At 69.2% G+C, this 55076-nt stretch carries 57 protein-coding genes and 1 tRNA gene (2 of these 58 only partly in view); 24 read left to right on the top strand and 34 right to left on the bottom strand.

Annotated elements, in window-relative coordinates:
- The 14 genes from pqqE to chvE all read right to left on the bottom strand — a co-directional run.
- Window positions 1-1110 carry the 5' portion of a pyrroloquinoline quinone biosynthesis protein PqqE gene (gene pqqE, locus B0A89_RS06305; RefSeq protein WP_085377411.1) on the bottom strand. 21 nt of this gene lie to the left of the window's left edge, so 1110 of the gene's 1131 nt are visible here — the first part of the coding sequence; the start codon lies at window positions 1108-1110; its stop codon lies beyond the left edge, outside the window.
- Window positions 1107-1403, bottom strand: a complete 297-nt coding sequence (gene pqqD, locus B0A89_RS06300) for a pyrroloquinoline quinone biosynthesis peptide chaperone PqqD (protein WP_085377410.1) — start codon at window positions 1401-1403, stop codon at window positions 1107-1109. The genes pqqE and pqqD overlap by 4 nt, the downstream gene beginning before the upstream one ends.
- On the bottom strand, window positions 1400-2140 hold the full coding sequence (gene pqqC / locus B0A89_RS06295; protein WP_085377409.1) for a pyrroloquinoline-quinone synthase PqqC: 741 nt from the start codon (window positions 2138-2140) through the stop codon (window positions 1400-1402). The genes pqqD and pqqC overlap by 4 nt, the downstream gene beginning before the upstream one ends.
- Window positions 2137-3015 (bottom strand): pyrroloquinoline quinone biosynthesis protein PqqB, encoded by an 879-nt coding sequence (pqqB, locus tag B0A89_RS06290; protein WP_085377408.1) that lies wholly within the window; start codon window positions 3013-3015, stop codon window positions 2137-2139. The genes pqqC and pqqB overlap by 4 nt, the downstream gene beginning before the upstream one ends.
- A gap of 15 nt (window positions 3016-3030) precedes the next feature.
- Window positions 3031-3132: a pyrroloquinoline quinone precursor peptide PqqA gene (gene pqqA / locus B0A89_RS06285; RefSeq protein WP_085377407.1), complete on the bottom strand. Its 102-nt coding sequence runs from the start codon at window positions 3130-3132 to the stop codon at window positions 3031-3033.
- A 200-nt stretch (window positions 3133-3332) separates the two neighbouring features.
- Window positions 3333-3959, bottom strand: a complete 627-nt coding sequence (locus B0A89_RS06280; RefSeq protein ID WP_157115267.1) for a 2-dehydro-3-deoxy-6-phosphogalactonate aldolase — start codon at window positions 3957-3959, stop codon at window positions 3333-3335.
- The gene (locus B0A89_RS06275; RefSeq protein ID WP_085377406.1) at window positions 3956-4882 is read right to left on the bottom strand and encodes a 2-dehydro-3-deoxygalactonokinase; all 927 of its coding nucleotides are present in this window, start codon (window positions 4880-4882) and stop codon (window positions 3956-3958) included. Before B0A89_RS06275 ends, B0A89_RS06280 begins: the two co-directional genes overlap by 4 nt.
- On the bottom strand, window positions 4879-5856 hold the full coding sequence (locus B0A89_RS06270) for an aldose epimerase family protein (RefSeq protein ID WP_240558665.1): 978 nt from the start codon (window positions 5854-5856) through the stop codon (window positions 4879-4881). Before B0A89_RS06270 ends, B0A89_RS06275 begins: the two co-directional genes overlap by 4 nt.
- Window positions 5853-6689: an SMP-30/gluconolactonase/LRE family protein gene (locus tag B0A89_RS06265; RefSeq protein ID WP_085377405.1), complete on the bottom strand. Its 837-nt coding sequence runs from the start codon at window positions 6687-6689 to the stop codon at window positions 5853-5855. The genes B0A89_RS06270 and B0A89_RS06265 overlap by 4 nt, the downstream gene beginning before the upstream one ends.
- Window positions 6690-7034: 345 nt before the next feature.
- Complete coding sequence (locus B0A89_RS06255) at window positions 7035-7946, bottom strand: Gfo/Idh/MocA family protein (protein ID WP_085377403.1); 912 nt, start codon at window positions 7944-7946, stop codon at window positions 7035-7037.
- Window positions 7946-8095 carry a hypothetical protein gene (locus B0A89_RS14585; protein WP_157115266.1) on the bottom strand — a complete coding sequence of 50 codons (150 nt, stop codon included), beginning with the start codon at window positions 8093-8095 and terminating at the stop codon, window positions 7946-7948. The genes B0A89_RS06255 and B0A89_RS14585 overlap by 1 nt, the downstream gene beginning before the upstream one ends.
- 3 nt (window positions 8096-8098) lie before the next feature.
- Window positions 8099-9331 (bottom strand): multiple monosaccharide ABC transporter permease, encoded by a 1233-nt coding sequence (mmsB, locus tag B0A89_RS06250; RefSeq protein WP_085377402.1) that lies wholly within the window; start codon window positions 9329-9331, stop codon window positions 8099-8101.
- Window positions 9328-10848 carry a multiple monosaccharide ABC transporter ATP-binding protein gene (gene mmsA / locus B0A89_RS06245; RefSeq protein ID WP_085377401.1) on the bottom strand — a complete coding sequence of 507 codons (1521 nt, stop codon included), beginning with the start codon at window positions 10846-10848 and terminating at the stop codon, window positions 9328-9330. Before mmsA ends, mmsB begins: the two co-directional genes overlap by 4 nt.
- A gap of 70 nt (window positions 10849-10918) precedes the next feature.
- Window positions 10919-11968 (bottom strand): multiple monosaccharide ABC transporter substrate-binding protein, encoded by a 1050-nt coding sequence (chvE, locus tag B0A89_RS06240; RefSeq protein WP_420814435.1) that lies wholly within the window; start codon window positions 11966-11968, stop codon window positions 10919-10921.
- A 128-nt stretch (window positions 11969-12096) separates the two neighbouring features.
- Between chvE and B0A89_RS06235 the strand changes: the two genes are divergently transcribed.
- From B0A89_RS06235 to kce, 4 genes are all read left to right on the top strand, one after another.
- Window positions 12097-13047 (top strand): LysR family transcriptional regulator, encoded by a 951-nt coding sequence (locus tag B0A89_RS06235; protein WP_085377399.1) that lies wholly within the window; start codon window positions 12097-12099, stop codon window positions 13045-13047.
- Window positions 13048-13392: 345 nt separating this feature from the next.
- A complete protein-coding gene (locus tag B0A89_RS06230) occupies window positions 13393-14409 on the top strand; it encodes a 3-hydroxyacyl-CoA dehydrogenase NAD-binding domain-containing protein (RefSeq protein WP_205949788.1) in 1017 nt (338 codons plus the stop codon).
- A gap of 27 nt (window positions 14410-14436) precedes the next feature.
- The gene (locus tag B0A89_RS06225; RefSeq protein WP_085377397.1) at window positions 14437-15642 is read left to right on the top strand and encodes an ABC transporter substrate-binding protein; all 1206 of its coding nucleotides are present in this window, start codon (window positions 14437-14439) and stop codon (window positions 15640-15642) included.
- A gap of 161 nt (window positions 15643-15803) precedes the next feature.
- Window positions 15804-16742, top strand: a complete 939-nt coding sequence (gene kce / locus B0A89_RS06220; protein WP_085377396.1) for a 3,5-dioxohexanoate:acetyl-CoA acetone transferase — start codon at window positions 15804-15806, stop codon at window positions 16740-16742.
- Window positions 16743-16909: 167 nt separating this feature from the next.
- Here the strand turns inward: kce and B0A89_RS06215 are convergent, their stop codons facing one another.
- Genes B0A89_RS06215 through B0A89_RS06195 form a run of 5 tightly spaced genes read right to left on the bottom strand, consistent with a single transcriptional unit; the run spans window position 16910 to window position 21397 of the window.
- A complete protein-coding gene (locus tag B0A89_RS06215; protein ID WP_205949787.1) occupies window positions 16910-17728 on the bottom strand; it encodes an ABC transporter permease in 819 nt (272 codons plus the stop codon).
- Window positions 17725-18915 (bottom strand): ABC transporter substrate-binding protein, encoded by a 1191-nt coding sequence (locus B0A89_RS06210; RefSeq protein WP_085377395.1) that lies wholly within the window; start codon window positions 18913-18915, stop codon window positions 17725-17727. Before B0A89_RS06210 ends, B0A89_RS06215 begins: the two co-directional genes overlap by 4 nt.
- A gap of 9 nt (window positions 18916-18924) precedes the next feature.
- Window positions 18925-19695 (bottom strand): ABC transporter ATP-binding protein, encoded by a 771-nt coding sequence (locus B0A89_RS06205; protein ID WP_085377394.1) that lies wholly within the window; start codon window positions 19693-19695, stop codon window positions 18925-18927.
- The gene (locus B0A89_RS06200) at window positions 19692-20825 is read right to left on the bottom strand and encodes an acyl-CoA dehydrogenase family protein (RefSeq protein WP_085378781.1); all 1134 of its coding nucleotides are present in this window, start codon (window positions 20823-20825) and stop codon (window positions 19692-19694) included. Before B0A89_RS06200 ends, B0A89_RS06205 begins: the two co-directional genes overlap by 4 nt.
- The gene (locus B0A89_RS06195; RefSeq protein WP_085377393.1) at window positions 20822-21397 is read right to left on the bottom strand and encodes a carboxymuconolactone decarboxylase family protein; all 576 of its coding nucleotides are present in this window, start codon (window positions 21395-21397) and stop codon (window positions 20822-20824) included. Before B0A89_RS06195 ends, B0A89_RS06200 begins: the two co-directional genes overlap by 4 nt.
- An 832-nt stretch (window positions 21398-22229) precedes the next feature.
- Here B0A89_RS06195 and B0A89_RS06190 point away from each other — a divergent pair.
- From B0A89_RS06190 to B0A89_RS14580, 6 genes are all read left to right on the top strand, one after another.
- Window positions 22230-23327, top strand: coding sequence for an ABC transporter substrate-binding protein (locus B0A89_RS06190; protein WP_085378780.1), 1098 nt, complete (start codon window positions 22230-22232; stop codon window positions 23325-23327).
- A gap of 6 nt (window positions 23328-23333) precedes the next feature.
- Complete coding sequence (locus B0A89_RS06185) at window positions 23334-24293, top strand: YVTN family beta-propeller repeat protein (protein WP_085377392.1); 960 nt, start codon at window positions 23334-23336, stop codon at window positions 24291-24293.
- Window positions 24294-24366: 73 nt separating this feature from the next.
- Window positions 24367-25095: an ATP-binding cassette domain-containing protein gene (locus B0A89_RS06180; protein ID WP_085377391.1), complete on the top strand. Its 729-nt coding sequence runs from the start codon at window positions 24367-24369 to the stop codon at window positions 25093-25095.
- A complete protein-coding gene (locus B0A89_RS06175; RefSeq protein ID WP_085377390.1) occupies window positions 25092-25889 on the top strand; it encodes an ABC transporter permease in 798 nt (265 codons plus the stop codon). The genes B0A89_RS06180 and B0A89_RS06175 overlap by 4 nt, the downstream gene beginning before the upstream one ends.
- Window positions 25889-26491, top strand: coding sequence for a hypothetical protein (locus B0A89_RS06170; RefSeq protein WP_240558664.1), 603 nt, complete (start codon window positions 25889-25891; stop codon window positions 26489-26491). Before B0A89_RS06175 ends, B0A89_RS06170 begins: the two co-directional genes overlap by 1 nt.
- Before the next feature lie 68 nt (window positions 26492-26559).
- Entirely contained in the window at window positions 26560-27156 is a 597-nt protein-coding gene (locus B0A89_RS14580) for a hypothetical protein (protein WP_157115264.1), read from the top strand.
- A gap of 9 nt (window positions 27157-27165) precedes the next feature.
- Here the strand turns inward: B0A89_RS14580 and B0A89_RS14575 are convergent.
- The 7 genes from B0A89_RS14575 to fdnG form a co-directional block, all read right to left on the bottom strand.
- Window positions 27166-27261: transfer RNA gene (locus B0A89_RS14575), tRNA-Sec, on the bottom strand.
- Window positions 27262-29163: a selenocysteine-specific translation elongation factor gene (gene selB / locus B0A89_RS06160; RefSeq protein ID WP_085377389.1), complete on the bottom strand. Its 1902-nt coding sequence runs from the start codon at window positions 29161-29163 to the stop codon at window positions 27262-27264.
- Window positions 29160-30464 (bottom strand): L-seryl-tRNA(Sec) selenium transferase, encoded by a 1305-nt coding sequence (selA, locus tag B0A89_RS06155; protein ID WP_240558663.1) that lies wholly within the window; start codon window positions 30462-30464, stop codon window positions 29160-29162. Before selA ends, selB begins: the two co-directional genes overlap by 4 nt.
- Before the next feature lie 60 nt (window positions 30465-30524).
- Complete coding sequence (gene fdhE, locus B0A89_RS06150) at window positions 30525-31451, bottom strand: formate dehydrogenase accessory protein FdhE (RefSeq protein ID WP_085377387.1); 927 nt, start codon at window positions 31449-31451, stop codon at window positions 30525-30527.
- Window positions 31452-31487: 36 nt separating this feature from the next.
- Complete coding sequence (locus B0A89_RS06145; protein WP_085377386.1) at window positions 31488-32174, bottom strand: formate dehydrogenase subunit gamma; 687 nt, start codon at window positions 32172-32174, stop codon at window positions 31488-31490.
- On the bottom strand, window positions 32174-33154 hold the full coding sequence (gene fdxH, locus B0A89_RS06140) for a formate dehydrogenase subunit beta (protein WP_420814427.1): 981 nt from the start codon (window positions 33152-33154) through the stop codon (window positions 32174-32176). The genes B0A89_RS06145 and fdxH overlap by 1 nt, the downstream gene beginning before the upstream one ends.
- Window positions 33151-36093, bottom strand: a complete 2943-nt coding sequence (gene fdnG, locus B0A89_RS06135) for a formate dehydrogenase-N subunit alpha (protein ID WP_476704023.1) — start codon at window positions 36091-36093, stop codon at window positions 33151-33153. Before fdnG ends, fdxH begins: the two co-directional genes overlap by 4 nt.
- A gap of 314 nt (window positions 36094-36407) precedes the next feature.
- Between fdnG and selD the strand changes: the two genes are divergently transcribed.
- On the top strand, window positions 36408-37454 hold the full coding sequence (gene selD / locus B0A89_RS06125) for a selenide, water dikinase SelD (RefSeq protein ID WP_085377382.1): 1047 nt from the start codon (window positions 36408-36410) through the stop codon (window positions 37452-37454).
- Between the two features lie 22 nt (window positions 37455-37476).
- On the opposite strand, the gene B0A89_RS06120 is transcribed toward selD, so the two are convergent.
- Together B0A89_RS06120 and efp are read right to left on the bottom strand one after the other, a co-directional pair.
- Window positions 37477-37899: a hypothetical protein gene (locus B0A89_RS06120; protein ID WP_157115262.1), complete on the bottom strand. Its 423-nt coding sequence runs from the start codon at window positions 37897-37899 to the stop codon at window positions 37477-37479.
- A gap of 54 nt (window positions 37900-37953) precedes the next feature.
- Complete coding sequence (gene efp / locus B0A89_RS06115; protein WP_085377380.1) at window positions 37954-38520, bottom strand: elongation factor P; 567 nt, start codon at window positions 38518-38520, stop codon at window positions 37954-37956.
- Window positions 38521-38601: 81 nt separating this feature from the next.
- Between efp and epmA the strand changes: the two genes are divergently transcribed.
- Window positions 38602-39669: an EF-P lysine aminoacylase EpmA gene (gene epmA, locus B0A89_RS06110; protein ID WP_240558662.1), complete on the top strand. Its 1068-nt coding sequence runs from the start codon at window positions 38602-38604 to the stop codon at window positions 39667-39669.
- Between the two features lie 16 nt (window positions 39670-39685).
- On the opposite strand, the gene B0A89_RS06105 is transcribed toward epmA, so the two are convergent.
- Window positions 39686-40423, bottom strand: coding sequence for a sulfotransferase domain-containing protein (locus B0A89_RS06105; RefSeq protein WP_085377378.1), 738 nt, complete (start codon window positions 40421-40423; stop codon window positions 39686-39688).
- Between the two features lie 156 nt (window positions 40424-40579).
- On the opposite strand from B0A89_RS06105, the gene B0A89_RS06100 reads away from it, so the two are divergent.
- From B0A89_RS06100 to B0A89_RS06075, 6 genes are all read left to right on the top strand, one after another.
- A complete protein-coding gene (locus tag B0A89_RS06100; RefSeq protein ID WP_085377377.1) occupies window positions 40580-41785 on the top strand; it encodes an ABC transporter substrate-binding protein in 1206 nt (401 codons plus the stop codon).
- Between the two features lie 101 nt (window positions 41786-41886).
- Entirely contained in the window at window positions 41887-43089 is a 1203-nt protein-coding gene (locus tag B0A89_RS06095; protein ID WP_085378778.1) for an ABC transporter substrate-binding protein, read from the top strand.
- Between the two features lie 2 nt (window positions 43090-43091).
- Window positions 43092-43865 (top strand): ABC transporter ATP-binding protein, encoded by a 774-nt coding sequence (locus B0A89_RS06090; protein ID WP_085377376.1) that lies wholly within the window; start codon window positions 43092-43094, stop codon window positions 43863-43865.
- On the top strand, window positions 43862-44563 hold the full coding sequence (locus B0A89_RS06085; protein ID WP_085377375.1) for an ABC transporter ATP-binding protein: 702 nt from the start codon (window positions 43862-43864) through the stop codon (window positions 44561-44563). Before B0A89_RS06090 ends, B0A89_RS06085 begins: the two co-directional genes overlap by 4 nt.
- Before the next feature lie 3 nt (window positions 44564-44566).
- Window positions 44567-45454, top strand: a complete 888-nt coding sequence (locus tag B0A89_RS06080) for a branched-chain amino acid ABC transporter permease (protein ID WP_085377374.1) — start codon at window positions 44567-44569, stop codon at window positions 45452-45454.
- A gap of 3 nt (window positions 45455-45457) precedes the next feature.
- A complete protein-coding gene (locus B0A89_RS06075; protein ID WP_085377373.1) occupies window positions 45458-46456 on the top strand; it encodes a branched-chain amino acid ABC transporter permease in 999 nt (332 codons plus the stop codon).
- 248 nt (window positions 46457-46704) lie between these two features.
- Here the strand turns inward: B0A89_RS06075 and B0A89_RS06070 are convergent, their stop codons facing one another.
- Together B0A89_RS06070 and B0A89_RS06065 are read right to left on the bottom strand one after the other, a co-directional pair.
- Complete coding sequence (locus B0A89_RS06070; protein WP_157115261.1) at window positions 46705-48318, bottom strand: PAS-domain containing protein; 1614 nt, start codon at window positions 48316-48318, stop codon at window positions 46705-46707.
- A gap of 78 nt (window positions 48319-48396) precedes the next feature.
- Window positions 48397-49752, bottom strand: coding sequence for an ActS/PrrB/RegB family redox-sensitive histidine kinase (locus B0A89_RS06065; protein WP_085377371.1), 1356 nt, complete (start codon window positions 49750-49752; stop codon window positions 48397-48399).
- A gap of 72 nt (window positions 49753-49824) precedes the next feature.
- Between B0A89_RS06065 and B0A89_RS06060 the strand changes: the two genes are divergently transcribed.
- The 3 genes from B0A89_RS06060 to B0A89_RS06050 all read left to right on the top strand — a co-directional run bounded on the left by B0A89_RS06060 (window position 49825) and on the right by B0A89_RS06050 (window position 51497).
- Window positions 49825-50460 carry an SCO family protein gene (locus B0A89_RS06060; RefSeq protein ID WP_085377370.1) on the top strand — a complete coding sequence of 212 codons (636 nt, stop codon included), beginning with the start codon at window positions 49825-49827 and terminating at the stop codon, window positions 50458-50460.
- Between the two features lie 63 nt (window positions 50461-50523).
- Window positions 50524-51078 carry an ActR/PrrA/RegA family redox response regulator transcription factor gene (locus tag B0A89_RS06055; protein WP_085377369.1) on the top strand — a complete coding sequence of 185 codons (555 nt, stop codon included), beginning with the start codon at window positions 50524-50526 and terminating at the stop codon, window positions 51076-51078.
- Between the two features lie 77 nt (window positions 51079-51155).
- Window positions 51156-51497 carry an H-NS histone family protein gene (locus B0A89_RS06050; RefSeq protein WP_240558661.1) on the top strand — a complete coding sequence of 114 codons (342 nt, stop codon included), beginning with the start codon at window positions 51156-51158 and terminating at the stop codon, window positions 51495-51497.
- 60 nt (window positions 51498-51557) lie between these two features.
- Here the strand turns inward: B0A89_RS06050 and B0A89_RS06045 are convergent, their stop codons facing one another.
- From B0A89_RS06045 to B0A89_RS06035, 3 genes are all read right to left on the bottom strand, one after another.
- Entirely contained in the window at window positions 51558-52151 is a 594-nt protein-coding gene (locus B0A89_RS06045; RefSeq protein ID WP_085377367.1) for an HD domain-containing protein, read from the bottom strand.
- A gap of 59 nt (window positions 52152-52210) precedes the next feature.
- Window positions 52211-52741, bottom strand: a complete 531-nt coding sequence (gene secB, locus B0A89_RS06040) for a protein-export chaperone SecB (RefSeq protein WP_085377366.1) — start codon at window positions 52739-52741, stop codon at window positions 52211-52213.
- Between the two features lie 64 nt (window positions 52742-52805).
- Window positions 52806-53264 (bottom strand): FxsA family protein, encoded by a 459-nt coding sequence (locus B0A89_RS06035; protein ID WP_338045744.1) that lies wholly within the window; start codon window positions 53262-53264, stop codon window positions 52806-52808.
- Window positions 53265-53381: 117 nt separating this feature from the next.
- Here B0A89_RS06035 and B0A89_RS06030 point away from each other — a divergent pair, with 117 nt between their 5' ends.
- The 3 genes from B0A89_RS06030 to B0A89_RS06020 form a co-directional block, all read left to right on the top strand.
- Window positions 53382-54029 (top strand): Tim44/TimA family putative adaptor protein, encoded by a 648-nt coding sequence (locus tag B0A89_RS06030; protein ID WP_085377364.1) that lies wholly within the window; start codon window positions 53382-53384, stop codon window positions 54027-54029.
- Between the two features lie 351 nt (window positions 54030-54380).
- Window positions 54381-54710, top strand: a complete 330-nt coding sequence (locus B0A89_RS15445) for a Smr/MutS family protein (RefSeq protein ID WP_420814425.1) — start codon at window positions 54381-54383, stop codon at window positions 54708-54710.
- A 103-nt stretch (window positions 54711-54813) separates the two neighbouring features.
- Window positions 54814-55076, top strand: partial view of a calcium-binding protein gene (locus B0A89_RS06020; RefSeq protein WP_085377362.1) — the start only. Its footprint extends 685 nt past the window's final position; only the first 263 of its 948 coding nucleotides appear in the window; its start codon is at window positions 54814-54816; its stop codon lies off the right edge, out of view.

Below are 55076 nucleotides of genomic sequence, written 5' to 3'. Positions count from 1 at the left end.
AAAGCGGCGATAGATGAAGGGAGCGTCGGAACGGCCCGCTTCCTGGGCGATGATGCGATCAAGCGTCTGCCGGTGGGGCGAATGGCGGCAGACCGGATCGACGGCCTGGGCATCGCCGGCAATCGCCATGGCCTGACAGCGGCAGCCGCCGAAGTCGATCTCGCGCCGCTCGCATGTCTGGCATGGCTGCGGCAGCCAGGCAGTGCCGCGAAATGCCTCAAAGGCCGGCCCGCGATACCAGATGTCGGCCAGCGCGGCATCGCGCACGTTCTGGAAGGCCAGCGCGGGGATCGTTTCGGCCGCGTGGCACGGCAGCACGCGCCCGTCAGGCGTCACGTTCAGCCCCGTCGATCCCCAGCCGTTCATGCAGGGCTTGGGATAGTCCGAGAAATAGTCGGGTGGGACGAAATCGATCGCCATGCGCCCGGCATGGCTGCGCCGTGCCTCGGCCACGATGCGCTTGGCCGCGTCCACCTGCTCGCGGGTCGGCTGCAGCGCGGCGCGGTTGCGCAAGGCCCAGCCCTGGAACTGGACACAGGCGATCTCGATCCGGCGCGCGCCCAGATCATGGGCCAGTGCGATGGTCGCGGCCAGATTGTCAAGATTGTGGCGGTGCATGACCGCATTGACGGTCAGCGGAAAGCCGATGCGGGCAATCTCGGCCGCGACCTGCATCTTGCGGGCAAAGCCGCCCGGATAGCCGCCGACATGGTCCGCAACGGCCGCGTTCACGCCCTGGATGGACAGCTGGACATGGTCCAGCCCGGCCGCATCAAGCTCGTCCAGCCGCCTGCCGGTCAGGCCGATGCCCGAGGTGATGAGATTGGTGTAAAGCCCCGCCGCATGGGCCGCGGCGACGATCTGGACCAGATCGGTGCGGGACGCAGGCTCTCCTCCCGACAGATGCAGTTGCAGCACGCCCAAGGCGGCGGCCTGGCTAAAGACATCCGCCCATTCCGCCGCCGACAGCTCGCCCGCGCGGCCCGTCAGCTCGACAGGGTTCGAGCAATAGGGACAGGCCAGCGGGCAGCGATGCGTCAGCTCGGCCAGCATGGCCAGCGGCGGCTGGACCGCCTGGGCCAGGGCAGGCCGGGCGGCGGGCGCGTTCATGCGACGGCCACCAGGCGGCGCGCCGCCATGTCGGACAGGAAGGCGATCACGTCGGGCTGCACCTCCTCCACCGCGGCGCCATAGCGGACCGACAGGCAGGCGCTGATGGCGGCGATGTCGCGGATGCCGTCCAGCTCGGCCAGGATCGCCGCGCCGATCCCGTCCAGCATCAGTGCCGTTTCCGGCCCCAGCAGAACCGGCATCTGCCGCACCCTGTCCTGATGCAGCCGCACCCCCCGCGGCAGCAGCGGCCGTGCGGCGGCCGGAAGGGCGGGGGCGGCGGGCGCGCTCATGCCAGCCCCTCGCCGGGCGTCCAGCCGCCGGGAGGAATGCGCCCCGGCGCGACATAGGCCGAATGCAGCGCGTCGAGCTGCGCCCACAGCACGTCCGTCTTGAAGGTCAGGGCATCGGCGGCCATGTCCTGCTGCTCGGCCGTCCTGGCATGATCCAGCACCCAGCCCAGCCCGAAGGCCACGTCCCTGGGCGCCTCGGTCAGGCGGTGCTGGAAATAGCTGATCGTCTGCGGATTGGCGAAATCGTAATGCGCCAGCAGGCCGGCGATGCGCTGTTCATGGATGGCGGGGGCGAACAGTTCCGTCAGGGACGAGGCGACGGCGGCCAGCAGCGGCTGGTCGCGCACATAGCGCACATAGGCATCGACCGCAAAGCGCGTGGCCGGCAGCACCCCGCGCGCCGAGGCGACATAATCCGGGTCCAGCCCCACGCCTTCGGCCAGACGCAGCCAGCGCCAGATGCCGCCCGGCTGGTCCTCCGTGCCGTCGTGATCCTCGATCCGCGAACGCCAGGCCCGGCGCAGGGCCGGATCCTCGACCCGCGACATGAAGGCGGCATCCTTCATGGGAATGCGCGATTGATAGTAATAGCGGTTGATGACCCAGGCGCGCACCTGGTCGATCGAACAGCCCCCCGAATGCAGCAGCGCGTGAAACGGGTGCCTGTCGTGATACCGCTCGGCGCCGATGCGGCGCAGGCGCGCCTCGAAGGCGGCACGGTCCGATGGGTCGGTCATGGCGCGATCTCCATGCCGTCAAAGGCGATCTCCCATCCCGCGGCCTGGCATGCGGCGCGCTCGGGGGCGGCGGGCTGCAAAACGGGGTTGGTGTTGTTCACATGAAGAAAGACGCGGCGCCCGCCCAGGCCCGACAGGCGGGCGATGCTGCCCGCCGGGCCCGACATGGCCATATGCCCCATGCGCGCGCCGCTTTTCGTGCCGGTGCCCGTGCGCCCCATGTCGTCGTCGGCCCATACGGTGCCATCGAACAGGATCACGTCGGCATCCCCCATCCGGGCCAGCAGGTCATCCGGAATGGCCGCGCAGCCGGGAATGTAAAGGACGCAGCGCCCGCCCGCCTCAAGGCGCAGGCCCACGGTCTGCTCTCCGACAAGGCGGGTATCGGGCTCTCCCTCCTCGAGATAAAGCGCGACCTTGCCCGGAACGGCAAAGGCGGTGATCCGCAGACCGGGCACCGGCTCGAACGGGCGGTCCAGCGCGATGGGCGCGCGCCGGACATGATCGGGGGCGAGCACCCGGAAGATCGGCTGATCCAGGATGTCCAGCGTCGCAGGCGTCGCATGCACCGCAAAGGCCGAGCCTTCGCGCAGGCTCAGCAGCCCGGCAAGGTGATCAACATCCCCGTTGGTCAGCACCACGGCGGCGAAGGGGCTGCCCCGCAGGCCGGGCGGCGCAAGGCCGCAAGCCTGCAGCTGCGCCCGGATGTCGGGCGAGGCGTTCAGCAGGGCCGTCTGCCCGTCCAGGGTCACGGCCACCGAGGACTGGGTCATTGCCGGGATGCGGCCCGCGCGGGCATCGGCGCAGTTGCGGCACCCGCAATTCCATTGGGGCAGCCCCCCTCCGGCGGCCGCCCCAAGGATCGTCAGCTTCATGTCGCCGGTCGCGGGTCAGAGCAGATCGCGCGCGTCGCGATCATCCTCGGCCGGACCATACATGTTGATTTCCATTCCGCAGCGAATCTCGCGGATCTGGGGTTTGGACCACTGCATGCGTGCCTCCTCATTTGCATGACAGCTTCAGTCTTTGCCCCTGCCGGCGGTCTGTCAACGGCAAGGGCATCCCCCTTTGGTCTTACAGCGCGGCTGACCGGCCAGTGGCGGGCGGGCACGATGCCGGCCCGAGGGGCCGCCCGGCCCGGTGATGGCCCGATCATGCGCCGCCGCCGGACAGGCGGGGCGGCGGCACGCGTTCAGCCCGCCGCCGGCAGCGCGGCCATGAATGCGGCGGCGTTGCGCGCCACATCGGCCGCGCCCATCCCCGGACGGTAAAGCGCGCTGCCCAGCCCGAATCCGTCGGCCCCGGCAGCACGATAGGGGGCCATCGCATCCGGCGTGATGCCGCCCACGGGGACAAGCCGCGCCGCGCCCGGCAGGACGGCCCGCATCGCCTTGACCGCCGCAGGGGGGATCATCTCGGCCGGAAACAGCTTCAGCATGGCCGCGCCGGCCTGCAGGGCGGCGAATGCCTCGGACGGGGTGGCGATGCCGGGCGCATAGGCCATGCCGCGCCGGGCTGCGGCCGCCGCAACCGCCGGGTCAAAGTTCGGGGCGACAACCAGCCGCCCCCCTGCCTCGGCCAGCGCATCGACCTCGGCTGGGTCCAGCACCGTGCCCGCGCCGATCACCGCCTGGTCGCCAAAGCGGCGGGCCAGCCTTTCGATGCTGTCCAGCGGCCGGGGCGAGTTCAGCGGCACCTCGATCAGGCGAAAGCCCGCGCCGACCAGCGCCGCGCCGATATCCTCGGCCTCGGGCGGGGCAAGCCCGCGCAGGATGGCCACCAGCGGGCAGGCGGCAAAGGCGTCGTTTTCGTCCATCATGGGATCAGTCCTGCCTGTTTTCCTATGGCGCGCAGCCCCTCGCGCGCCATGCCGGGCGGCGCGATCCGGGCGCTGGCGCCGCATTCGCCCAGCGCGGCGGCATAGCGCGCCGCCAGATCGCCGCGGCCGATCACCGTCACGGCCAGCGGGGCGGCAAAGGCGGGCATCCCTGCCAGCATCGCCGCCACCTCGTCCCCGATCAGAAGGCCGGACAGGTAATCCCCGATCTCATCGGCCGCAAGCCGGCCGGTGAGCGCCAGCGTGCGGGCCGAAAACGCCCGCGCCAGCAGCGCCCCTTCCGCCCGGCCCGCCGCAAGGCCGCGGGCGAAGGCCGCCGCCCTGCCGGCGGTCGCCTCCTCGGGTTCCCCTGGGGTCCGGGCCGGGGCCAGCCGGCCGAGGATGGAATGGGCCATCAGCAGGGCATAGGCCTCTCCGGTCATGGCGGTGCGGAACGCGGTCAGGCGGGCGCCCTCGATCTGCGCCCATTTGCTGTGGGTGCCGGGCAGGACGAACAGGCCATCCGCCCCGCCCGCCGCCAGGTGGCCGGCGATCTCGGTTTCCTCGCCCCGCATCACGTCGGGCAGCCCCCCCGATCCGCCCAGCGCGCCGGGGACGAAATGGATGACCCGCCCGCCCGCGCGATGCGCGACCAGCCCGGCCGCCAGCGCCGCCGCATCCAGCGGCAGCGGCAGATAGGGCGCCTCGACCCAGCCGTTGCGGCTGGCGATCATCCCCGAGGCGATCACCGGAACCGCTGGCCAATGCCCGACCAGCCGGGCAAAGGCGCCCTCGAAATCGCCGCCCTCGACCGACAGGATGCCGCAGGGGGCGGCAAGGCTGTCGATCACCGCCCCCGTGCCGTCCATCAGCCAGGCGCGGAACGAGCTGGTGCCCCAATCGATGCCGATCAGCCGCGCCGTCACGGGATGATCCTGTAGATGGTCGTTTCGCGATAGACTTCGCCCGGCCGCAGGATCGCGGGGGGAAAGGCCGGCCGGTTCGGCGCATCGGGCCAGCCCTGCGTTTCCAGCGCGATGCCCGCGCGCGGGCCATAGCGGCGGCCGTCCAGCCCGGCGACGGCGTCGAAATGGGCGCCGTCATAGACCTGCATCCCGCAGGCGGTCGTCTCGACACCCAGCGACAGCCCGCTTTCGCCCGTCAGCAGGGCCACCGGGCGCAGCCGGCGCGGCCCGTCCGACAGGCACAGGTTGTGGTCATAGCCCGCCTCGCCGATCTGCCGCCCGTCCCGGAAATCGAAGCGTGTGCCCTCGACGGGGGCGATCTCGCCGGTGGGGATCAGCTCATCGTCCACGGGCAGGTAGTGATCGGCCTGCACGCGCAGCCGGTGGCCGCGGATGTCGCCCCGCCCGTCCAGGTCGAAATAGCCGTGATGGGCCAGGCTGCACGGCGTCGGCGCATCGGCCCGCGCGGTCAGGTCAAGGCGCAGCGCGTCAGGCGTCACGCTGAACGCGGCGCGCAGGGTGATCCGGCCGGGAAAGCCCATATGGCCGTCCGGCAGATCGAGCGTCAGGGCGGCGCGGTCGGTGGCCTCTTCCTCGATCCGCCACAGATGCCGGTCAACGCCGTCATCCCCGCCATGGAGCGTGTGGCGGCCCAGCCAGTTCGGATCGGTCCGGTAGCCGCGCCCGTCCAGGGTGAACCGCGCCCCGCCCAGGCGGTTGGCAAGGCGCCCCACGATTGTGCCGACATGGCGCGCCGGTCCCAGACAGCCCGCGACATCGGGCGCCCCCAGCACCAGCGGATGGCCGACCCCGTCGAGCCGCAGATCCTGCACCGTGGCCCCCAGCGTCAGCAGCCGCGCCCTCAGCGGGCCGGCGGACAGCGTCAGCGCCTCGACCGGCCGGCCGTCGGGCATGAGGCCGAAGGGCGCGGTCACACCAGCACCTGGGGTTCGGCCAGGCCGGGCACCGCCGCGCGGACCAGCCAGGGCAGCCCGTCGCCCGGTCCGGGCGCGGCAAGATCCTGCAGGGCGGTCGTGACCAGCAGATCGCGCATGTCCGCGCCGCCAAAGGCCGGGCAGCTTGCCTGCCGCCCGCCGACCGCGATCATGTCCAGCCGCCGCCCATCCGGGGCAAAGCGGATGACGCATCCCGCGCCCCAGCAGGCCAGGCACAGCGCGCCCGAGGAATCGATCACCGCCCCGTCAGGGTTCAGCCCCATGGGGGCCAGGTCCAGGAAGGGCTGCGCCGGCCCCTTGGGCCAGCCGTCCGCATCCAGCGGCTGGCGCCAGACAAGCGCGCGCGCCGTATCGGCATAATGCGCAAGCCGGCCATCGGGCGAAAAGCAGATGGCGTTCGGGATGGTGATGCCCGCCGCGATCCGCCGCAGCGCGCCCCGGTGCCAGCGCCAGATCGCCCCGGCACCCGCCTCGGCCCCCCGGCCCATGGCCGAGATCCAGAAGCCGCCCTGCCGGTCGGCCCGCCCGTCATTCGAACGCGTGGTCCCGTCCCCGATCCGCGCCACCGGCGTCAGCCCCCCGCCGCGCAGATCCAGCAGGGCAAGCCCCGCCTCGGTCCCGATCATCAGCCTGTCGCGGTCCACCCAGCCGGCCGCAGAGGCCATGCAGCCGAGCCGCCATTCCCGCGGCGCGTCCCCTTCGCGCGACAAAAGCCGCCCGGCGAGGATGTCGAACCAGAAGAACTGCCGGCGCAGCGGATGCCACAAGGCGCCCTCGCCCAGGGCGCAGGGCCGCTCGTCATAGGATATCATCGCGCGCCCCCGGCAAAGCTGCGCAGGCCGGCCTGCCCCGGCCCGTGCTGCCCCCGCGCGCCATCGGCGCCCCCCCTTCGCGCAGAGGGGCCGCGCCCGCCTGCCGGATCGCGCGCCCCTCGGGCCAATGCCGGCACATGCGCCCCTGCGCCTTCGGCGGCGCGGCCCGGCATCCGCGCGCGCCCTGCCGGGCGGCGGCCCCGCGCCGCCGCCGCCGCGCCGCGCGGATACCCGGCACCGCCCCCCCGGTGCCGCGTCCCGCAGGACCGGGCCATGCAGGCAGCGCCGGCTCATCCTCTTTGCTTCCCTGGCTGGTGGACATGGCTCTTTCCCGCGGGGCGGCTGTCAGAATTCGAAGGGCGGGCCGAAAAAGCGCCTGCCAAGGGTGAAGGCATCGGCGACCAGCACCATCGGCGCCAGATCGACATCTTGGGCGGCGCTGCGGACCAGTTCCGCCATGCGGGCGTAAAGGGCAGGATATTCCCCGGCGATGCTGTCCTCGCCCAGCGCGGGGCGGCCGTCCAGTTCAAGCAGGTTGCCGCCCATGCGCAGGGCTAGTTTGCCGCCGTCGGTGGCAAGCTCGATATCCCAGGTCTGCGGCCCCTGCTGGCGGAAATCGAAATCAGCGGTGATCCCGTCCGACAGCGACAGCCGCGCGGCGATCGGGGCCTGGCGGTTTGCGGGCACGTCCAGCTCTGCCCCAAGCAGCCGGACGGGGGCGGGCAGAATCGCAGTCAGGATCGACAGCGCGTTGATGCCGGGATCAAAGACGCCCATGCCGCCCGCATCGAAGATCCAGTCCTGGCCGGGGTGCCAGCGGCGCACATCCTCGCGCCAGATGATCCGGCCGCCGGTGACGCGCCGCCCGGCTAGCCAGCGCTGCGCCGGCCCCACCCCCCGGGCCATGCGCGAATGCCAGGTGGCGAACAGCGTCACGCCCGCGGCCTGCGCCATGTCCCGAAGGATATGCACCTCGGCCAGCGTCGCGCCGGGCGGCTTTTCCAGCATCAGGTGCCGCCCGGCTGCCAGCACCGCCTGCGCCGCCTCGAACCGCGGCACCGGCGGCAGGCAGAGGCTGACCGCCTCGATGTCGGGGCGCGCGGCCAGCATCGCCTCGATGTCGGTGAATGCCTCGACCCCATCGACCCGCCCATGGCGCGAGACGGTCGCGGCCAGTTCCCAGTCGGGGCTGGCGGCCAGCGCCGGAACATGCTGGTCAAGCGCGATCTTGCCGATCCCGACGAGTGCGATGCGCATCAGCGCCGGCCCCTGCCGGCCCGATTGCCCCGGCAGCCGCGCCGCGCCTCAAAGGCGATGAACATCGCCCGCACCGGCAGGTCGCGCCCGGCGCGGCCGGTCCGCTGGATAAGGCCCCGATGGGCCTCGCGGCGCGGCGGCAGGATCATGGCTCAACCCTCGCGGTTCTTGTTGTAGACATCGAAGAACACGGCGGCGAGCAGCACCAGGCCCTTGATGACCTGCTGATAGTCGATGCCGATCCCCAGGATCGACATGCCGTTGTTCATCACCCCCATGATGAAGGCGCCGATGACCGCGCCGACGATCTTGCCCGCGCCCCCCGACATGGATGCCCCGCCGATGAACACCGCCGCGATCACGTCCAGTTCGACCCCGAAGCCGGCCTTGGGCGTGGCGGTGTTCAGCCGCGCGGCATAGATCAGCCCGGCCAGCGCGGCCAGCAGCCCCATGTTGACGAAGGTCAGGAAGGTCAGCCGCCGCGTGCGGATGCCCGACAGCGCCGCCGCCCGCGCATTGCCGCCCACGGCATAGATGCGCCGGCCCAGCGTCGTGCGTTCGGTCACGAAGACATAGACCAGCGTCAGGGCGACCATCGACAGCATCACGTTCGGCAGCCCGCGGAACCAGGCCAGCTTCCATGTCACGAACAGCAGCGCCGCCCCCGTCACCACATTGCGCAGGATGAACAGGCCCTGCGGCTCGTCCTCGATCCCGTAGCGGGCATTGCGGGCGCGGGCGCGCAGGCCGGTCCAGACGATCAGCAGGACCGCCAGCGCCCCCGCGGCCAGCGCCAGCGCGTTGGGCTTGCCCACGCCCAGCAGGTCGGGGACAAAGCCGGTGGAGAGCGCCTGAAAGCTGGGCGGAAACGGCCCGATCGACTGCCCGGCCAACAGCCACAGCGACAGCCCCCGGAAGACCAGCATCCCCGCCAGCGTGACGATGAAGGACGGGATCTTCCAATAGGCGACGAAATAGCCCTGCACCGCGCCGATCACCATGCCGACGACCAGCGAGACGGCCACCGCCAGCCAGACCGGCTGATGCCAGGACACCACCATCACCGCCGCCAGCGCCCCGATGAAGCCCATGACCGAGCCGACCGACAGGTCGATATGCCCGGCCACGATGACCAGCAGCATCCCCAGCGCCATGATGATGATGTAGCTGTTCTGCAGGAACAGGTTGGTGATGTTGACCGGGCGCAGCAGCGTCCCGCCCGTGACCGCCTGGAAAAAGCCCATGATCGCGATCAGCGCGATCAGCAGCCCATAGTCGCGGATGTTGCGGGCGACATAGGCGCCGATGCCCGCGGGGAACGGGGCGGATGCCCCGCCGGCGGGGGTGGCAGGGGGGCGCGCCGTCTCGGGTGATTGTCCGTTCATTCGCGCACGATCATCGACATGATCGCCTCCTGGCTGGCCTCGGCGGCGTTCAGTTCGCCGACGAACGCGCCTTCATTCATGACATGGATGCGGTCGCACATGCCCAGCAGCTCGGGCAGTTCGGACGAGATCATCACCACCGCCTTTCCGGCGGCGGAAAGCTGGTTGATGATCCCGTAGATTTCGTATTTCGCGCCCACGTCGATCCCGCGGGTCGGCTCGTCCAGGATCAGAACGTCCGGGTCGGTGAACAGCCACTTGGCCAGCACCACCTTCTGCTGGTTGCCGCCCGACAGGTTCACCACGCGCTGGAACACCGAGGGCGTGCGGATGCCCAGCCTGCGGCGATAGCCCTCGGCAACGTCCGTCTCGCGCGCCTCGTCGATAACCCCGCCCCGCGCAACCTTGTCCAGCGCGGCCAGCGTGGCATTGCGCCGGATTGTTTCCTCGAGGATCAGGCCCAGCGTCTTGCGATCCTCGGTGACATAGGCCAGCCCGGCGTCGATGGCGCGGTCCACGGTCGAGACATCGACCGCCCGCCCGCCGACCAGCACCTCGCCCGAGATCGCCCGCCCATAGCTGCGGCCGAAGACGCTCATCGCCAGCTCGGTCCGCCCCGCCCCCATCAGCCCGGCGATGCCCACCACCTCGCCGGCGCGCACTTGCATCGACAGGTTGCGGATGACCTGGCGCCCCTTCTGCTCGGGGTGCCAGACGTTCCAGCCGCGCAGTTCGAACATCACGTCGCCGGCGCGGCGCCCGCGCTCGGGATAGCGCTGGGACATGTCGCGCCCGACCATGTCGCGCACGATCCGGTCCTCGGTCAGCCCGCCCGCGGCCGCATCGATGGTGCTGATGGTGGCACCGTCGCGGATCACCGTCACGGTATCGGCGACGCGGCGCACCTCGTTCAGCTTGTGGCTGATGATGATCGAGGTGACGCCCTGCGCCTTGAGTTCGAGCAGCAGGTCGAGCAGCGCCTGGCTGTCAGCCTCGGACAGCGCCGCCGTCGGCTCGTCCAGGATCAGCAGCCGCACGTTCCGCGACAGCGCCTTGGCGATCTCGACCAGCTGCTGCTTGCCCACGCCCAGCGTCTCGACGCGGCTGCCCGGCGTCTCGCGCAGGCCGACCTTGGCCAGCAGCGCCTCTGTCTCGCGGAAGGTGCGGGGCCAGTCGATGACCCCGCGCGCGGCGCGCTCGTTGCCCAGGAAGATGTTCTCGGCAATCGTCAGCAGCGGCACCAGCGCCAGTTCCTGGTGGATGATGATGATGCCCCGCGCCTCGCTGTCGCGGATGCCCGCAAAGCGCGCGGGCCGGCCGTCAAAGACGATCTCGCCCTCATAGCTGCCATGCGGATAGACGCCCGACAGCACCTTCATCAGCGTGGACTTGCCTGCGCCGTTCTCGCCGCAGATGGCGTGTATCTCGCCATCGCGCACACTCAGCGTCACGTTGTCCAGCGCCTTGACGCCGGGAAAGGACTTGGAGATGCCGCGCATCTCGAGCAGTGCAGTCATCGCCCCTCCCTCGCTGGCGCGCCTGCGGGCATCGTGGGGGCCGCGCCTTGCAGCGCGGCACCCGGGCGGGTCACTGCAGTTGCTCTTTGGTGTAATAGCCGCTGTCGATCAGGGTCTTTTCCCAGTTCGACTTGTCCACCGGCACGGGCTGGAGCAGATAGGACGGCACGACCTTGACGCCATTGTTATAGGTCTTGGTGTCGTTGACCTGCGGCTCCTTGCCGGCCAGCATGTCGTTCACCATCCCGACCGTGACCTTGGCCAGTTCGCGCGTGTCCTTGAAGATCGTCGAATACTGCTCGCCCGCCAGGATCGACTTCATCGACTGGACCTCGGAATCCTGGCCGGTGACGATCGGCATCTTCAGATCGCCCGAGCCATAGCCCACGCCCTTGAGCGAGGACAGGATGCCGATCGACAGCCCGTCATAGGGCGACAGCACCCCGTTGACATGGTCCTTGGTGTAGTTGGCCGACAGGATGTTGTCCATGCGCGCCTGGGCGGTGGCCGGATCCCAGCGCAGCGTGCCCACCTTGTCCATGCCCGTCTGGCCCGACAGCACCTTGATCGAGCCGTCGTCGATCAGCGGCTTGAGCACCGACATCGCGCCATCATAGAAGAAATAGGCGTTGTTGTCGTCCGGGCTGCCGCCGAACAGCTCGACATTCCACGGCTTGGCGTCGGGAAAGCGTTCCTTGAGGCCGTTGACCAGAGAAGTCGCCTGCTCGACCCCGACCTTGAAGTTGTCGAAGGTCGCATAATAATCGACATTCGGCGTGTCGCGGATCAGCCGGTCATAGGCGATGACCTTGATGTCGGCGGCCTTGGCGTTTTCCAGCGCGTTCGACAGCGTGGTGCCGTCGATGGCCGCGATCACCAGGACATCGACGCCCTTGGTGATCATGTTCTCGACCTGGCTCAGCTGGTTGGGGATGTCGTCGTCGGCATATTGCAGGTCGGTGTCATAGCCCGCCGCCTTGAACTGGGCGACCATGTTGTTGCCGTCGTCGATCCAGCGCGCCGACGATTTCGTGGGCATGGCGATGCCCACCGTCTTGGCCCAGGCGCCCGAGGCCACCAGCGACAGCCCCATCGCCAGCACGGCCGCAGCGGTTCTCATTTTCATCACGATGTTCCCCCCCCCGACGGGCCTGCACGGCGCCGCCCTCTCTCTCCGGGGCAGAGACTAGCAGGGGGCCGTGATGATGTTAAAATGAGCTTCCGGCCGTCCTTCATACCAGTTTTGTCATGTCCTCCGCGTTGCCCCCCCGCCTGCTGCTGAAACCGGCCCAGCTGCGGCTGCTGGACGAGATCGGCGAAAGCCGCCAGTTGCAGCGCGCGGCCGAAGCCTGCGCCATGACCCAGCCGGCCGCCTCGCGGATGCTGGCGGGGATCGAGCGCACGCTGGGCGCGCGGCTGTTCCTGCGCCAGCCCACGGGGATGGAGCCGACCGAGGCGGGCCGCGCCGTCCTGCGCCGCGCCAGCGCCATCCTGCACGAGATGCGCGGGGCGCTTGACGATGTGCAGGCGCTCAGCCGGGGCGAGGCGGGTCTTGTGCGGATCGGGGCGGTGACTGGCCCGGCGGTGGGCGCGCTGGTGGGGGCCGTGCAGGCCGTCAAGCGCGAGGCGCCCGAGGCCGACATCACCATCGACGTGCTGCCCTCGCGCGATCTGCTGGCCCATCTCGAGGCGGGCGACATGGATTTCGTCCTGGGCCGCATCCTGCCGGGCTTTGACAGCCGCAACTATGACATCACGCCGATGGGCGAGGAGAAGGTCTCGCTGCTGGTGCGGGCCGCCCATCCGCTGGCGCAGGCGCGGCGGGTGACGCTGCCGCAGCTGGCCGCGCAGGAATGGATCCTGCAGCAGCGCGGCGCCCCGATCCGCGAGGCGACCATGCAGGCCTTTGCCGGCGCGGGCCTGTCCGAGCCGCTGAACGTGGTCAGCACGCCATCACTGGTCTTCACCGTCGCCTATCTGGTGCAGGGGGACGCCATCGCCCCGATGTCGCGCGAAGTCGCGCAGATGCTGATCCAGCCCCCTGTGTCTGCAGGGCTGGCGGTGCTGGCGCTGGACCGGGCGATCCGGGTGCCGCCCTATCACCTGCTCAGCTTGCGGCGCCGGCCTTTGTCGCCCCTGGCCGCGCGGCTGCGCGACCGGCTGCTGGCGGGCGCCCCGCCGGGCCGGGCGCAAGGGTAAGGGCAAGCAGCCCGCAGAATGCGCAAGGGGCGGCGGACAGAAGGCCCCTCTTGCCTGCAGGGCCGGGCGGCGGGGGGCGCGCAGCGCCGCTGCACACACCCGCGGCCGGTCAGGATCGCCGGCCCGAACGCCCGGAGGAAAGGGCATCCTTGCCAAGGGCCGGACAGATGAAAATGGCCGTTCCCTTTGCGGGCGGCTTGAGCCAAGAATGATTCCGCGGCCCGGCGGCGGTCCGCGGACACCGTCCGCGACAGGCCATGGCCGCGCAGATATCCTTGGCGGGGGCGGCCCGGCGGGCGGCGGTGCTTGCAGCGGCATCGGCCTGCCCGGGGCCTCGGCCGGCAGATGAAAGGCGGTTCAATGACACCGGACGGCTCTACCTTTTCCGGTCCGATGACGGTTGCGGTGGTCGGCGCGGGCACCATCGGGGCAAGCTGGGCGGCGCTGTTCCTGGCGCGCGGGCTGACCGTGCGGATCAGCGACCCCGATCCCGCGGCCGAGGCCTCGGCCCGCAGGCTCATCACCGAGGCCTGGCCCGCGCTGACACGGCTGGGCCTTGCCCCCGGCGCAGACCCGGCAAGCTGGACCTTTCACACCGACCTGCGCGAGGCGGCCCGCGGCGCCGATCTGGTGCAGGAGAACGGGCCCGAGCGCGAGGAGGTCAAGCGCGCGCTCTTTGCCGCGCTGGAGGAGGCGGTGGGCGATGACACGATCATCGCATCAAGCACCTCGGGCCTGATCATGTCGCGCCTGCAGGCGGGCATGCGCGTGCCGGGCCGCTTTGTCATCGGCCATCCGTTCAACCCGCCGCATCTGATCCCGCTGGTCGAGGTGGTCGGCGGACAGCAGACGGACGAGCAGGCGATCGCCCGCCTGACCGCCTTTTACACCGCCCTCGGCAAGCGCCCGATCCGCCTGCATGCCGAACGGCCCGGCCATCTGGCCAACCGCCTGCAGGCGGCGCTGTGGCGCGAGGCGGTGAACGCCGTCGCCACCGGCCTTGCCTCGGTCGAGGATGTGGATGCGGCCATCGCCCACGGGCCGGGGCTGCGATGGGCGCTGATGGGGCCGAATGCCATCTTCGACCTGGCCGGGGGGCCGGGCGGGATGAAGCATTTCCTCGACCATCTCGGCCCGGCGATGGAAAGCTGGTGGGCGGACTTGGGCACCCCGCAGCTGACCGAGGACACCCGCAGGCGCCTGGTCGAGGGCACCGCCGAGGCTGTCGGCGGCGGCTCTCATGCCGAACGTGTTGAACAGCGCGACCGGCTGCTGCTGGCGCTGGTCGAGATGCTTGCACGCGAGCGCGGGGGCGAGCGCCCAGGCAGCGAACAGACAGGCGCGGAACAGCCCGCGACCTGAACACCATAGGGAGGAGGAAACCGGATCATGACCTTCAGGGCAATCGCCGCCGCCTGCATGCTGGCCATCACGGCCGGCGCGGCACAGGCGGACATTTCGGACGGCAGGATCAAGCTTGGCGTTCTGACCGACAAGGGCGGCGCCTATTCCGACGCCGCCGGCGAGGGCAGCGTCGAGGCGGTGCGCATCGCGGTTGAGGAACTGGGCGGCAGCGTGGCGGGAATGCCGGTCGAGGTGATCTCGGCCGACCACCAGAACAAGCCCGATGTCGGCTCGGCCATCGCCAGCCGCTGGTTTGACACCGAACAGGTGGATGCCATCGTCGATGTGCCGACCTCGTCCGTCGCCCTGGCGGTGCAGCAGATCGCCCGGCAGAAGAACCGCGCCCTGCTGGTTTCGGGCGGCGGGTCCGAAGAGCTGACGGGCAAGACCTGCTCGCCCACCTCGGTGCAGTGGACCTATGACACCTATGCACTGGCCCATGGCATGGGCAAGTTCGGGGTGGAAACGCTGGGCGACAGCTGGTTCTTCCTGACGGTGGACTATTCCTTCGGCGCGGCCCTGGAAAAATCGCTGACCGACGTGCTGACGCAGAACGGCGCGAAAGTGATCGGATCGGCCAGGCATCCCTTGGGGACGACCGACTTTTCGTCCTACATCCTGCAGGCGCAGGCATCGGGGGCCAAGGTGATCGCGCTGGCCAATGCCTCGGGCGACACGGTCAACGCCATCAAGCAGGCCCAGGAATTCGGCGTCACCCAGGGCGGCCAGCATCTGGCCAGCATGGTGATGTTTCCCTCTGACGTGAAATCGCTGGGGCTGGAGGCGGCGCAGGGCCTGGCGCTGATCGACGGCTGGAACCCCGAGCGGGACGACGAAAGCCGCGCCTTCGCGCAGAAATTCCTGGCCCGCACCGGCAAGATGCCCAGCATGGTGCAGGCCGGCAGCTATTCGGCGGTGCGCCATTACCTCAAGGCCATCGCCGAGATCGGCAGCGACGATGCCACGCAGGTCGTGCAGCAGATGCGCAAAATGCCGGTCGACGATGCCTTTGCGCGCAATGGGGTGGTGCGCCCGGACGGGCGCATGGTCCATGACATGTATCTGATGCGCGTCAAGAAACCGGCCGAATCCACCGGGCCATGGGATCTCTACAGCGTGCTGGCCACGATCCCGGGGGATCAGGTGTTTCGCCCGCTCGACGCCGGCGGCTGCCCGCTGGCCAATCAATAGCCCGGTCGGGCGGATGCCCGCCTGCCATCGCTGCGGCAGGGGGGCTGCGCGCGGCCATCATCGCGGCACGCCCCGCGCAAGGGGCCGTGCGCCGCCCGACCGCCAAGGCCCTGCGCCCCCGGCCAAGCGCCCGGCATCATTCATCAACCCAAGAGGAACCCATGGCCCGCCAGCCCAACAAGGTCATCATCACCTGCGCCGTCACCGGGGGCATCCATACCCCCTCGATGTCCGACGCCCTGCCGATCACCCCCGACCAGATCGCCCAGTCGGCGATCGAGGCGGCCGAGGCAGGCGCCTCGATCCTGCACCTGCACGCGCGCGATCCGCAGGACGGCCGCCCCTCGCCCTCGGCCGAGGTGTTCATGCAGTTCCTGCCCCGCATCAAGCAGGCCACCGACGCGGTGTTGAACATCACCACCGGCGGCGGGCTGAACATGCGGATGGAGGAACGGCTGGAAGGCGCCATGGCATCCCGGCCCGAAATGGCCTCGCTGAACATGGGGTCGATGAATTTCGGCATCTTCCCGATGGCCTGGAAAGAGCGCGACTGGAAGCATGACTGGGAAAAGCCCTATCTGCTGGGCACCGACGACTTCATCTTCCGCAACACGTTCCGCGACATCGAACATATCCTCAGGAACCTGGGCGAGGCGCACGGCACCCGGTTCGAACATGAATGCTATGACGTGGGCCATCTCTACAACGTGGCCCATTTCGTCGATCGCGGGCTGCTGAAGCCGCCATTCTTCATCCAGATGATCTTCGGCATCCTGGGCGGGATCGGGGCGGCGCCCGAAAACCTGATGTTCATGAAGGAAACCGCCGACAAGCTGTTCGGGGATGATTACCGCTGGTCGGTGCTGGGCGCAGGGCGCCATCAGATGCCGCTGATCACGCAGGCCGCCATGATGGGCGGCCATGTCCGCGTGGGGCTTGAGGACAGCCTCTATATCGGGGCGGGCAAGCTGGCGCGGTCGAATGCCGAGCAGGTCGCCAAGATACGCCGCATCCTCGAGGAACTGGGGCTTGAGATCGCCACCCCCGCCGATGCGCGCGAGATCCTCGCGCTCAAGGGCGGCGATCAGGTCGGTTTCTGACAGAGCCGTGGCGCCTGCGCGGGCGGGCCTGCCCTGCCCGCGCAGGCGCCGCCGGTCGACAGCGCCCTGGCTAGGGCCGCGCCCCTTGCGCCAGCACGGCAGGGGCGCCCCCCGCCGCCCATGATGCCTGCCGGAGGCCCCGAACGGCCGGTAGGACCTGTGCCCTTTCAGGCGCCGGGGGCAAGGCGGCGGATCAGCGCGCGGGCTGCGCCGTCCAGCGCAAAGCCGATGACGCCGATCACCAGAACCACCGCCATCAGCTGCTCATAGGCCAGCCGGTCGCGGGTATCGAGAATGAAATAGCCCAGGCCCGCCTGCACGCCCAGCATCTCGCACGGGACCAGGACGATCCAGCTTGTCCCGATGGCCAGGCGCAGCCCGGTCAGGACATGGCCCAGAACGCCGGGCAGGATGATGCGGAGCAGCGTTTCCCATCCTGTCGCGGCAAGGCTGCGCGACAGCAGCAGCCAGTGCGGGTTCAGCTGGCGCACGCCCGCCGCGGTGCTCAGCAGGATCGGCCAGACGGCGGCAAAGGCCAGCAGAAAGCAGATCGGCGCATCGCCGACGCCCAGGACCAGCACCGCGATCGGCATCCATGACAGGGGCGAGATCATCCGCAGGAACTGGAAGGCCGGGGCAAGCGCAGCCTCGGCCAGGCGGGATGCGCCGATCAGCAGGCCCAGCGGCACGCCCGCCAGCAGGGCAAGGCCCAGCCCGATCAGCACCCGCCTGAGGCTGACGGCGACATGCACCCACAGGTCCGGCCCCGCGATCAGCGCGGCCAGCGCCGGCAGCGCCGCCACGGGCGAAAAGCGGCGGGCAAAGCTGCCCTCGGCCGCCAGCAGGTCGGTCGCCCCCCACCACAGCGCCAGCAGCAGCGCAAGCCCGACCAGCCCTGCGGCCGCATGGCCGATCCGGCCCGCACTGCGCAGGGCCGGCGCCGCGGGGGCCTGGACGGGCGCGCCGGAATGATCGACCGCGCTCAAGCCTCGATGACCTCTTGCCGGGTCCAGCCTTCGGGCAGGCCGAAGGCGGCAAGGCCGCCCACCTGTTCGAGCGCCCGCCGCACGAAGCTGTCATCCACGAGATCGCCTGCCGCAAAGGCCGGATCGAGCGTGTCGAGAAAGCCGCGCTCGCCCTCGACGCGGGTCTGCTTGAGCTGGGCGATCAGCTCCTCGGTGTAGCTGGCGAAGGGATAGGGCTGAAAATCGATGCGCCGGCTCAGCCAGTCGGGGTGGCGGATGGCGCCCGAGGCCACATACTGCGCGTGATCGGCCTCGGCCGGGGCCAGCACGCGCGACAGGATCTCGGGGCTGTGGGGGGTATATCTCTGCGGATTGGCCGAGGACAGCAGCTGCGCCGTCTCGGCCCGGTTGTCCCGCGTCCACAGCTGCGCTTTGACCATGGCGTTCACGACCTTCTGCGACCATTCGGGCCGCCCGGTCAGATCCTGTTCATGCATGAACACCACGCAGCAGGCATGATCCTTCCACACGTCGCCGGTAAAGCGCAGAACCTTGCCGACCTTGTTGACCTCGGCCGCGGCATTGAAGGGTTCGGCCACGATATAGCCCGCGATCTGCCCGCTGGCGAGCGCGGGCACCATGTCGGCGGGCGCCATCAGCACCAGGGCGACCTCGCCTGCCGCCGGTGCAGAGCCTGCCGCCGCGATCTTCAGCCCGCTTTCGCGCAGCAGCTTTTGCAGCACGACATTGTGGATCGAATACCAATAGGGGATCGCGACCGTCCTGCCGCCCAGATCGGCGACGCTGGCGATGTCGTTGGCGACCGTCAGGGCCGATCCGCTGGTGTGGTTCCAGGCCACGACCCTGGCCGGCGTCCTGCTGTTGTAGCGCGCCCAGACCGTGATCGGGGACAGCAGGTGGACGACATTGACCCGGCCTGCCAGGAACGCCTCGACAAGCTGCGACCAGCCGCGGAACAGGACGGGCTTTTCGGCGCGCAGCCCCTCGGCCTCGAACAGCCCCTTGCCATGGGCGACCAGCAGCGGGGTGGCGTCGGTGATCGGCAGATAGCCGATCCTGACCGGCTCGTCAGGCTCCTGGGCACGGGCGGCGCGGGTGTTCAGCAGCGGCATGGCGCCCGCCGCCGTCAGCAGGGCCGACAGGCGGATGACATCACGGCGCGAGAAAAGCGAATCCTCGGTCGGCATGGGTGTTCCTCAGATGGGTCGGGCGGCCCCGCGCAGGGTGCCGACGATGTCTATGCGGATGCGGCCGAGTTCGGCCACCAGATCCTCGCGCGGGCGCGGCAGGTCGATGCGCCATTCGCCGATGGTGCCGGCGGGCGATCCGCCCAGCAGCACGATGCGGTCCGATACCAGCAGCGCCTCGTCGATGTCATGGGTCACGAGAAGGGCGGCGGTGCGGTAATCGGCGACGATGCGGACCAGCAGGGCCTGCATGTCCGCGCGCGTGACCTCGTCCAGCGCGCCGAAGGGTTCGTCCAGCAGCAGCACACGGGGCTGGCGAGCCAGGCAGCGCGCCAGCGCCGCCCGCTGCGCCATCCCGCCCGACAGGGCCGCAGGCCGCATGTGGCGGGCATGGTCAAGCCCGACCTCGGCGATGGCGCGGTCGATGCGGGCCTGCCGCTGGGCGCGGGGCAGGCGCGGCTGGCGGCGGAAATCCAGGCCGAAGGCCACGTTGCCCTGCAGGTCAAGCCAGGGCAGCAGCGCGGGATTCTGAAAGGCGATCGCCAGCCCCGGATGCACGCCGTCCAGCGGCGCCCCCTCGACGGCAACGGTGCCGGCGTCGGGCGCCTGCAGCCCCGCCAGCACCCGCAGCAGGCTGGACTTGCCCACGCCGCTGGGCCCCAGAACGGACAGGATCTCTCCGGCGGCAAGATCAAGGCTGAAGCCGGCCAGCACCGGCTGCGCCGCGCCGGGATAGCGCAGCGCGACGGCGTCCGCGCGCAGGGTGGGCGGCGCGTTCATGCGGCCCTGCCGGCCGCGGCCAACACGCTGCGCAGCTGCACCAGGCTGGGGGTGATCAGCGGCACGAAGGCCGCCTCGCGCCAGCGGCGGGCAAAGTCGCGCCCTGATCCTTCAAGGAAGTTGCGCCCCCCGCCCGCCTGCAGTTCAAGCGAGACGGCCTGCTGGGCAAGCTCGGCCAGTTCGATCCGCAGCCGGAACAGCGGCGCGGTATCGGCGGCAAAGCTGCCGCTGCCGATACCGGCCAGCATCTGCGCCTCGGCCCGGTCGATCCGCCGGGCGGTTTCCTCGATCGGCGGGCCCAGCACGGCGCGGCCCGCGCCGCCGCATGTGCGGGCCTCGGCCAGGGCCCGGCGGGACAGGCCGATGGTCATGCCGCATTGCAGGGCGATGAACAACGGGCGGACGCCCGGCAGCCAGCCCTGGGCATTCTGCGCGATGATGCGATGCGCGGGGATGCGCACCTCGGTCAGCGTCACGGCGGCGGTGTCGGATGACCGCATGCCCATCAGCGCCAGATCATCGGACCGGACCAGCCCCGGATCGTCATGGGCCAGCGAGACGATGATCGCCGGGCCGCCCCCGACGGGATCCGCCGCGGCGGCCACCCAGAAGCCGTCCTTGCGCAAGTTGGTGACCCAGGGCAGCTTGCCGTTGATGACAATGTCGTCCCCTTCGGTCCGGGCGGTGACCTGCAACGGCTCAAGCCCGGCAAGATGCTTCATCACGTTCGACAGGGCCGAGGCACCGGCGCGTTCGCCCGCCAGGATGGCCGGCAGCTGGGCGGCGCGCAGGCCCTCGTTCGGGGTGCGGATCAGGAACTCGGTATAGCAGCGGTGCCCCCACAGCATGAAGGCCGCGGCCAGCGAATGATGCGCGACGGCGGCCACGGCCTGCACGGCCTCGGCCGGGCCGGCCCCGTCGCCCCCCATGTCCGACGGAACGGCAAGCCGCGTCAGCCCCGCCGCGGCAAGGCGGGGCAGGACGGCGGCGGCGGGGATGTCGCCGCGGTCGATCCCCTCGGCCGATGCCGCCAGCCAAGCCGCCAGATCGGCCGGCAGCGCCGTGCCAGCGGCCTGCGGCCCGGAATGCGCGGCGGGCGCCGGCCCGCCTGCAGGCCCCCCGCCCGTCATTGCGCCGCGGCTGCCGGGGCCGCGCCTTTCCATTCATAGGCCGCAAGCTGGGGGTTCAGTTCCGGCTGGCCCAGATTGTTGGCAAAGTTGCACAGCGTCGCCAGGCTGACGCCCAGCACCACCTCGAGCGCCGCCTGATCGTCAAAGCCGCCCTGCCGGAAGGCCGCCAGTTCCGCCTCGCTGACCGCCCCGCGCGCCGCGATCACCGCCCGGGTAAAGCGCGCCACCGCATCCAGCCGCGCGTCCGGCACCTGCGTGCCGTCCCGCAGCGCGGCAATCACGCCGTCGTCCATGCGCGCCTTCTTGGTGGCGACGGCGGTATGGCCGGCCACGCAGAAGCCGCAGCCATGGGTGGCGGCCGCGGTGATCTGCACCGCCTCGCGTTCCGCCAGGGTCAGCGAGGCGCGGCCGTTGATTTCACCCACCGTCTGATAGGTTTCCAGCGCAACCGGCGCATTGGCCAGCAGCCGGACGAGGTTCGGCAAGAAGCCGTTGTTCTTCTGCGCGGCCTCAAGGCGCGGCTGCGCCTCGGCCGGCGCGTCCTCGATGGTGCGAAGCGGAAGGCGGGACATGAAGGCATCTCCTTTGCAACAAGCGGGCGGGGCGCCGCGCGCCGGCGGGCGCAATTCCGCCGGCTGAATGATTGCGGCCAAGGTAATCCCTTGGCCGGCGCGGTGTAAGGCACCCCCGGCCTGCGCAAACCGATAAGGAAGAAGCCCCGCCCGGCGCTGGCCCAAGGGGATTTTTTCCCCTGCAGGCCGACACCTGCAGGGCATGTATCCGGCCCTTTCGGGCAGGGCCGGACAAGAAGCCGGCGCGCGGAACAGGGCCTGCGCATCCGGCCGGGCTGTTCCGCCCAGCGCGCCGCCCCTGCGGGCAGCGGCGGGCCGCCGCAACGCGTTCAAGGGAAAGGTGACGCCAGGGCCTGCAAGGCCGCACTGGCGCAGCGCGCCATGCGCCTTGGGCGGCAGGACAGATGCGGGCTCGGCGCCGCCCTGCCCTTGCCCGCAGCCTGCGGCCTGCGGCGATCACGCAGATGGACGGCTTGCAGCCATCCGCTCGGCCGGAAGGGGGCACGGCCCGATCCTCGCGGCGCCCATCGCGGCCCTCGTATCCCGGCATCAGCCTGCGGGATGACGGCCGGGCCTTGCCGGCAGGCAGGGCGGCCTTCCCCCAAAGGTCGCAGAACCCGCACCGGCGCGATGATAGCCCTTGCGCCGCAGGGGCGCGGGTCCAACACTGGACCCCAAGGGAAAGACGAGCCGCGCCATGACCTTGCCCGCCAGCCTTGCCATCATCGCGGCCGCAGCCATGACGCTGGGCATGGCGTCGGCTGCCCCGGCGCCGACCCCGGCGCCTGCGCCCCCCGCTGCGCCCCCCGCCGCGCCGGCGCAGGTGATCCGCATGGCCGTGCTGCGGGTTGATCGGCCGGGCCTGCCCCCGATCTCGCGGCTGGATCTGCCGCCGGCGGATCTGGGCTTTGCCGGGGCCCGGCTTGGGGTCGCGGATGACGACACCACCGGGCGCTTTCTGGGGCAGGATTTCGAGGCCGCCGAGATCACCGCGACACCCGAGAGCGCCGCGGCCGATCTTGACGGGGCCATCGCCGCGGGGGCGGGGCTGGTCATCCTGCTGGCGGACGACGCGACGACGCTGGCGCTGGCCGATCATGCCGGGGACCGGGCGCTGATCCTGAATGCCCGCGCGCGGGGCGATGCGCTGCGCGGGGCCGACTGCCGCGCCAACGTGATCCATGTCGCGCCCAGCCATGCCATGCTGGCCGATGCGCTGGCGCAGTTCCTCGTCCTCAAGCGGTGGACGCGCTGGTTCCTCGTCAGGGGCAGCCACCGCGAGGACGGCGCCCTTGCCGACGCCTATCTGCACGCCGCGGCCAAGTTCGGCGCGACGATCGTCGAACAGCGCCTGTTCGAGGATACCGGCGGCGCCCGGCGCACCGACACCGGCCATGTGCAGGTGCAGGCGCAGCTGCCGGTCTTTACCCAGCGCGCCCCCGATCATGACATGATGATCGCCGCGGATGAGGCGGGGATCTTTGCCGACTATCTGCCCTATCAGACATGGGATGCGCGGCCGGTCGCCGGATCGGCGGGGCTGGTGCCGCGCAGCTGGCACCCCGCGATGGAGGCATGGGGCGCGTCCCAGTTCCAGGACCGGTTCGAGCGCCTGGCCCATCGCCCCATGCGCGAGGAGGATTACCAGGCCTGGCTGGCCGTGCGGATGGTGGGCGAGGCGGCAACGCGCACCCGTGACGCCGATCCCGCCCGCCTGCGCGCGCTGATGCTGTCGCCCGGTTTCGAGGTGGCCGGCTTCAAGGGGCAGAAGCTGACGATCCGCGACTGGGACCATCAGCTGCGCCAGCCCATCCTGTTGACCACCGGGGCCCTGATGACCAGCGTCAGCCCGCAGGACGGGTTCCTGCATCAGGTGACGGCGCTGGATACCCTGGGCGTCGATCGCCCCGAAACCACCTGTGCGTTCTGAGGGATCATGAAAGCTGGCCTGATGCTGATGCTGCTGACCGCCGCCACGCCGGCCCGGGCCGACCGGGTCTATGTGACCAACGAACGCGGCAACGACGTGACCGTGATCGACAGCAGGACCATGGCGGTGATCGGCCGCTATCCCGTCGGCGCCCGCCCGCGCGGCATCACCCTGTCGCCGGACGGGACGGAGCTGTATGTCTGCGCCTCGGACGACGATCTGGTGCGGGTGTTCGATCCGCGCAGCATGCAGGAAACCCATACCCTGCCCTCGGGCGCCGATCCCGAGCTGTTCGTGCTCAGCCTCGACGGATCGCGCCTCTACATCGCCAACGAGGACGACAACCTTGTCACCGTGGTGGACACCCGCACGCGCCAGATGGTGGCCGAGATCCCGGTCGGCGTGGAACCCGAGGGAATGGCCGTCAGCCCCGATGGCGCGACGATCGTCAACACCTCGGAAACCACCAACATGGCCCATTTCATCGACGCGGCCGGCTACCAGATCACCGGCAACGTTCTGGTGGACCAGCGGCCGCGTTTCGCCCAGTTCTCGGATGATGGCAAACGGCTGTTCGTCAGCGCCGAGATCGGCGGCACGGTCAGCGTGATCGACCCGGCCACGCACCAGATCGTCAAGACCATCGGCTTTCAGGTGCCGGGCGTGCTGCCCGAGGCGATCCAGCCCGTCGGCATCCGCATCAGTCGTGACGGGCGCAAGATCTTTGTCGCGCTCGGCCCCGCGAACCGGGTGGCGGTGATCGACGGCGACAGCCTCGAGGTGACGGATTACATCCTCGTGGGGCAGCGGGTCTGGCAGATGGCGTTCTCGCGCGATCAGTCGCAGCTGTTCACGACCAACGGCAATTCGAACGATGTGACGGTGATCGACGTGGCGTCGAACCGGGCGGTCCAGTCCATCCCCGCCGGGCAGCAGCCCTGGGGGGTGGTGGCGGGACCGGACTGATGGCGCGGGCCGGAAGGGCCTGCCCCGTGCGGCGCGCCGGCCGGCTGCGCGGGCCCCGTCCGGAGCGGCGGCGATGAGCGCCCCGCCCGCCCTGGAAATCTGCGGCGTCAGCCATGATTTCGGTTCGCTGCGGGCGCTGGACGATGTGTCCCTTGCCGTCCCCGAGGGCCGCCTTACGGCGCTGCTGGGCGTGAATGGCGCGGGCAAGACCACGCTGTTCAACCTGGTGACGCGGCTTTACGCCAATCGCCGCGGCACGATCCGCGTCGGCGGCCATGACATGCGCCGGGCGCCGGGGGCGGCGCTGGCGCGGCTGGGCGTCGTCTTCCAGAGCCGGGCGCTGGACGGCGATCTGACGGTGCGCCAGAACCTGATGTATCACGCGGCGCTGCACGGGATCGGGCGGCGCGATGCCCGCGCGCGGCTTGACGCGGTGCTGGCGCAGGTGGATCTGGCCGACCGGGCCGGGGCGCGCGTCTCGGCCCTGTCGGGCGGGCAGGTGCGCCGCGCCGAAATCGCGCGCGCCCTGATCCATGATCCCGCCCTGCTGCTGCTGGACGAACCGACCGCCGGGCTGGATGTCCGCTCGCGCGCCGAGGTCGTGGCGCTGACGCGCCGGCTGATCGCCGCGCGCGGGGTGTCGGCCTTGTGGGCGACCCATATCCTTGACGAGATCGACCCCGCGGACGGGCTGGTGGTGCTGCATCGCGGCCGCGTCCTGTTCGACGGCCCTGCCGGGGCTGCCGCGCCGGGGGGCGATCTGACCGCCGCCTTCCTGGCCTTGACGGGCGCGGCGGCATGAGGGCGGGCGCCATCGTCTTTGCCGGCATCGCCCGGCGCGAATGGCTGCGCTTCGTGAACCAGCGGGGGCGGTTTCTGTCCGCGCTGGTGCGCCCGCTGGTCTGGCTGTTCATCTTTGCCGCCGGGTTCCGCGCCGTGCTGGGCCTCTCGATCACGCCCCCCTACAAGACCTATGTGCTGTACGAGGTCTATGTCACGCCGGGCCTGTGCGCGATGATCCAGCTGTTCAACGGGATGCAGTCGTCGCTGTCGATGGTCCATGACCGGGAAAACGGCTCGATGCGGACGCTGCTGGTCAGCCCCTGGCCGCGCTGGTTCCTGCTGGCCTCCAGGCTGGTCGCGGCCGTGATCGTGTCGATCCTGCAGGTCTATGCCTTTCTGGCCGTGGCCTGGTTCTGGGATGTGCGCCCGCCGCTGCCGGGCTATCTGGCCGTCCTGCCGGCGCTGGTCCTGTCGGGGCTGATGCTGGGGGCGCTGGGGCTGGCGCTGTCCTCGACGGTCCGGCAACTGGAAAACTTTGCCGGGGTGATGAACTTCGTGATCTTTCCGATGTTCTTTGCCTCGTCGGCGCTTTACCCGCTGTGGCGGATGCGGGAATCCTCGGCCCTGCTGCATGATCTGTGCGCGGCCAACCCCTTCACCCATGCGGTGGAACTGATCCGCTTTGCGCTTTACCTGCAGGTGAACTGGCTGTCGCTGGGGGTGGTGGGGGCCTGCCTTGCGCTGTTCTTTGCCGCGGCGGTGCTGATGTATGACCCCGCGCGCGGCCTGGGGATTCGCCGAAAGGGGGGATGATGCGTGCAATGATCGCCGTGGCGCTGGGGACGATGCTGGCCGCAGCATCCGCGGCGGGGCAGACGGCCTCGGCCGACTGGCCCTGCATCCAGCCGCGCCAGCCGCATCTGTCGCTGGGGCAGGTCTGGACCGGCCCCGCCCCGGACGATGCCGCGCGGGCAGGCGCCGCCGACCCCGCAACCGCCGCCCTGGCCGAACGCATCGCCCAGCGGCGGATGCCCATGGATCAGGCAGAGGCCGAGATCGAGCGCTTTGCCCGCGGGCGGGATGCGGCGGCGCTGACCGCGCTGATGCTTGCCGTGTTCAACGACATGGACGCCTATCGCACGCGCCTGCTGGACGGTATCGCGCGCTATGGGCGCAAGCAGGTCGCGCTGGCCGACCGGGTCAGGGCGCGGCGCGACCGCATGGCGCTGCTGCAAGCGGCCGGAAAGCCCGATTTCGACGCCATCGACGCCGAGGAAAAGGCGCTGGAGCTGGACGAGCGCATCTTCAACGATCGCCGGCAGAGCCTGGGCTATGTCTGCGAATCGCCGGTCATCGTCGAGCAGCGGCTGTTTGCCCTGGGCCGCGCGATCGCCGCGCATCTGCCGACGCCCTAGATGTGGGGAACGCACCGGGCTATCGTCGTGTTCGATCAGGCCGGGGCCGCTGAGGAAGGGATCATCCGATGAACCGATTCGCCATGTCGCTGATGGTGGTGCTGCTGGCCGGGGCGCCTGCCCTGGCCCAGTCCGTCCAGGAAGCCGCATCCGCCGATGCAGGCCCGGCCGCCCAGACCGCCGCCGCACCTGCCCCTGATGTTTCCGCAGCTGCGCCGGCTGCCGCCGCACCGGCCCAAGCCGCCGCTGCCCAAGCCCCTGCGACCGGTGCGGCAAGCGAGCCGGCACAGACGCCCATGCCCGCCACCACGCAGCAGGCGCTCAAGGATACATCTCCCCTGGCGACCACCGTTCCGGTCGAGACGCCGCAGGGCCAGACCGTTCCCGCCGGCTCTCAGGCGGCGGCGGCCATTGATCCGCCCTCGGACCAGGCCACCGCCGGATCGGGCCAACAGGATGACGGGGCCGGGGCATCGGGCGTGGCCAGTGCCGCGACCCAGCCCGACCGGGGAACCGTGGACGGGACCGCGCCGGGCAATTCCGGCTCGACCGGCTGGACGGGGGGCACGGGCGGTTCGCAGATCGGCACCAACACGGCCGGCGCGGTGCCCGAATCCAAGACCTGGCAGCCCCCTACGGCGCGCGGGCTCGACCTGAAGGGGTGATCGCCCCGCTGGCGGAGGAGAATGGGAGTCGAACCCACCCGAGACAGGCGCGCTGCCTCAACCGGATTTGAAGTCCGGCCGCCCCACCGGGGACGATTCTCCTCCTCAGGTGCCGAACAGGTCGGCCCGGTGCGGGTTGATGCGCCGCAAATCGCCGCGGCGCAAGGTCACCCCGTGGCGATCATAGAACTCCAGGATCTCGATGGCCACCTTGCGGCCGTTCTGCACCCGGTCCCGGAATGCGCCGGCCGTGACCCAGCCATCGGGGGCGGCCGCCTGCGTCAGGGCGATCAGGCGCACCATTTCGGCCGTGGTCGCGCGCAGAAAGAAATGATCGTGCCGGATCTGGTCCACCCGGCCTTGTCGCGCCGCCATGCGCAGGACACGCCGCACCTCGGTTTCGGGGATGTCCCAGTCGGTGGCCATGTCGCGCACGCGCGGCGGGCGGAACCGCGCCTCGCCTGACAGGGCGGGCACGATGCGGGCGTAAAGCGCCTCGTCCTCGGCCGACAGGCGGACGACATGGCCGGGCAGGCGCAGGACGCTGCCCTCGGCCACCACATCGCCCGCCCCGATCCGGGCGGCGACAAAGGCGGCAAAGGCCGGCTTGGGCAGGCGGGGGGTCAGGGCCAGGCGCAGCCGTTCGCGGCCCATCCCCTGCATGTCGGGATTGTCCTCGTGAAAGCGCCGCAATGTCTCGGCCAGCCCGGCCACAAGCCCCTCATGGGCCGCCGCCGACAGCGCCAGCCGGGGCGGGCCGTCCAGCACCACCGCATCCCCCAGGGGGACATCCGCAATCGCCCGGTCGCGGGCAAAGCCGTCAAGATCGACCAGATGGGGCGGAACCTCCAGCATGGCGGCCAGCGCCTCGGCCGCATCAGGGCGGGCGGCTGCGGCCATCACCGCCAGCCGCTCGGGCGTGCGACGCCGGCGGGCGGGGGCGCGCAGGTCGAGGAAACGCCCGCCACCGATGGTCCGGCGCGCCGACACGTCGCGCAGGATGAACCGGTCGAGCGCGGCCGCCGCAATCGGGCGATCAAGAACCAGTTGCACCGGGCCGTCCTGTCCGGGGGCCAGCGGCGCGGCCAGCGGAACGACGCGCGCACCCACCTCGGCCGCGCCGACATGCAGGCGGGCAGGAAACCAGGTGCCGACCGGGCGCGGCTCGGACGGCAGGACGCGCAGATCGGCGTCGATCCGGTCGGTGGGCGCGTGAAGCGCCGGGTCCAGCACGACCGCGCCGCGGTGGATGGCATCGCGGCCGACCCCTTCGCCGGCAAGGTTCAGCGCGCAACGCTCGCCGGCGAGGCCCTGTTCGGCGGGCCGGTTCTGGGCATGGATCCCCCGCACCCGCGCCGCCAGCCCGAGGGGCGACACGATCACGCTGTCCCCCGCCGCGACCCGGCCCGACAGCACCGTGCCCGTGACGACCGTGCCCGTCCCCTTGAGCGTGAAGCTGCGGTCCACCGCCAGCCGGAACAACCCGTCCGCCGCGCGCCCCGCCATGTCGCCCGCCGCCGCGGCCAGTATCGCGCGCAGGTTTTCGATCCCCTCGCCGGTGACGGCCGAAACCGGAACGACGGGCGCCCCGGCCAGGCGCGTCCCGGCCAGCAGCGCCGCGATTTCGGCCGCGGCGTCGCGCCGGCGCTCCTCTCCGGCCAGGTCGGCCTTGCTCAGCGCGACGATGGCGCGGTCGATGCCCAGCAGGTCGAGGATGGCCACATGTTCCTGCGTCTGCGGCATCACGCCGTCATCGGCGGCCACGACCAGCAGCGCGAGGTCGATGCCGCCCGCCCCTGCCAGCATGGTGTGGACGAACCGTTCGTGCCCCGGCACATCCACAAAGCCGGTGATGCCCCCCCGGCCCAGGTCGGCATAGGCAAAGCCAAGCTCGATGGTGATGCCGCGCGCCTTTTCCTCGGCCAGGCGGTCGGTATCCACCCCTGTCAGGGCCCGCACCAGCGCCGTCTTGCCGTGATCGATATGGCCGGCCGTCCCGACGATCATGCAAGCGCCGCCAGCAGCGCGCCGTCATCGGAAAGGCAGCGCAGATCGAGGATCAGCGCCCCGTCGCGGATGCGCCCGATCACCGGAACCGGACCGCTGCGCAGCCGCGCCGCCAGCCGGTCGGGCGCGTCGCCCCCCTCGCCGCTGATCGCCAGCGCCGCCGAAGGCAGGGTTTCGACCGGCAGCGCGCCCGAGCCGATCTGGCTGGCGCAATCAATGACCGAGACGCGGTATTCGGGCAGCAGCCGCGCCACGGCGGGCGCCAGCCTGTGCGCCTGCGCCGCGATCTCGGCCTCCGGGCGGGTCAGCAGCCGCAGCGTCGGCAGCCGCTCGGCCAGGCGGTCCGGGTCGCGGTAGAGGCGCAGCGTCGCCTCGATCGCGGCAAGACGGATCTTGTCCAGCCGCAGGGCGCGCTTCAACGGGTTGCGGCTGATGCGGGCGATCAGGTCGGCGCGCCCGACGATGAAACCCGCCTGCGGCCCGCCCAGCAGCTTGTCGCCGGAAAAGGTGACGATGCCGGCGCCCTCGGCCACCGCCTGCCGCACGGTGGGTTCAGCCGGCAGGCCCCAGCGCGTCATGTCGATCAGCGTGCCGGACCCCAGGTCGTTCATCATGGGAACGCACGCCTCGGCGGCGATGGACGCCAGTTCGGCAGGATCGACCGCGCGGGTGAACCCCTCGATCCGATAGTTCGAGGGATGGACCTTCATCATCAGCGCCGTCGCATCGGTGACCGCGCCGCGATAGTCGCGCGGATGGGTGCGGTTGGTGGTGCCGACCTCGACCAGCCGCACGCCCGCGCGGGCCATGATGTCGGGAATGCGGAACGCGCCGCCGATCTCGACCAGCTCGCCGCGGGAAACGATCGCCTCGCGCCCCTCGGCCAGCGTGTTCAGCACGATCAGGACGGCGGCGGCGTTGTTGTTGACGACGGTGGCGGCCTCGGCCCCGGTCAGTTCGCAGATCAGCGGGGCGATGTGATCGTCGCGCTCGCCCCGCCGGCCGGTGGAAAGGTCGTATTCCAGCGCCGCGGGGGCGCGCATCGCATCGGTCGCGGCGGTGATGGCGGCCTCGGCCAGGATCGCGCGCCCCAGATTCGTGTGCAGGACCGTGCCGGTCAGGTTCAGGACCGGGCGCAGGGTGCTGGCCGCGGCGCGTTCCAGCGCCGTCGCCGCCGCGGCGTGGATCGCGGCCGCATCGGGAACCGCGCCTCCGCCCTGCGCCGCGGCCCGCGCATCCGCCAGCGCCGCGCGCAGCGCATCGGTGGCGGCCGCGCGGCCATGCGTTCGGGCGAGGGACATGCCCTCGGCCGAGGAGAGCAGCCGATCCACCGAAGGAAGCGCGCGCAGGGGCTGCACCCTTCAGTATCCGATCAGGAACGGGTCGAACCCTGCGCGCCGCCACGCGCTGCCGCGCATCAGCCCGTCCAGCCCCAGCGAGGCCACGTCATCGGCCAGAGGATCAAGCGAGGGGTTGCGGTTCTGGGCCATGATCTTGACCCAGGATCCGCAGCCGTCGCAGGTTTCTGCCCTGATCTGGGCGCCGGTCTTTTCGTCGGCGCCGCCGTCATCGACGCCCTGGTATCCGATGCCCTCGTTGGTTCCGCAGGACAGGCAGTGGACGCGCACCTCGTTCCACAGGGTCTGGCAGCAGGCGCAGGCCGCATAGCGCGCCCCCTCGGCCCCCATGATCCCGGTCACGACCGAGGCAGAGGGCCTTCCCCCGCAGGCGGGGCAGACGCCAATGCGGATCGGCACCAGCTGGCCTGCCTCCAGTGTCGCGGCCAGCCGCGCCATATGGACCTGCACCGCCGCCGCAACGAACAGATGCGGCGCGGCGCTGTCATCGGGAATGGTGTCGGCCATGACATTGCCGAGCAGCCAGCGCCGATCCTCGGCCGTGCTGTGGCGTAGCGCATCAAGCGCCAGCCGCGCCGGGGCAGGCATGTCGATGCCCGCGGCCTCGGCGATCAGGGCATCCAGCGTATCGGCAAGCCCCGGGTCGTCGACCAGCAGGGGCCGGTCAAGCGGCGGCATCCGCGCCGCGCGGGCAAGCGCCACCTTGTCCGCATCCGGCGCAGCCACGGCCGGCAGGCTGTCCGCCAGCCGCGCCTGAACCCGGCACAGCGCCGCGAGAAAAACCAGATAGGGTCCAAGGGCCGAACCCTGGGCCAGGAATGCGAACCGTTCGGCCCGTTGCCCGAACAGCTGGCCAGGGCGCGGCAGAATGGCAAGCGGCGGCGTTGGAACGCCGCCGATCATGTCTGGCCTGGGTTGCGGATCGCTCATGTTCCCTCCTCGGGCCGGTCCGGCCCAGGGCGGGCGTCATTCTGCCGCGTTCGTTCCCCGCCGTCCAGCCAGTTCGCGCAGCCACTTGCGATGGTGCAGCCATGCCCATCCGCCCGTCACCGTGCCGCGGGTCATCGCCCGGATCGTGCCGCGCGTCCACAGCGCCGCAAAGACATGCAGGATGAACACCAGAACAATCAGCACGGCCGAGATCGAATGGATCAGGATCGCGATGCGCCGCGTCGGGATGGAAACCAGGTCGGGGAAATACTGAACCCACATGGGAATTCCGGTCGCCACCAGCGCCAGGATCAGCCAGAACATCCCCCAGAACACAACCTTCTGGCCGAAATTGTATTTGCCTAGTTCCGGCAGGCGTTCCTCGTGGCCCGTGATCACATCGGCAATGTGGGCCGTCCAGACCAGATCCTCGCGCCGCAGGATGTTCAGCCGCACCAACTGAATGAACATCGCCGCAAAGCTGATGACCAGCGCGATGCCAAGGAACGGATGAATCCAGCGCGTCGTCTGCCCGCCCCCGAACAGCGCGGTCAGGCCGAAGAACGACGGGTGGAACAGAGCAAAGCCGCTGAGCATCAGCAGCACGAAGCAGATCGCCCCGAACCAGTGGTTCACCCGGATGAAGGCGCCATAGCGCCGCACCTCGACCGGGCGGGTGCCGAGGATGCGATCGGTCGGTTCCGAAAACTTGCGCGGGGCCATCAGATATGTCCCCTGTCGTCAGACGCGGCAGGGGTCGTTTCGACCAGTCCTTCCGCCTCGCGTTCCTCATGCTCGGTGATGCGGCTGCCGCGTGACAGAACGCCCATGGCCGCCGCGCCCACCGCGGCCACGCCCACCGCGGCCAGGCCGATCGGCTTGGTCGGGCCCTTCCAGCCCTCGACCACATCCGAAATCTGCGGCGCGTCGGGCAGGCCGCTATAGACATGCGGCCGGTCCGCGTGCTGCAGCACATACATCACATGGGTGCCGTCCACGCCGGCCGGGTCATAAAGCCCTGCCTCGTCATAACCGCGGGACTTGAGATCCTCGATCCGTTCGGCGGCAAGGGTCTTCATGTCGTCCTTGGTGCCGAAGCTGATCGCCTGCGTCGGGCAGGCCTTGGCGCAGGCAGGCCCCTGCCCCACGGCCACCCGGTCTGAACACAAGGTGCATTTCTTGACGACATGCTTGGTCGGATGCATCCGCGGGATGTCGAAGGGACAGCCGGAAATGCAATAGCCGCAACCGATGCAGTTCTCGCTGATGAAATCGACGATGCCGTTGGAATACTGCACGATTGCGCCAGGAGCCGGGCAGGCCTTGAGGCATCCTGGATCGGCGCAGTGCATGCAGCCGTCCTTGCGGATCAGCCATTCGAAATCGCCGCTGTCCGGATTGTCGTATTCGGCAAACCGCATCAGCGTGTACATCTCGGCCGTCAGGTCGTGGGGGTTTTCATAAATCCCCACATTGACGCCGATTTCCGGGTGCGTGTCGTTCCATTCCGCGCAGGCGGACTGGCATGCCTTGCAGCCGATGCATTTGCTGATGTCGATCAGCTTGGCGACCTCGGGCAGCTGCACCGGGTTTTCGGCCACAGGCCCGCCGGCGGATGACCGCACAACGGCCTGCTGGCCCAGAACCGACTGGCCCGGCTGAACCGGAGGATTGAAGGCGGCCATGTTGGGCGGAGTCGTCACGACACGGCCTCCCCGACTGCGGGTTCGATGTTGACGAGGAACGCCTTGAATTCCGGCGTCTCGATATTGGCGTCACCGACGAAGGGCGTCAGGCTGTTGGGCCCCCAGCCCTTCTTGGCCGCCCCGACAAAGCCCCAGTGCAGCGGGATGCCGACGACATGGACGGTCTTGCCGTCGCAGGTCAGCGGCTTGATCCGCTTGGTGACCAGGGCTTTCGCGAACACCTCGCCCCGCTTGGACCAGACGCGGACGCGGCCGCCCCGCTCGATGCCCTTCTCGGCGGCCAGCTGTTCGCTGATCTCGACGAAGAATTCGGGCTGCAGCGCGGCATTCACCACGTTGTGCTTGGTCCAGTAGTGGAAATGCTCGGTCAGGCGGTAGGAGGTCGCCACGAAGGGGAACTCGGACGAATCGCCCAGATGCTCGACATCCGAGGCAAAGACGCGGGCAACCGGGTTGCCGCGCATCCTGTCGTTGAAGACGTTCTGCACCGGGCTTTCGAAGGGTTCCATATGCGTGGGGAACGGGCCGTCCCGCATCAGGCCGCGGCTGAACAGGCGGCTGACACCTTCCTGGTTCATGATGAACGGCATCACCTCGCCGGGCTTCGACGCGGGCGCGATGTCGGGCACGTCGTTGCCGGCCCATTTCTCGCCGTCCCATTCAATGATCGGACGGGCCGGGTCCCAGGCCTTGCCGTTGAGGTCCGCCGAGGCGCGGTTGTAGAGCGTCCGGCGGTTCAGCGGCCAGCTCCAGGCCCATTTCGCGTGCACGCCCAGCCCCGAGGGGTCGGCATTGTCGCGCCGCGCCATGTTGTTGCCGTCCTCGTTGAAGCAGCCGGAATAGATCCAGCAGCCGCAGGCGGTCGAGCCGTCATCGCGCAGTTCGGCAAAGGATTTGACCTGCTTGCCCGCCGCTGTCAGCAGCTTGGCCGGGTCCTTGGGGTCGAACACGTCGCCCAGGGCGCGGCCGTTCAGCTCGCGCGCAAGCTCGGCCGGCGAGGGCTCGTTCTCGTCCTCGTAATCCCAGGTCAGGTTCAGGATCGGATCGGGGAAGGGGCCGCCTTCGGCCCGATACAGATCCCGCATCCGGCGCCAGATCTGGGCCATGATCCAGGTATCGGCCTTGGCTTCGCCCGGCGCATCGGCCGCCGCCCAGTGCCATTGCAGCCAGCGGCCCGAATTGACCAGCGCGCCTTCATCCTCGGCAAAGCAGGTCGTGGGCAGCTGGATCACCTCGGTCTGGATCGCGGCGCTGTCCGCATCGTTGTAAATGCCGTGGTTTTCCCAGAACCGCGCCGTTTCCGTCTGCAGCGGGTCCATGACGACCAGCAGCTTGAGCTTGGCCAGCGCGCCCGCGTTCTTGTTGCGGTTGGCCAGCGCCAGCAGCGGGTTGAAGCCCTGGCAGAAATACAGGTTCACCCGGCCCTGATCCATCAGCTCGAACATGCGCAGCATGTCATAGGCCGGCACGTCCAGCTTGGGCAGATAGTGATAGGCCCAGTCATTGTCCTTCTGCGCGGCATCCCCGAACAGGGATTTCATCAGCGAGACCATGAACTTGGGATAGTTCTGCCAATAGCTGGTCTGGCCCGGCTGCAACGGCTTGAAGGCGCGCGACTTCATGTAGGTGGCGAAGTCGGGTTCCTTTTCCGTCGGGATGTTCAGATATCCCGGCATCAGGTTCGACATCAGGCCCAGATCGGTCAGACCCTGGATGTTGGAATGCCCGCGCAGCGCGTTCATGCCCCCGCCCGGCACGCCGATATTGCCCAGGATCAGCTGCAGCATCGCCATGCCGCGGATGTTCTGGGCACCCTTGGAATGCTGCGTCCAGCCCAGGGCATACATCGAGGTCATCGTCTTCGTCTTGGACGAACATTCCCCGATCATCTCGGCGATGTGCAGGAACCGGTCCTTGGGCGTGCCGCAGACGCGTTCCACCAGTTCCGGGGTATAGACGTCGACATGGGCCTTGAGCAGGTTCCACACGCAGCGCGGATTGGTCAGCGTCGGGTCGGTCAGCGCAAAGCCGGTCGTCTCGTCGATGACGTAATCCCAGCTCGACTTGTCATAGTCGCGCTTTTGCTCGTCATAGCCGGTGAACAGCCCGTCGGACCAGCCGAACTCGTCCTTGACGATGAAGGACGCGTTGGTGAACGCCTTGACATAATCCCACTGGACCTTGTCGTTGGCGATCATGTGCCGGATCAGCGCCATCAGGAACACGATGTCGCTGCCCGGACGGATCGGGGCATAGTAATCCGACACGGCGGCCGTGCGCGTGAACCGCGGGTCCACGACGATCAGTTTCGCACCGCGGTGGTGCTTGGCCTCGGTCACCCACTTGAAGCCGCAGGGATGCGCCTCGGCGGCGTTGCCGCCCATGACGACAACGAGGTCGGTGTTCTTGATATCGGTCCAGGAGTTCGTCATCGCTCCACGGCCAAAGGTCGGGCCCAAACTGGACACCGTGGGGCCGTGTCAGACGCGTGCCTGGTTGTCGAATCCTACAATTCCCATGGACCGGACGACCTTGTAGGTCAGCCAGGCCGTTTCATTGGTGGTGGCAGAGGCAGCCAGGAAACCCGTCGTGGTCCAGCGGTTGACCGGAACGCCCAGTTCGTTGGTCTGCAGGAAGTTGGCGTCGCGGTCGTCCTTCATCGCGCGGGCGATGCGGTCGAGCGCGTCGTTCCAGGTGATCGGCTCGAACCGGTCGGAACCGGGCTTGCGGATCATCGGCTGCGTCAGGCGGGTTTCCGCGTTGACGAAATCCTTGAGCGCCGCGCCCTTGGGGCATAGCGTTCCACGGTTGGTCGGGTGGTCGGCGTCGCCTTCGATATGCATGACGCGGCGTTTGCCGTCGTCGCCGGGCTTGGCATAGATGATGATGCCGCAGGCAACCGAGCAATAGGGGCAGGTGTTGCGGGTTTCGGTCATGGCTGCCAGCTTGAACGCGCGCACATGCGCCAGTTCCGCCGCCTCAGCCTCACCAAAACCCATCGCCCCCAGCGATGTTGCCGCGACACCCGCACCCGCCAGCCTCAGAAAGCTGCGGCGTGAGAGGTCGATGTTCATCCGAGCCTCCTGTTTGCCTGTCCACCAAGATAGGTCCGCCCATAATGCAGCGCAGGGCGGGGAGTCGTCAACACTGTAAGCTTTGGCATATGGTCCGGCGCGGCCAGGCTGACGGCGGGTGAAGTCGCCCCGCAGCCATGCTATGCACCGCGCCACCCGCCTGAAAGGAACGCGCCATGCCCGACCTGCCCCCCATCCGCCTGTCCCAGCTGTCCCATGGCGGGGGCTGCGGGTGCAAGCTGGCCCCGGCTGTCCTGCGCGAGCTGCTGTCGGACCAGCCGATGGCCCAGGCATTTCCCCAGCTGCTGGTCGGGACGGAAACCGCCGATGATGCGGCGGTCTGGCAGGTGTCGGACGATCTGGCGGTGATCGCGACAACCGATTTCTTCATGCCCATGGTGGATGACCCGCGCGCCTTCGGCCGGATCGCCGCGACGAACGCGATTTCCGACATCTATGCGATGGGCGGGCGGCCGATCATGGCGCTGGCGATCCTGGGCATGCCCATCGACACCCTGCCCCCCGCCATGATCCGCGAGATCCTGCAGGGCGGCCAGTCGATCTGCGCCGAGGCCGGGATCCCCGTCGCAGGCGGCCATTCGATCGACAGCCCCGAGCCGATCTATGGACTGGCCGTCATCGGCCTGGTCCATCCCTCGAAACTGCGCCGCAATGCGGATGCCCGGCCGGGGGATGCGCTGATCCTGACCAAGGGGCTTGGCGTCGGCATCTATTCGGCGGCGATCAAGAAAGCGGCCCTGGACGGGGCAGGCATCGACGAGATGATCGCATCGACCACGCTGCTGAACCGCATCGGGGCCGATCTGGCCGAGGATCCGGCCGTCCATGCGATCACCGACGTGACCGGCTTTGGCGTTCTCGGCCATGGGCTCGAGGTTGCGCGCGGATCGGGTGCGCGGCTGATCATCGACCGCGCCGCCCTGCCGCTGCTGGCACGGGCCGAGGAACTGGCGCAGGCAGGGTTCGTCACCGGCGCCTCGCATCGCAACTGGGCCGCCTATGGGGCCGAGGTCACGCTGCCCGCCGGAATGCCGGACTGGCAACGCCACCTGCTGACCGATCCGCAGACATCGGGCGGGCTGCTGGTGGCGCTGGAGGCCGGTGCGGCGCAGGGCTGGGTGGGGCGGCTGCGCGGCGCCGGCTATCCGCTGGCCGCGGTCATCGGCCGGGTCGAGGAAGGCAGCGGCATCACCGTCGCCTGACCAGCCGTTCAGGGGGCGCCGGTCAGGGCTGGGCCAGGCCGGTCAGCGTCTGCCCCGGCCGGTCGGCCCAGCGGTAATGCACCTTGTAGCCCAGCTTGCCCAGCCCCTTGCCGGGGCGGATCAGCACGTCGAACGTGACCGAACCCGGCTTGCCTTCGCCCGCGGCCGGCACCCGGTATTCCCGGATGTCGGAACAGCGGTGCTGGCCCCCGGTGGGGGCCGGCGGCCATGTCTCCTGCCCCAGGGCCTCGTCGAAATGACCGACCTCGAGCATCGACACGATCCGCCCGCCCAGCCGCAGCCTGCGGCAGATCCGCAGCAGATCGGCCGGAACGGGCCCATGATTGATCGCGGTCACGCGCATCTGGCCCCACCCCGCCCAGCCGGGCGGGGCAGGCAGGATGATGGCGTCGAAATGCAGGTCCGGCCGCTCGGGTGTCTGCATCTGTTTGCGGGCGCTGAACATCCCTGAATAGATCGCAAGGCAGCCAGGGATCGGTCAGTCCTTGGCGCGCTCGACGTAGCTGTTGTCTTCGGTATTGATGACGATCCGGGTGCCGACGCCGATATGGGGGGGCACCATCACCCGCAAGCCATTGTCCACCGTCGCGGGCTTGTATGATGACGAGGCCGTCTGCCCCTTCACCACCGGCTCGGTCTCGACGATCTCGACGGTGATCTTCTGGGGCAGTTCCATCGCGATGGGATTGCCTTCATAGACCTGCAGGAAGACCCGCATCCCTTCCTGAAGATAGGCCTTCTGATCGCCCACCATGTCGGCCGAGGCGACGACCTGTTCGTAGGTTTCGGGTTCCATGAAGTGGAAGCCCTCGCCATCCTCATACAGGAAATCATAGCCGCGTTCGTCCACGGTGGCCTTTTCCACCTGTTCGGTGGTGCGCCAGCGTTCAGAGACCTTCACGCCGTCGGCAATGCGGCGCATATCCACCTGGGTCACGGGCGTGCCCTTGCCGGGGTGGAAGTTCTGGGCGGTCAGCACGACATAGAGCTTGCCGTCCAGTTCGACGACATTGCCTTTGCGCAGCGAGGAAGCGATGACTTTCACGGGCGTCTTTCTTGCGATCTGAGGATGCGGTATCGGCGCGGTTCCTAGCCCATCATGCGCCATATCGCCAGAGGTTTGCCCTTGCCCCTGCGGCCCCCGCCCATTCCGTCCCCGCCGGGCAGCCCCTGGTGGGACCGCATCCGCCATGCCGACCGCCGTCCGGTGCTGCTGGCGCGGGGGCGCATCCGCCGCGCCATCGCCGGCTGGCTGGACGATCAGGGCTTTACCGAGGTCGATCCGGCGGCGCTGGCGGTCTCGCCGGGGAACGAGGCGCATCTGCACGGCTTTGCGACCGAGGCGATCGGCAATGACGGCCTGGCGCGCAGGATGTATCTGCACACCAGCCCCGAATTCGCGATGAAGAAGCTGCTCGCCGCGGGCGAGACGCGAATCGCCGCCTTTGTCCATGTCTGGCGCAACCGCGAACGCGGCCCCCTGCACGCGCCCGAATTCACCATGCTGGAATGGTATCGGGCGGGCGAGGATTATACCGCCTTGATGGATGACTGCGCCGCGATGCTGCGCCTGGCGGCGCAGGCGGCGGGCGCGGGCGTGCTGCGCTTTCGCGGGGCCGAATGCGATCCCTTCGCGGCGCCCGAACGGCTGCCCGTGGCCGAGGCGTTCCGGCGCCACGCGGGGGTGGACCTGCTGGCCACGATCGGCCCGGACGGGGCGACCGACCGGGACGGGCTGGCCGTGCAGGCGGCTGCGCAGGGGCTGCGCGTTGCAGCCGACGACACCTGGTCCGACATCCTGTCGCGCATCCTGACCGCGCGGGTCGAGCCGCATCTGGGCCATGGCCGGGCCACGATCCTGGACCGCTATCCCGCGCCCGAGGCCGCCCTGGCCCGCCGCGCGGCCGACGATCCGCGCGAGGCCGAGCGGTTCGAGCTCTATGCCTGCGGGGTCGAGCTGGCCAACGGATTCGGAGAACTGACCGACCCCGCCGAGCAGCGCCGCCGCTTCGAGGCCGAGATGGACGAGCGCCAGCGCATCCATGGCGAACGCTATCCGCTGGACGAGGATTTCCTTGCCGCCCTGGCGCAGATGCCGCCGGCATCCGGCATCGCGCTGGGCTTTGACCGGCTGGTCATGCTGGCCACCGGCGCCCCCCGCATCGACGATGTGCAGTGGACGCCCGTACCCTGACCTGCCGTGCCCTGACCTATTGCGGATTCGCCTCGGCGCTGGCCCCCGCATCGGGCCGGGACAGGGCGGCGATGCGTTCCTCGACCTCTTTTCGGGTCGGAAAGCGGCTGGGCTGATAGCGCGGATACAAGCCTTGCGCGAAGATCCAGTGAAAGCGGTCATAGATCGAGACTTCGACCGCCTCGGTCATCATGTCCTGCCAGGGGATGCGCCGCGTGGCGTTCACATGCGGCAGCTGCGGCCGGGCGCCGCCCAGATAGGGAAAAACCGTCCGCTCGATATCGAGGGCAAGATGTTCATAGCGCAGCAGACGCATGTTGGTCAGCGTGCGGCGGCGGTCGGTATAGAACTGGTGGATGGCCGGGGGATTGAGCCCATAGAAGTTCGATTGGTCGAAGAACGCCTCGAAACCGAATTTGCGGATCAGTTCGGTGTTGTGGATCTTCTGATCCATGAAATGCGTGGTGATGTGAAAGAACCGCGACACTTCAAGATCATAGGGGTTGCGGATAACCGCAATGACCGCCGCGAAATCATCAAGGTTGCGGCCGTGCCGGGCCAGGATGCGGCGCGCTTCGTGCAGGCGTTCGTGCCGCAGGCCATGGACATGGCGCACCCGCGCGCTGCCCGATCCGTGCCCCTCGGGGCTGGAGCTGAAGACCGTGCCGGGCAGATGCGCCTCGAGCATCTCGGTCAGCGACATGCCCCCGGTCTTGGGAACATGGATATACAGGACGTCGTCGTTCCAGATCATGCGCGGACCTTTGCTTGCCCGTGGCTGCTAGCCTATCGGGAAAGACAGGTAAATCGCCACGCTGTCCATAAAAGACCGCTTGCAAGGCGCATCAGCCTTGAGCAACCTTCCTGCAGAGGAGAACCGGCCGTGCAAGCGCCGGATCAGGGAGGAATCATGAAAGTGACGCTTACCGCTGCGGCATCGGCCGCGGCGCTCATCACCGCGCCCGCATTTGCGGCAGGCCTGTCCGACGGCAAGGTCAAGATCGGCATCCTGAACGATCAGTCCGGGGTCTATGCCGATTACGGCGGGGTCGGCTCGATCGAGGCCACCAAGATGGCGATCGAGGATTTCGGCGGAACGGTCCTGGGCGCCCCGATCGAGATGATCTCGGCCGATCACCAGAACAAGGCCGACATCGCCAGCAACATCGCCCGCGAGTGGTATGACACCCAGCAGGTCGATTCCATCATGGAACTGACCACCTCCTCGGTGGGGCTGGCCGTGCAGGCCCTTTCCGCGGAACGCAAGAAGATCACCATGAACACCGGCTCGGCCACCAGCGAGATCACCGGCAAGGCCTGCACGCCATATGGCTTTCACTGGGTCTATGACACCCACGCGCTGGCCGTCAGCACCGGCGGCGCGATGGTCGAACAGGGCGGGGACAGCTGGTATTTCCTGACCGCCGACTATACCTTCGGCCATACGCTGGAAAGCAACACCTCGGACGTGGTCAAGGCCAAGGGCGGCACGATCATCGGTTCGGCACGCCATCCGCTGGGAACGACGGATTTCTCGTCCTTCCTGCTGCAGGCGCAGTCGTCGGGGGCCAAGGTCGTCGGCCTGGCCGATGCGGGGATGGATACCCAGAACGCCATCAAGCAGGCCGCCGAATTCGGGATCACGAAGGGCGGACAAAAGCTGGCCGCGCTGCTGGTCACGCTGTCCGAAGTGCACGGCATGGGGCTTGAGGCGGCGCAGGGCCTGACGCTGACCGAGAGCTTCTACTGGGATCGCACCGATGCCAGCCGCGCCTGGTCCAAGCGCTACAAGGAACGCACCGGCAAGATGCCCAACATGGTCCAGGCCGGCACCTATTCGGCGGTGACGAGCTATCTGAACGCCGTCAAGGCCGCGGGAACCGACGATTCCGACGCCGTGGCGGCCAAGATCCGCGAACTGCCTGTCCACGACATGTTCGCCGAAAACGGCAAGGTGCTGGCCAATGGGCGCATGGTGTCGGACGTCTATCTGATGCAGGTCAAGACCCCCCAGGAAAGCAAGGGCGAGTGGGACTATTACACCGTCAAGGCGACGGTGCCGGGCGATCAGGCCTATCCCTCCGCGGACAAGTCGGGCTGCCCGCTGGTAAAATGACCGCCGCTGCAAGGCGGCCCTTGCCGTCCGCGGAAAGGGCGGCAATCATCCGCAAGGAACAGGCCCGGCCGCATTGCGGCTGGGCACAGGGGAGGAAAATGATGAACCGTCTTTACGTCGCCGCAGCCGCGGCGGCGCTGGTTGCGAATGCGGCCGGTGCGCAGGAAATCTCGGATGGCAAGGTCAGGATCGGCATCCTGAACGACCAGTCCGGCGCCTATTCGGCGCTGGGCGGCACCGGCTCGGTCGAGGCCGCGAAGATGGCGGCCGAGGAATTCGGCGGCAAGGTGCTGGGCGCCCCGGTCGAGATCGTCAGCGCCGATCACCAGAACAAGCCCGATATCGGCGCCAACATCGCGCGTCAGTGGTATGATACCGACCAGGTCGATGCGATCGCGGAAATGACCACCTCGTCGGTGGCGCTGGCCGTGCAGGCGCTGTCGGGCGAGAAGAAGAAGATCACCCTGAACACCGGCGCGGGCGCGACCGACATCACGGGCAAGGCCTGCACGCCCTACAGCTTTCACTGGGCCTATGACACCCATGCCCTGGCCGTCGGGACCGGCGGCGCGGTCGTCAAGGCGGGCGGCGACAGCTGGTATTTCCTGACCATGGATTATGCCTTCGGCCATTCGCTGCAGGAAAACACCACCAAGACGATCGAGGCCAATGGCGGCAAGGTGCTGGGGGCGTCCCTGCATCCGCTGGGAACCACCGATTTCTCGGCGCTGCTGCTGCAGGCGCAGGCATCGGGGGCCAAGGTGGTCGGGCTGGCCAGCGCCGGCATGGACATCCAGAACGCGATCAAGCAGGCGGCCGAATTCGGCATCACTGCCGGCGGGCAGAACATCGCCGCGCTGCTGCTGATGATTTCCGAGGTGCATGGCCTCGGCCTCGACGCGGCGCAGGGGCTTTATCTCACCGAAAGCTTCTACTGGGACAGGGACGATGAATCCCGCGCCTTTTCCCTGAAATACAAGGAACGCACCGGCGCGATGCCGACCATGGTGCAGGCGGGCACCTATTCGGCGGTGCGGTCCTATCTCAAGGCCATCGAGGCAGCCGGCACCGACGAATCCGGCGCAGTCGCCGCCAAGCTGCACGAACTGCCGGTCAATGACGCCTTTGCCCGCAATGCCACCGTCCAGGCCAACGGGCGCCTGCTGAACGATCACTATCTGTTCCAGGTCAAATCGCCCGCCGAAAGCAAGGGCGAATGGGACTATTACAAGCTGGTCGCCACCATTCCGGGCAAGGACGCCTATCTGCCGGCGGCCGAATCCGGTTGTCCTCTGGTCAAGTGAACATGCAAGCCGTCATCGACACGGCCGAGCCGCGGGTGGTGCTTGCCGCCCGCGGCCTCGGAAGGGATTTCCTGGGCTTCACCGCGGTCAACAATGTCGATCTGGATGTCCGGCATGCGCAGATCCACGCGCTGATCGGGCCGAACGGGGCCGGCAAGACCACCGTGTTCAACCTGTTGACCAAGTTCCTGCCGCCCACGCGCGGCACGATCACGCTGATGGGCACCGACATCACCGGCATGCGCCCCGACGTGGTGGCGCGGATGGGGCTGGTGCGCTCGTTCCAGATTTCGGCTGTTTTCCCGCACCTGACCGTGCTGGAAAACATCCGCGTCGCCCTGCAGCGTCCCGCGCATCTGCACACGCAGTTCTGGCGCTCGCTGTCGTCGCTGGATTCGCTGAACCCACGCGCCGAGGCGCTGATCGCGGATCTGGGGCTGACCCCCTGGCGCGACATCCGCGCCGCCGACCTGTCCTATGGCCGCAAGCGGGTTCTGGAAATCGCCACCACCCTGGCCCTCGACCCCAAGGTGCTGCTGCTGGACGAGCCGATGGCCGGCATGGGGCACGAGGATGTCCACACCGTCGCCGAGATCATCCGCGAGGTCGCGCGCACGCGCGCCGTGCTGATGGTTGAACACAACCTCGCGGTGGTCGAGGACATCTGCCACCACGTCACCGTGCTGCAGCGCGGCGAGATCCTGGCCCAGGGCGATTACGCCTCGGTTGCGTCCGATCCGCGCGTGCGCACCGCCTATATGGGGTCCGAGGCATGACCGCGCTGCTCGATGTCCGCGACCTGAACGCCTGGTACGGGGAAAGCCACGTCCTGCACGGCATCACCATGCATGTGAACGAGGGCGAGACGGTCTGCATCCTCGGCCGCAACGGCATGGGCAAGACCACGACGCTGCGCGCGATCATGGGGATCGTGCGCAAGCGCAACGGGGCCATCGCCTTTGCCGGCCACGACCTGACGCGGATGCCGCTGCACCGGGTGGCGCGCACCGGCCTGGGCTTTGTCCCCGAGGAACGCGGCATCTTTGCCACGCTTTCGGTGGACGAGAACCTCATGCTGCCGCCGGTCGTGGCCCCGGGGGGCATGACGCTGGACGAGATCTTCTCGCTGTTTCCCAACCTGCGCGAGCGGCGCAATTCGCCCGGCACCAAGCTGTCGGGGGGCGAACAGCAGATGCTGGCCATGGCGCGCATCCTGCGCACCGGCGCGCGCTGCCTTCTGCTGGACGAGCCGACCGAGGGGCTGGCCCCGGTCATCATCGACGCCATCGGCGCGGTCCTGCGCGAGCTGAAATCGCGCGGGATGACGGTGGTGCTGGTGGAACAGAACTTCCGCTTCGCCTCGCGCGTGGCCGACCGCTTCTATGTCATGGACCACGGCGTCATGATGCACGAATTTCCCGTGGATGAACTGGATGCCCGCATGCCCATGCTGCACGAAACGCTGGGGGTCTGACAGATGGCGATGATCTTTGGCATCCCGATCCAGGCCTTCCTGGGCCAATTGCTGATCGGCCTGATCAACGGGTCGTTCTATGCGCTGCTTTCGCTGGGGCTGGCCATCATCTTCGGCCTGCTGCGCGTCATCAACTTTGCCCATGGCGCGCAATACATGCTGGGGGCTTTCGTTGCGCTGCTGTCGCTGAAATGGCTGGGCCTTCCCTATTGGGGGGCGCTGATCGCCGCGCCTTTGGTCGTGGGTGCGCTGGGCGTGCTGGTGGAACGCACGATGCTCTCGCGGCTCTACAATCTTGATGCGCTGTATGGGCTGTTGTTCACCTTCGGCCTCGCGCTGACGCTGGAAGGGGGGATGCGGTGGTATTTCGGCGCATCCGGCCAGCCCTATGCCGCGCCGGCGGCGCTGACGGGGGCGGTGAACCTGGGCTTCATGGTGCTGCCGCTCTATCGCGGCTGGGTGATCGCCGCCTCGCTGGTGGTCTGCCTTGCCGTCTGGGCGCTGATCGAGCGCACGCGCCTTGGCGCCACGCTGCGCGCCGCCACCGAAAACCCCACGCTGGTGCAGAGCTTCGGCATCAACGTGCCGCTGATGCTGACGCTGACCTATGGGCTGGGGGCGGGGCTGGCGGCGCTGGCCGGGGTGCTGGCCGCGCCCATCTATCAGGTCTCGCCGCTGATGGGGTCGAACATCATCATCGTGGTCTTCGCGGTGGTCGTGGTGGGCGGCATGGGGTCGATCATGGGCGCCATCGTCACCGGCTATCTGCTGGGCATCGCCGAGGGGCTGACCAAGGTCTTCTACCCCGAGGCGTCCAACATCGTCATCTTCGTCATCATGGCGATCGTCCTGATGCTGCGGCCTGCGGGCCTGTTCGGGAAGGAGGGCTGATCCATGGCCACAGGGTCCGACATTCCGGCCGGCGCACCGGCGGCCGCACCCCGGATGGGGCGCGGCACGCAGCTGATGCTGATGGTGCTGGCGCTGGCGGCGCTGGTCGCGGCGCCCTTCGTCGTCTATCCGGTCTTCGTGATGACGCTGCTGTGCTTTGGCCTGTTTGCTGCGGCGTTCAACCTGCTGCTGGGCTATACGGGGCTGCTGTCCTTCGGCCATGCCGCGTTCTTCGGCGGGGCTGCCTATTTCACGGCCCATGCGGCCAAGGAATGGGGCCTGGCGCCCGAACTGGCGCTGCTGATCGGGGTAGCGGGAGCGGCCGGGCTGGGGCTGGTGATCGGCGCGCTCGCCATCCGCAGGCAGGGCATCTATTTCGCCATGATCACGCTGGCGCTGTCGCAGATGTTCTTCTTCGCCTGCCTGCAGATGCCCTTCACCCATGGCGAGGACGGCATCCAGTCGGTTCCGCGGGGGCGCCTGTTCGGGATCATCGACCTGAACCAGCCGCTGGCAATCTATTTCTTCGTGCTGGCGGTGTTCCTGCTGGGCATGCTGATCATCTGGCGCTTCGTCAATTCGCCCTTCGGCATGATCCTCAAGGCGATCCGCGAAAACGAACAGCGGGCGATCTCGCTGGGCTATTCGGTGGCGCATTACAAGCTGGGCGCCTTTGTGATGTCGGCGGCCCTGTCAGGGCTGGCAGGCGGGCTGAAGGCGCTGGTGCTGCAATTCGCGACGCTGACCGACGTGGCCTGGCAGATGTCGGGAGAGGTTATCCTGATGACGCTGATCGGCGGGATCGGAACCCTGCTGGGCCCGATCCTGGGATCGGGCGTGGTGATCGCGCTGCAACAGCGGCTGGCGACATCGGATATTCCGGTGACGGTCATCACGGGCGTGGTGTTCATGGTCTGCGTGCTGCTGTTCCGCCGCGGCCTGATCGGCGAGCTGGCCCATTCGCCCCTCGGCCGCCGCCTGGGCCTGCGCCCGCCGGGCTGACGGGGGCTGACAAACGGCGCGGCGGGCCAGCAGCCTGCCGCATCGTCCCGCCGCAGGCCGCAACGCCTGCCGCCGCGCGGCAGGCCCGCCTTGGATGGCGCAGGGGTCAGGGCAAGGACAAGGAAAGGGGCGCCCCTGTCGGGCGCCCCTTCGTATCAAGGTCGCCCACAACCCCGGTTGCCGGATCACCTGCCCGTACGGGCGGCACCTCATCTCCGGCGTTCTGATAGCCCGCCCCCGCCCAGTCCTCATACGGCCCCGGCCAGCCGCGTTTCCGTCTCGCCCTCCGCGCAGGGGCCGGTCGGCAGATCGCCGCGGATCGGCTCGCCCGTGCCGGCCACCGTTCGGGCAAAAAGAACCATCCGTCGGCCGCCGCTCAGCGGGCGTACGCGCCAGGACAGCAGCGCCTGATCGGGGCCGGCGATCGCACCGCTGCGCCGCCCATCGACCCGCCCTGCGGAAAGCGCGGCGCGCAGCGCGCGATAACCGGGGCTGTCCTCGGCCACCTGCCGCCACAGCCTGTCAAAGCCGCGCAGGGTCGAGGCCGCGTCCACCCCCCATAGCGCATCGAAAAGCCGGTTCGTGCTGAGCAGCCCGCCATCCGCATCAAAGATCGCCACGGCCGATTCCAGCGCGTCCAGCACCTCGGCGCCCAGCGAAAGCTCGGCCTTGAAGCGCCGGGTCAGCGCCACCTCGGCAGAGATGTCCTCGAAAAGGAACGCAATCGCGCCGCCGGGATGGGGCCGGCCGGTCACGCGGTAGGTCTGCCCGCCGGGCAATGTCCAAGTTTCGACGTGATGCCCCGAAGCCGCGCCCGCCTCTAGCGTCGCCATCCTGCGCCGCCAGCTGGCGTAGTCCTTCGGCTCGGGGATCATGCGCGCCTCGCGCAGCGAATCGAGAACCGCATACAGCGTCGGACGCGCCGTCAGAAAGGCTGCCGGCAGCCCTGTCAGATCGGTCAGTGCGGGGTTGAAAAGCTGCAGCCGCCTTTCCCGGTCGAAGATGGCAAGGCCGATATGCAGATCGGCGAAGGTCTTGGTCAGGGTCTGGACAAACTCGCGCAGGTTGCGTTCCGCCCGCTCTGCCCCGTCTGCGGGCACGGCAAAGATCGTCCGGTGCCCGTCCGCGGCCTGCACATGGCAATCGAACCAGCGCGGCTGGTCGTCCAGCCGGATTTCCGCCCGGCGCACGGCGCTCGCGCCTTCGGGCAGCGCGATCAGGCGGGGCAGCGGCCAGCAGATATTTTCGGGATCGCGCGCCTCGATCTCGCGCAGATAGGCAGCATTGGCCCAGGTGACGGTGCCCTGCCCGTCCTCGCGCCAGATCAGGACGGGGGCATGGTCCACCGATTCGCGCAGCACGGCGATCTCGTCCTCCATCGCGGCAAGCGAATGGGCGTTGACCGTGACACCGCTGCAATCCAGCCCCGGATCGACGATTTCAAGCCGCACCAGCCCCTGCCCAAGGTCATCGGCGCGCAGGCGCAGCGTCGCGGCGCCGCAACGCGCGGCCCCGCCCGGCCCGGCAGGCGCGCCCGTCGCCGTGATGGTCGCGGTGCCGTCGGCCGCCGCACGGTCCAGGATCAGGCCGGGCGCCTCGAACCGCTGTGCCAGCCAAGCCCACAGGCGCGCCCAATCGCTCTCGCCCGGCAGGGCGCCCAGAAAACCGCGGGCCGCCTCTGTCGCATCGACCAGCCGGCGATCCTGGAACAGCATGGCGATGGGTTCGGGCGGCGCCGTGCCTGCCCGCAGCGACAGCCCCCCGCGCGGCAGGGCCGGCGCCAGCCGCGCAATGACAAGCGCAAGGCATGCCGAGGCGGTGCCGGTCGTCAATGCGATCGCAACTGTGGCGAGGTTCACCATCTATCCGTCCGTGCCGACCAACAAGGCCGGGTAACACCCGGTATTTTAAGAAAAGGTTAAACACCTGGCAGCGGCGCTTCAATCCTGGATTGCAGGATTGGGTGGCAGGATCGCCCGGTCATCGGCGATCAGGGCGCTCACGGGCCATGTCACCTGAACGACCGCGCCGTGATCGTTGGCAAAGGCCAGCTGCCCGCCACTGCGCTCGATCAGCGTGCGGGCGATGAAAAGCCCCAGCCCCAGCCCTTCATAGCCCGGCCCTTCCTGTCCCGGCACCGGCCTTCGCGTGGTCAGGTATGGCTCGCCCAGGCGCGTGCGCAGATGGGGGGGAAAGCCCGGCCCGTCGTCGCGGATCGTCACGTGCAGCCGTTCCCCTTCGCGCATCGCGTCCACGCGCACCGCGCTGGCGGCGAAATCGACGGCGTTCTGGATTAGGTTGCGCAGCGCGTGGATCAGCCCCGCATCGCGGCGCACGATGATGCCGGCCAGATCGGTGATGACGAGGCGCTTGCCCCTGTCGCGATGGGGGGCGGCGGCTTCCTCCAGCACCGTTTCCAGGGGGGCGCCATGCAGATGCAGGTCGTCCTTCCCCGCCGCGCCCATGCTGCGCAGGATTTCGCGGCATCGATCGGCCGAGCTGCGCAGCAGGGCCAGATCCTCGGCAACACCCGGCCGCCCGGCCGCGATGTCCGACAGATCATCCGCGAGTTCGGCCGCGACCAGCTTGATCGTGGCCAGGGGGGTGCCCATCTCATGCGCGGCGGCGGCGACGACGCCGCCCAGATGCTGCAGCCTCTGTTCCCGCGCCAGCCCCATCTGCGCCGCCCAGAGGGCATTTTTCGTCGCCGCCAGGTCAGCCGAAATGCGATAAGCGGAGGAGGCGAAGAAGGCCCCTCCGATCGCGAGGGCCAGCACATGGCCCACGCCCAGCGCCGTTCCGGCCGTCAGGATACTGCCCGCGCGCATCTCCAGCGGCACGGCAAGCGCGGTCATCGCCACGATCATCACGGCCGCAGCCCCCGCCACGGCGACAAGGGCGCGCCGCGACAGAACCCCCGCCCCCAGCGTCAGCGGGGCCAGCACGAAAAGCGCAAAGGGGTTTGCCGTGCCCCCGGTCAGCGTCAGCAGAACCCCGGTCTGCACCGTGTCGAGAATGAGCTGCACCTGCACCGCGCGCGGCGTCATGCGCTGACGCCGCAGCCCCAGACCCAGGTTCAGCGACGCCGCCACGATCACCAGCGCGACCGGCAGCACCGGCAGCCGCGCCCCCAGCAGCCATGCGCCAAGCCCCGCCGCCGCCTGCCCTGCCAGCGCCACCCCGCGCAGCGTGACCAGCGTCCGGCGCCGGATCGGTTCGGCCGCGCCGTCGGGGTCGCCGGGGGGCGCGCCCCTCTGACGCGCGCGGGTCGGTCTGTGGGTCGAATCCGGCGGCATCAGGGCGGCTTGCGTTGCGCTTTGCCGGATTGATAACCACCTGATCTGCACGCCGCAATGAAGGGATGCCCTATGACGACCGAGCGCCGACTGCTGATCCTGGGGGTTGCCGCGACGGCGCTGCTGCTGCTGACGGGATTCATGTGGATGCGATCGGGCGCGGCGGCCGACCCGTTCGGGCAGTGCCGCCGGTCCGCCGTGGCGGGCGGCGCGGGGGCGCTGGGCGGCCCGTTCACCCTGACCGACGAAAACGGCGCGCGGGTAACCGATGCGCAGGTCTTTAACCGGCCGAGCCTGTTCTATATCGGCTATACGTTCTGCCCTGACGTGTGCCCGATGGACAATGCCCGCAATGCGGCAGCCGTCGAATTGCTTCGGGCGCGCGGAACGGATGCAAGGGCCGTTTTCATGTCGGTGGACCCGGCCCGCGATACGCCCGAACGGATGCGCGATTACACCGACATGATCGACCCTGGCCTGCTGGGCCTGACCGGATCGGCCGACGACGTTGCCGCCGTGGCGAAAGCCTGGCGCGCCTATTTCAAGCTCAACAATGAAACCGACAAGTCGGATTACCTGGTCGATCACACGACGCAGAGCTATCTGGTCCTGCCCGGCCATGGAACGGTCGAATTCTTTTCGCGCGACACGTCGCCGCAGGAGATGGCCGATACCGTTTCCTGCTTTGTGGATGCGGCGAAATCGTGAATCTGCGGAAACCGTGCAGCCGTGCCGGATTCCGGCAAGACCGATGCTTGAGGACGGGGCGACATGAACCAGGACCATTCCGCGCAGATCGGCAGCGATCCCAGCCTGCTGCTGGTCGATGACGACGAGGTATTCGTCCAGCGCCTGTCGCGCGCGATGGAACGGCGGGGTTTTGTGCCGCGCATCGCCGTCAGCGTCGCCGCCGCGCGCCGGGCGCTGGCCGAATATCCGCCCGCCTATGCGGTGGTCGATCTTCGGCTCGAGGATGGCAGCGGGCTGGACATCGTCGATCTGCTGCGTTCGCAGCGCCAGGACGCGCGCATTGTCGTGCTGACGGGATATGGCGCCATCGCCACCGCGGTCGCGGCGGTCAAGATGGGGGCCGTCGATTATCTGCCAAAGCCCGCCGATGCCGACGAGGTGATGACCGCGCTGGTCGAACAGAAATCGGTTTTGCCGCCGCCGCCTGACAATCCGATGACGGCCGATCGCGTGCGTTGGGAACATATCCAGCGTGTTTTCGAACAATGCGACCGCAATGTCAGCGAAACGGCGCGGCGGCTGCACATGCATCGCCGCACATTGCAGCGCATTCTGGCCAAACGCGGCCCACGCTGAATTAGGCGGGTTGCAGATGGCAGAATGATTCTGCTATGGGCAGAACTCATTTGAAGACGATCAAGAGGTGGCAGAAATTGCCCGATATCAATCTCGACGAGATGTCCATGGACGATCTGCGCACGCTTCGCACGCAGATCGATCGTGCCATCGCCTCGTTCGAGGACCGCAAGCGCCGCGAGGCGCTTGCCGCCGTTGAACGGGCCGCACGCGAGCATGGCTTTGCCCTGGCCGATCTGACCACCGCCAAGGGCGGCAAGGGGCGGCGGGCCGCGGCCGCTGCCGGCCGCGCCACAGGCGAGGCGCGCTACGCCAACCCCGACGAGCCGTCGATGACATGGTCGGGGCGCGGCCGCCGCCCCCGCTGGGTCAGCGAGCAGATCGGCGCTGGCAAGTCGCTGGAAGACATGGCCATCTGACCCCGGCGCGCCCGGCGCCTCACGGTGCCGGGCGCGCCTTCCCATCCCCGGGCCCGCATCTCAGGCGGCGGTCAGTTCGGCAAAGCGCCCCAGGAATGCGGCGCGCGTTTCGGCGGGCGGGCGCAGGCGGATGTCCAGCCCCCGGGTATCAAGGCCCGCCGGCAGGGGAAACAGCCGGTTCGCCTCGGCCGCACCGAAGCCGGCGATCGCCACCGCCTCGAGCCGGGCGGAAACGCGGTCCGCCATCTTGATCCGCCGCCTGACCGTGGCAGGCAGCACCGCCGGCAGCCCGAAGCGCAGATGGACGGCCGCGGCCAGGCGGGCGTCCATTTCGCCATAGCTTGACCCCAGCGCCGCCTTGACCGGCGAGATCATGTCCCCCAGCACATATTCGGGCGCATCATGCAGCAAGGCCGCCAGGCGCCAGCATGGGGCGGTGTCGGGGTCGATCAGCCCGACGATCCGTTCGACCAGCAGCGAATGTTCCGCGACGGAATAGGCCCAGTCGCCGCAGGTCTGCCCGTTCCAGCGGGCCACGAAGGCAAGGCCATGGGCGATGTCCTCGATCTCGACATCAAGGGGCGAGGGGTCCAGCAGGTCCAGCCTGCGCCCCGACAGCATCCTTTGCCACGCCCGTGGCGCCCGTCGTGCCATATGGTCCCCGCTGAACCGGAAAAGGGGCGGCCGTCAGGCCCTGGCTGCCATTCGCCCGGTCACGACAGGGGCGCGCCCTGCGGCCGGGACTGCGCCGCGCGCCGCGCCGCCTCTTGCCGGTAAAGCGCGACGAAATCCACCGGGTCCATGTTGAAGGGCGGAAAGCCCCCGTCGCGCGTGACATCCGACAGGATGCGGCGGACAAAGGGGAACAGCATGCGCGGACATTCGATCATCAGGAAGGGGTGCATCTGGTCCTCGGGGACGCCCTCGATGTGAAAGACGCCGGCATAGTCCAGCTCGCACAGGAACAGCTTGGCCTGGTCGGCCGTGTTGACCGAGGTCACGCGGTATTTGCAGATCACCTCGTACTGGTGGTCGGGCTGGCGCTTGCGCGCATCCAGGCTGACCTGCACCTGGATTTCGGGCGTGACCTCGCCGCCGATGCCCTTCTGCGCGACGATATTCTCGAACGACAAATCGCGCACGAACTGGGCCAGGATGTTCAGCCTAACCTGCGGCTGCTGGGAATCCTGCACCTGGGGTGCGGCTGCGTCAGGCGCGGCGCCATTGGCGGTTTCGTCGGTCATCGGTCGATCCTTGCGGCGAGGGGATGGGTGCTGGCGGCGGTGTTACCACCCGCGCCAGGCACGCTCAATGCCGCGTCCAGCCGGAGGGAGGCCGGCCGGGGCGCGCAGGGGGCTCGTCAAGGACGACATATTCGGCCTCGATCACCGGCGATGCGGGGCGCGGCCAGGCTGCGCCATGGGACCGCTTTGCCACCCGGCGGCCGAACCGGGCGCGCACCCGGCGCCGCACCGCCGGGATCAGCAAGGCAAGACCCAGCGCATCGGTGAGAAATCCCGGCAGGACCAGCAGCCCGCCGGCCAGCAGCATCAGCGCCCCTTCGGCCAGGGGGGCCGAGGGGTCGCGCAGCTGTTCAACCGACCGTTGCACATCCGCCAGCGCCGCCAGCCCCTGCCGGCGCATCACGGCCAGGCCCGCCCACGCCGAGGCGATCACCAGGGCGAGCGTCGGCAAAAGGCCGATCAGGCCGCCGATCCTGATGAACAGTGCGATCTCGACGATCGGAAGCAGAAGAAGGGCAGTCATCAGCCGCATGGGCAGGAACCTCGGATCCGGGCGGGCAACTGGACTTGGCGCCCGCTCGTTCCTACATAATCGAGCGATCCTCTCGCACCAGATGCAACCTGCCAAAGGCCGCCGCCCATGTCGAATTCGCTGATCCAGATCGTGGTGCTTGCCGCGATCGCCGTGTTTCTCGTCATGCGCCTGCGCAATGTGCTGGGCACGCGCGAGGGGTTCGAGCCGCCGCGCCAGAGCGCGCCCCAGCCCGCATTGCGCCATGCCGCCGCCCCGGCCGAGCCCGAGGGCAGCGACGTGCTTGACCATGCGCCCGCCGGATCGGCCGCCGCGGCGGCGCTGACCGCGATGCAGCGGGTCGAGCCGGATTTCGCGGTCGGCCCTTTCCTGACCGGGGCGCGGCAGGCCTATGAGATGATCCTGACCGCCTTTGAAAAGGGCGATCTGGCCCAGGTGCGCCCCTTTCTGTCGCCTGCGGTGGCCGAGGCCTTTGATGCCGTGATCGCGCAGCGGCAGGCTGACGGGATCGTCAGCGAGGTGCAGTATCTGGGCACGCACGAGACGGCCCTGCAGGATGCCGCCTTCGATCCGCAGACCGGCACGGGCGAGATCACGATCCGTTTCGTGGGCGAGCTGATCGTCGTCCAGCACGATGCCGGCGGGGCGGTGGTGGACGGCGATGCCCGCAAACCCCGTCGCCAGCGCGACGAGTGGACCTTCGCACGCCGGATGGGTCAGGCGGACCCGAACTGGCAGCTTGTCGCCACGGCCTGAATCATGGCCGGCCGCCGCGGCAGGGGCCAGATAAGCGACGATGACCGCGCCCTTTGGGCGCAGGTCGCCCGCAGCATCACGCCGCTCAGCCCTGCCGCGCCGCAGCCCCCGCCGCAGCCCGGGCCCGGCGCCGGGGCAGGCCCGGACAAGCTGGCGCCGCCGCGCCAGGCCCCCTCGCCCCCCTTGCTTCCCGCCCTGGTTCCCGCGGCCGGCCCTGTTGCCGTCCCCGCCCGCGCGCCGCTTGCGCCGTTCCGCGTCGGGGCGGCGGCATTGCCGGGGCGGGCTGCGCCCTTCCGCGCCCCCGACCCTGCCGATCAACTGCGCGAAGGCCCGCTGCGGATGGATGCGCGCATGCACCGCGACCTTGTCCGCGGGCGGCTGCGCCCCGAGGCGCGGATCGACCTGCACGGGATGACGCTGGCCGTGGCCAAGGCCGAGCTGACCGGGTTCATCCTGTCGGCCTGGGCCTCGGGGCGGCGGCTGGTGCTGGTCATCACCGGCAAGGGCAAGGGCGATCACGGGCCCTTGCCGACCCGCGCGGGCGCGCTGCGCCACGAGGTTCCGCACTGGCTGCACATGGCCCCGGTCGCGGCGGTGGTGATGCAGGTCGTTCCCGCCCATGTCCGGCACGGCGGCGCGGGGGCGTATTACGTCTATCTGCGCCGGCCGGGCCGGGGCTGAGCCGCCGTTAATCCTTTCCTAACCTTTTGCTCCGCTCCGGGCGCGGGACGGGGTATAAGCACGCCGCCGGCCCGTATCCTTCTGCCGGGGATGAGGTTTTGCGATGCTGCTGTTGATGAGTTGTGCCGGTCTGCTGATGATGGCGTTCGTGGTCGATGCGGGGCACGATCACGCCGCGCACGAGGATGATGACGGCGCCGGGCCAGCCCAGACAGGCGGCGGCCCGGCAGATGATCCGTCCCCTGATCCCGACCCTGAGCAGGGGCCGGGGGCCGGAAGCAGCGATGCCGGTCATCCCGGCCGCACGATCATTGGCTCCGAGGATGGCGACTGGCTGGCCGGCACCGAGGCCGACGACCGGCTCGA

The sequence above is a fragment of the Paracoccus contaminans genome, assembly GCF_002105555.1.
GTDB lineage: Bacteria > Pseudomonadota > Alphaproteobacteria > Rhodobacterales > Rhodobacteraceae > Paracoccus > Paracoccus contaminans.
This window is presented reverse-complemented; position numbering and strand designations above follow the sequence as displayed.

Bases quoted from the DNA above. Each gene is read 5' to 3' on its own strand.
- B0A89_RS06170 (WP_240558664.1), top strand. From the start codon at position 25,889: ATGCGTGCAATGATCGCCGTGGCGCTGGGGACGATGCTGGCCGCAGCA.
- B0A89_RS14580 (WP_157115264.1), top strand. From the start codon at position 26,560: ATGAACCGATTCGCCATGTCGCTGATGGTGGTGCTGCTGGCCGGGGCG.
- fdhE (WP_085377387.1), bottom strand. From the start codon at position 31,451: ATGAGCGATCCGCAACCCAGGCCAGACATGATCGGCGGCGTTCCAACG.
- mmsB (WP_085377402.1), bottom strand. From the start codon at position 9,331: ATGAACGGACAATCACCCGAGACGGCGCGCCCCCCTGCCACCCCCGCC.
- chvE (WP_420814435.1), bottom strand. From the start codon at position 11,968: ATGAGAACCGCTGCGGCCGTGCTGGCGATGGGGCTGTCGCTGGTGGCC.
- B0A89_RS14585 (WP_157115266.1), bottom strand. From the start codon at position 8,095: ATGATCCTGCCGCCGCGCCGCGAGGCCCATCGGGGCCTTATCCAGCGG.
- B0A89_RS06035 (WP_338045744.1), bottom strand. From the start codon at position 53,264: ATGACTGCCCTTCTTCTGCTTCCGATCGTCGAGATCGCACTGTTCATC.
- B0A89_RS06210 (WP_085377395.1), bottom strand. From the start codon at position 18,915: ATGCCGACCGAGGATTCGCTTTTCTCGCGCCGTGATGTCATCCGCCTG.
- pqqA (WP_085377407.1), bottom strand. From the start codon at position 3,132: ATGCAGTGGTCCAAACCCCAGATCCGCGAGATTCGCTGCGGAATGGAA.
- B0A89_RS06065 (WP_085377371.1), bottom strand. From the start codon at position 49,752: ATGCCGCCGGATTCGACCCACAGACCGACCCGCGCGCGTCAGAGGGGC.
- mmsA (WP_085377401.1), bottom strand. From the start codon at position 10,848: ATGACTGCACTGCTCGAGATGCGCGGCATCTCCAAGTCCTTTCCCGGC.
- B0A89_RS06045 (WP_085377367.1), bottom strand. From the start codon at position 52,151: ATGGCACGACGGGCGCCACGGGCGTGGCAAAGGATGCTGTCGGGGCGC.
- B0A89_RS06280 (WP_157115267.1), bottom strand. From the start codon at position 3,959: ATGATGGACGAAAACGACGCCTTTGCCGCCTGCCCGCTGGTGGCCATC.
- B0A89_RS06180 (WP_085377391.1), top strand. From the start codon at position 24,367: ATGAGCGCCCCGCCCGCCCTGGAAATCTGCGGCGTCAGCCATGATTTC.
- B0A89_RS06120 (WP_157115262.1), bottom strand. From the start codon at position 37,899: ATGCAGACACCCGAGCGGCCGGACCTGCATTTCGACGCCATCATCCTG.
- kce (WP_085377396.1), top strand. From the start codon at position 15,804: ATGGCCCGCCAGCCCAACAAGGTCATCATCACCTGCGCCGTCACCGGG.
- B0A89_RS06105 (WP_085377378.1), bottom strand. From the start codon at position 40,423: ATGATCTGGAACGACGACGTCCTGTATATCCATGTTCCCAAGACCGGG.
- B0A89_RS06060 (WP_085377370.1), top strand. From the start codon at position 49,825: ATGACGACCGAGCGCCGACTGCTGATCCTGGGGGTTGCCGCGACGGCG.
- B0A89_RS06145 (WP_085377386.1), bottom strand. From the start codon at position 32,174: ATGGCCCCGCGCAAGTTTTCGGAACCGACCGATCGCATCCTCGGCACC.
- B0A89_RS15445 (WP_420814425.1), top strand. From the start codon at position 54,381: ATGCACCGCGACCTTGTCCGCGGGCGGCTGCGCCCCGAGGCGCGGATC.
- B0A89_RS06070 (WP_157115261.1), bottom strand. From the start codon at position 48,318: ATGGTGAACCTCGCCACAGTTGCGATCGCATTGACGACCGGCACCGCC.
- selB (WP_085377389.1), bottom strand. From the start codon at position 29,163: ATGATCGTCGGGACGGCCGGCCATATCGATCACGGCAAGACGGCGCTG.
- B0A89_RS06235 (WP_085377399.1), top strand. From the start codon at position 12,097: ATGTCCTCCGCGTTGCCCCCCCGCCTGCTGCTGAAACCGGCCCAGCTG.
- B0A89_RS06030 (WP_085377364.1), top strand. From the start codon at position 53,382: ATGTCGAATTCGCTGATCCAGATCGTGGTGCTTGCCGCGATCGCCGTG.
- secB (WP_085377366.1), bottom strand. From the start codon at position 52,741: ATGACCGACGAAACCGCCAATGGCGCCGCGCCTGACGCAGCCGCACCC.
- pqqD (WP_085377410.1), bottom strand. From the start codon at position 1,403: ATGAGCGCGCCCGCCGCCCCCGCCCTTCCGGCCGCCGCACGGCCGCTG.
- pqqB (WP_085377408.1), bottom strand. From the start codon at position 3,015: ATGAAGCTGACGATCCTTGGGGCGGCCGCCGGAGGGGGGCTGCCCCAA.
- B0A89_RS06185 (WP_085377392.1), top strand. From the start codon at position 23,334: ATGAAAGCTGGCCTGATGCTGATGCTGCTGACCGCCGCCACGCCGGCC.
- B0A89_RS06225 (WP_085377397.1), top strand. From the start codon at position 14,437: ATGACCTTCAGGGCAATCGCCGCCGCCTGCATGCTGGCCATCACGGCC.
- B0A89_RS06230 (WP_205949788.1), top strand. From the start codon at position 13,393: ATGAAAGGCGGTTCAATGACACCGGACGGCTCTACCTTTTCCGGTCCG.
- B0A89_RS06080 (WP_085377374.1), top strand. From the start codon at position 44,567: ATGGCGATGATCTTTGGCATCCCGATCCAGGCCTTCCTGGGCCAATTG.
- B0A89_RS06055 (WP_085377369.1), top strand. From the start codon at position 50,524: ATGAACCAGGACCATTCCGCGCAGATCGGCAGCGATCCCAGCCTGCTG.
- selD (WP_085377382.1), top strand. From the start codon at position 36,408: ATGCCCGACCTGCCCCCCATCCGCCTGTCCCAGCTGTCCCATGGCGGG.
- B0A89_RS06095 (WP_085378778.1), top strand. From the start codon at position 41,887: ATGAACCGTCTTTACGTCGCCGCAGCCGCGGCGGCGCTGGTTGCGAAT.
- B0A89_RS06195 (WP_085377393.1), bottom strand. From the start codon at position 21,397: ATGTCCCGCCTTCCGCTTCGCACCATCGAGGACGCGCCGGCCGAGGCG.
- B0A89_RS06085 (WP_085377375.1), top strand. From the start codon at position 43,862: ATGACCGCGCTGCTCGATGTCCGCGACCTGAACGCCTGGTACGGGGAA.
- selA (WP_240558663.1), bottom strand. From the start codon at position 30,464: ATGTCCCTCGCCCGAACGCATGGCCGCGCGGCCGCCACCGATGCGCTG.
- B0A89_RS06265 (WP_085377405.1), bottom strand. From the start codon at position 6,689: ATGATATCCTATGACGAGCGGCCCTGCGCCCTGGGCGAGGGCGCCTTG.
- B0A89_RS06200 (WP_085378781.1), bottom strand. From the start codon at position 20,825: ATGACGGGCGGGGGGCCTGCAGGCGGGCCGGCGCCCGCCGCGCATTCC.
- B0A89_RS06205 (WP_085377394.1), bottom strand. From the start codon at position 19,695: ATGAACGCGCCGCCCACCCTGCGCGCGGACGCCGTCGCGCTGCGCTAT.
- B0A89_RS06255 (WP_085377403.1), bottom strand. From the start codon at position 7,946: ATGCGCATCGCACTCGTCGGGATCGGCAAGATCGCGCTTGACCAGCAT.
- pqqC (WP_085377409.1), bottom strand. From the start codon at position 2,140: ATGACCGACCCATCGGACCGTGCCGCCTTCGAGGCGCGCCTGCGCCGC.
- B0A89_RS06090 (WP_085377376.1), top strand. From the start codon at position 43,092: ATGCAAGCCGTCATCGACACGGCCGAGCCGCGGGTGGTGCTTGCCGCC.
- B0A89_RS06100 (WP_085377377.1), top strand. From the start codon at position 40,580: ATGAAAGTGACGCTTACCGCTGCGGCATCGGCCGCGGCGCTCATCACC.
- B0A89_RS06175 (WP_085377390.1), top strand. From the start codon at position 25,092: ATGAGGGCGGGCGCCATCGTCTTTGCCGGCATCGCCCGGCGCGAATGG.
- B0A89_RS06075 (WP_085377373.1), top strand. From the start codon at position 45,458: ATGGCCACAGGGTCCGACATTCCGGCCGGCGCACCGGCGGCCGCACCC.
- B0A89_RS06190 (WP_085378780.1), top strand. From the start codon at position 22,230: ATGGCCGTGCTGCGGGTTGATCGGCCGGGCCTGCCCCCGATCTCGCGG.